The organism is Actinomadura monticuli, from assembly GCF_041463655.1.
GTDB classification, from domain to species: Bacteria; Actinomycetota; Actinomycetes; order Streptosporangiales; family Streptosporangiaceae; genus Spirillospora; species Spirillospora monticuli.
Genome location: NZ_JAXCEI010000024.1, coordinates 1 through 56,459, shown reverse-complemented (window position 1 = coordinate 56,459; position 56,459 = coordinate 1). Strand labels below are relative to the sequence as shown.

At 72.5% G+C, this 56,459-nt stretch carries 55 protein-coding genes (1 of these 55 running past the window's edge); 41 read left to right on the top strand and 14 right to left on the bottom strand.

The genetic code is table 11. The features are described 5' to 3' along the window. From SM611_RS34670 to SM611_RS34620, 11 genes are all read left to right on the top strand, one after another. Positions 1-439, top strand: partial view of a DUF6928 family protein gene (locus SM611_RS34670; RefSeq protein WP_371954569.1) — the 3' portion only. It extends 176 nt beyond the left edge of the window; only the last 439 of its 615 coding nucleotides appear in the window; its start codon lies beyond the left edge, outside the window; it ends in the stop codon at positions 437-439. A 115-nt stretch (positions 440-554) separates the two neighbouring features. Next, entirely contained in the window at positions 555-1,172 is a 618-nt protein-coding gene (gene pdxT, locus SM611_RS34665; RefSeq protein WP_371954568.1) for a pyridoxal 5'-phosphate synthase glutaminase subunit PdxT, read from the top strand. A 3-nt stretch (positions 1,173-1,175) separates the two neighbouring features. Further along, the gene (locus SM611_RS34660; RefSeq protein ID WP_371954566.1) at positions 1,176-1,931 is read left to right on the top strand and encodes a YebC/PmpR family DNA-binding transcriptional regulator; all 756 of its coding nucleotides are present in this window, start codon (positions 1,176-1,178) and stop codon (positions 1,929-1,931) included. A gap of 151 nt (positions 1,932-2,082) precedes the next feature. Beyond that, the gene (ruvC, locus tag SM611_RS34655) at positions 2,083-2,658 is read left to right on the top strand and encodes a crossover junction endodeoxyribonuclease RuvC (protein ID WP_371954565.1); all 576 of its coding nucleotides are present in this window, start codon (positions 2,083-2,085) and stop codon (positions 2,656-2,658) included. Next, on the top strand, positions 2,655-3,260 hold the full coding sequence (gene ruvA, locus SM611_RS34650) for a Holliday junction branch migration protein RuvA (RefSeq protein WP_371954564.1): 606 nt from the start codon (positions 2,655-2,657) through the stop codon (positions 3,258-3,260). The genes ruvC and ruvA overlap by 4 nt, the downstream gene beginning before the upstream one ends. 68 nt (positions 3,261-3,328) lie before the next feature. Further along, on the top strand, positions 3,329-4,375 hold the full coding sequence (gene ruvB, locus SM611_RS34645) for a Holliday junction branch migration DNA helicase RuvB (RefSeq protein ID WP_371954615.1): 1,047 nt from the start codon (positions 3,329-3,331) through the stop codon (positions 4,373-4,375). 177 nt (positions 4,376-4,552) lie between these two features. Continuing rightward, the gene (gene yajC / locus SM611_RS34640) at positions 4,553-5,059 is read left to right on the top strand and encodes a preprotein translocase subunit YajC (protein WP_371954563.1); all 507 of its coding nucleotides are present in this window, start codon (positions 4,553-4,555) and stop codon (positions 5,057-5,059) included. A gap of 42 nt (positions 5,060-5,101) precedes the next feature. Then, on the top strand, positions 5,102-6,910 hold the full coding sequence (gene secD / locus SM611_RS34635; protein ID WP_371954562.1) for a protein translocase subunit SecD: 1,809 nt from the start codon (positions 5,102-5,104) through the stop codon (positions 6,908-6,910). A 3-nt stretch (positions 6,911-6,913) separates the two neighbouring features. Further along, on the top strand, positions 6,914-8,086 hold the full coding sequence (gene secF / locus SM611_RS34630) for a protein translocase subunit SecF (protein WP_371954561.1): 1,173 nt from the start codon (positions 6,914-6,916) through the stop codon (positions 8,084-8,086). A 20-nt stretch (positions 8,087-8,106) separates the two neighbouring features. Then, the gene (locus tag SM611_RS34625) at positions 8,107-8,631 is read left to right on the top strand and encodes an adenine phosphoribosyltransferase (RefSeq protein WP_371954559.1); all 525 of its coding nucleotides are present in this window, start codon (positions 8,107-8,109) and stop codon (positions 8,629-8,631) included. 619 nt (positions 8,632-9,250) lie between these two features. Beyond that, the gene (locus SM611_RS34620) at positions 9,251-11,425 is read left to right on the top strand and encodes a RelA/SpoT family protein (RefSeq protein WP_371954614.1); all 2,175 of its coding nucleotides are present in this window, start codon (positions 9,251-9,253) and stop codon (positions 11,423-11,425) included. A gap of 55 nt (positions 11,426-11,480) precedes the next feature. Here SM611_RS34620 and aspS read toward each other — a convergent pair whose 3' ends face one another. Genes aspS through SM611_RS34605 form a run of 3 tightly spaced genes read right to left on the bottom strand, consistent with a single transcriptional unit; the run spans position 11,481 to position 15,211 of the window. Continuing rightward, positions 11,481-13,241, bottom strand: coding sequence for an aspartate--tRNA ligase (gene aspS / locus SM611_RS34615; RefSeq protein ID WP_371954557.1), 1,761 nt, complete (start codon positions 13,239-13,241; stop codon positions 11,481-11,483). After that, positions 13,238-14,503, bottom strand: coding sequence for a histidine--tRNA ligase (gene hisS, locus SM611_RS34610; protein WP_371954555.1), 1,266 nt, complete (start codon positions 14,501-14,503; stop codon positions 13,238-13,240). Before hisS ends, aspS begins: the two co-directional genes overlap by 4 nt. 12 nt (positions 14,504-14,515) lie before the next feature. Next, complete coding sequence (locus SM611_RS34605; protein ID WP_371954554.1) at positions 14,516-15,211, bottom strand: MBL fold metallo-hydrolase; 696 nt, start codon at positions 15,209-15,211, stop codon at positions 14,516-14,518. 203 nt (positions 15,212-15,414) lie between these two features. Here SM611_RS34605 and SM611_RS34600 point away from each other — a divergent pair, with 203 nt between their 5' ends. Next, complete coding sequence (locus SM611_RS34600) at positions 15,415-16,161, top strand: peptidylprolyl isomerase (protein ID WP_371954553.1); 747 nt, start codon at positions 15,415-15,417, stop codon at positions 16,159-16,161. A 72-nt stretch (positions 16,162-16,233) separates the two neighbouring features. Beyond that, positions 16,234-17,469: a DUF349 domain-containing protein gene (locus SM611_RS34595; RefSeq protein WP_371954552.1), complete on the top strand. Its 1,236-nt coding sequence runs from the start codon at positions 16,234-16,236 to the stop codon at positions 17,467-17,469. 74 nt (positions 17,470-17,543) lie between these two features. On the opposite strand, the gene SM611_RS34590 is transcribed toward SM611_RS34595, so the two are convergent. The 4 genes from SM611_RS34590 to SM611_RS34575 all read right to left on the bottom strand — a co-directional run bounded on the left by SM611_RS34590 (position 17,544) and on the right by SM611_RS34575 (position 19,925). Continuing rightward, positions 17,544-18,110, bottom strand: coding sequence for a TIGR03086 family metal-binding protein (locus tag SM611_RS34590; protein ID WP_371954551.1), 567 nt, complete (start codon positions 18,108-18,110; stop codon positions 17,544-17,546). Between the two features lie 64 nt (positions 18,111-18,174). After that, positions 18,175-18,525 (bottom strand): DUF305 domain-containing protein, encoded by a 351-nt coding sequence (locus SM611_RS34585; RefSeq protein WP_371954550.1) that lies wholly within the window; start codon positions 18,523-18,525, stop codon positions 18,175-18,177. Positions 18,526-18,798: 273 nt separating this feature from the next. Then, entirely contained in the window at positions 18,799-19,401 is a 603-nt protein-coding gene (locus tag SM611_RS34580; protein ID WP_371954549.1) for a thioredoxin-like domain-containing protein, read from the bottom strand. 104 nt (positions 19,402-19,505) lie between these two features. Next, positions 19,506-19,925: a hypothetical protein gene (locus SM611_RS34575; protein WP_371954548.1), complete on the bottom strand. Its 420-nt coding sequence runs from the start codon at positions 19,923-19,925 to the stop codon at positions 19,506-19,508. A gap of 240 nt (positions 19,926-20,165) precedes the next feature. On the opposite strand from SM611_RS34575, the gene SM611_RS34570 reads away from it, so the two are divergent. The 7 genes from SM611_RS34570 (at position 20,166) to SM611_RS34540 (ending at position 27,439) form a co-directional block, all read left to right on the top strand. Next, complete coding sequence (locus tag SM611_RS34570; RefSeq protein ID WP_371954613.1) at positions 20,166-21,428, top strand: replication-associated recombination protein A; 1,263 nt, start codon at positions 20,166-20,168, stop codon at positions 21,426-21,428. A 104-nt stretch (positions 21,429-21,532) separates the two neighbouring features. After that, positions 21,533-21,949 (top strand): DUF948 domain-containing protein, encoded by a 417-nt coding sequence (locus tag SM611_RS34565; RefSeq protein ID WP_371954547.1) that lies wholly within the window; start codon positions 21,533-21,535, stop codon positions 21,947-21,949. Beyond that, the gene (locus SM611_RS34560) at positions 21,946-22,281 is read left to right on the top strand and encodes a hypothetical protein (protein ID WP_371954546.1); all 336 of its coding nucleotides are present in this window, start codon (positions 21,946-21,948) and stop codon (positions 22,279-22,281) included. Before SM611_RS34565 ends, SM611_RS34560 begins: the two co-directional genes overlap by 4 nt. A 2-nt stretch (positions 22,282-22,283) precedes the next feature. Continuing rightward, entirely contained in the window at positions 22,284-24,953 is a 2,670-nt protein-coding gene (gene alaS / locus SM611_RS34555; RefSeq protein ID WP_371954545.1) for an alanine--tRNA ligase, read from the top strand. A gap of 37 nt (positions 24,954-24,990) precedes the next feature. Next, entirely contained in the window at positions 24,991-25,449 is a 459-nt protein-coding gene (ruvX, locus tag SM611_RS34550) for a Holliday junction resolvase RuvX (RefSeq protein WP_371954543.1), read from the top strand. Continuing rightward, positions 25,446-26,606, top strand: a complete 1,161-nt coding sequence (gene mltG, locus SM611_RS34545) for an endolytic transglycosylase MltG (RefSeq protein WP_371954542.1) — start codon at positions 25,446-25,448, stop codon at positions 26,604-26,606. Before ruvX ends, mltG begins: the two co-directional genes overlap by 4 nt. Continuing rightward, positions 26,603-27,439, top strand: coding sequence for a shikimate dehydrogenase (locus SM611_RS34540; RefSeq protein WP_371954541.1), 837 nt, complete (start codon positions 26,603-26,605; stop codon positions 27,437-27,439). Before mltG ends, SM611_RS34540 begins: the two co-directional genes overlap by 4 nt. Positions 27,440-27,451: 12 nt before the next feature. Here the strand turns inward: SM611_RS34540 and SM611_RS34535 are convergent, their stop codons facing one another. The 3 genes from SM611_RS34535 to SM611_RS34525 are packed head-to-tail and all read right to left on the bottom strand — an operon-like array spanning position 27,452 to position 29,533. Continuing rightward, on the bottom strand, positions 27,452-28,087 hold the full coding sequence (locus SM611_RS34535; protein WP_371954540.1) for a hypothetical protein: 636 nt from the start codon (positions 28,085-28,087) through the stop codon (positions 27,452-27,454). A 3-nt stretch (positions 28,088-28,090) separates the two neighbouring features. Further along, a complete protein-coding gene (locus SM611_RS34530; RefSeq protein WP_371954539.1) occupies positions 28,091-29,029 on the bottom strand; it encodes a carbohydrate kinase family protein in 939 nt (312 codons plus the stop codon). A 9-nt stretch (positions 29,030-29,038) separates the two neighbouring features. Then, a complete protein-coding gene (locus SM611_RS34525) occupies positions 29,039-29,533 on the bottom strand; it encodes an NUDIX domain-containing protein (protein ID WP_371954538.1) in 495 nt (164 codons plus the stop codon). Between the two features lie 533 nt (positions 29,534-30,066). Between SM611_RS34525 and infC the strand changes: the two genes are divergently transcribed. The 8 genes from infC to pheT all read left to right on the top strand — a co-directional run bounded on the left by infC (position 30,067) and on the right by pheT (position 38,209). Further along, entirely contained in the window at positions 30,067-30,615 is a 549-nt protein-coding gene (infC, locus tag SM611_RS34520) for a translation initiation factor IF-3 (protein ID WP_371954612.1), read from the top strand. 182 nt (positions 30,616-30,797) lie between these two features. Then, positions 30,798-30,992: a 50S ribosomal protein L35 gene (gene rpmI / locus SM611_RS34515; protein ID WP_067468638.1), complete on the top strand. Its 195-nt coding sequence runs from the start codon at positions 30,798-30,800 to the stop codon at positions 30,990-30,992. Between the two features lie 70 nt (positions 30,993-31,062). After that, the gene (rplT, locus tag SM611_RS34510; RefSeq protein WP_131944984.1) at positions 31,063-31,440 is read left to right on the top strand and encodes a 50S ribosomal protein L20; all 378 of its coding nucleotides are present in this window, start codon (positions 31,063-31,065) and stop codon (positions 31,438-31,440) included. A 34-nt stretch (positions 31,441-31,474) separates the two neighbouring features. Then, entirely contained in the window at positions 31,475-32,290 is an 816-nt protein-coding gene (locus SM611_RS34505; RefSeq protein ID WP_371954537.1) for a TrmH family RNA methyltransferase, read from the top strand. Positions 32,291-32,554: 264 nt separating this feature from the next. Then, positions 32,555-33,082, top strand: a complete 528-nt coding sequence (locus tag SM611_RS34500) for an STAS domain-containing protein (protein WP_371954535.1) — start codon at positions 32,555-32,557, stop codon at positions 33,080-33,082. A 313-nt stretch (positions 33,083-33,395) separates the two neighbouring features. After that, entirely contained in the window at positions 33,396-34,484 is a 1,089-nt protein-coding gene (locus SM611_RS34495) for a sensor histidine kinase (protein WP_371954534.1), read from the top strand. Between the two features lie 138 nt (positions 34,485-34,622). After that, on the top strand, positions 34,623-35,732 hold the full coding sequence (pheS, locus tag SM611_RS34490) for a phenylalanine--tRNA ligase subunit alpha (protein WP_371954533.1): 1,110 nt from the start codon (positions 34,623-34,625) through the stop codon (positions 35,730-35,732). After that, on the top strand, positions 35,732-38,209 hold the full coding sequence (gene pheT / locus SM611_RS34485; protein ID WP_371954532.1) for a phenylalanine--tRNA ligase subunit beta: 2,478 nt from the start codon (positions 35,732-35,734) through the stop codon (positions 38,207-38,209). The genes pheS and pheT overlap by 1 nt, the downstream gene beginning before the upstream one ends. A 59-nt stretch (positions 38,210-38,268) precedes the next feature. On the opposite strand, the gene SM611_RS34480 is transcribed toward pheT, so the two are convergent. After that, the gene (locus SM611_RS34480) at positions 38,269-38,841 is read right to left on the bottom strand and encodes a hypothetical protein (protein ID WP_371954531.1); all 573 of its coding nucleotides are present in this window, start codon (positions 38,839-38,841) and stop codon (positions 38,269-38,271) included. Positions 38,842-39,202: 361 nt separating this feature from the next. Between SM611_RS34480 and SM611_RS34475 the strand changes: the two genes are divergently transcribed. Both SM611_RS34475 and SM611_RS34470 read left to right on the top strand, forming a co-directional pair. Continuing rightward, complete coding sequence (locus SM611_RS34475) at positions 39,203-40,819, top strand: ABC-F family ATP-binding cassette domain-containing protein (RefSeq protein WP_371954530.1); 1,617 nt, start codon at positions 39,203-39,205, stop codon at positions 40,817-40,819. Positions 40,820-40,892: 73 nt separating this feature from the next. Further along, on the top strand, positions 40,893-41,627 hold the full coding sequence (locus SM611_RS34470) for a DUF7873 family protein (RefSeq protein ID WP_371954611.1): 735 nt from the start codon (positions 40,893-40,895) through the stop codon (positions 41,625-41,627). Between the two features lie 426 nt (positions 41,628-42,053). Here SM611_RS34470 and SM611_RS34465 read toward each other — a convergent pair whose 3' ends face one another. The 3 genes from SM611_RS34465 to SM611_RS34455 all read right to left on the bottom strand — a co-directional run bounded on the left by SM611_RS34465 (position 42,054) and on the right by SM611_RS34455 (position 44,497). Then, a complete protein-coding gene (locus SM611_RS34465; protein WP_371954529.1) occupies positions 42,054-42,893 on the bottom strand; it encodes an ABC transporter permease in 840 nt (279 codons plus the stop codon). Between the two features lie 111 nt (positions 42,894-43,004). Further along, entirely contained in the window at positions 43,005-43,973 is a 969-nt protein-coding gene (locus SM611_RS34460) for an ABC transporter ATP-binding protein (RefSeq protein WP_371954528.1), read from the bottom strand. Next, complete coding sequence (locus SM611_RS34455) at positions 43,970-44,497, bottom strand: MarR family winged helix-turn-helix transcriptional regulator (RefSeq protein ID WP_371954527.1); 528 nt, start codon at positions 44,495-44,497, stop codon at positions 43,970-43,972. Before SM611_RS34455 ends, SM611_RS34460 begins: the two co-directional genes overlap by 4 nt. 238 nt (positions 44,498-44,735) lie before the next feature. Here SM611_RS34455 and argC point away from each other — a divergent pair, with 238 nt between their 5' ends. The 11 genes from argC to tyrS all read left to right on the top strand — a co-directional run bounded on the left by argC (position 44,736) and on the right by tyrS (position 55,937). Next, entirely contained in the window at positions 44,736-45,764 is a 1,029-nt protein-coding gene (gene argC, locus SM611_RS34450; protein ID WP_371954526.1) for an N-acetyl-gamma-glutamyl-phosphate reductase, read from the top strand. After that, a complete protein-coding gene (gene argJ, locus SM611_RS34445) occupies positions 45,761-46,918 on the top strand; it encodes a bifunctional glutamate N-acetyltransferase/amino-acid acetyltransferase ArgJ (RefSeq protein WP_371954525.1) in 1,158 nt (385 codons plus the stop codon). The genes argC and argJ overlap by 4 nt, the downstream gene beginning before the upstream one ends. Next, a complete protein-coding gene (gene argB / locus SM611_RS34440) occupies positions 46,915-47,853 on the top strand; it encodes an acetylglutamate kinase (RefSeq protein ID WP_371954524.1) in 939 nt (312 codons plus the stop codon). The genes argJ and argB overlap by 4 nt, the downstream gene beginning before the upstream one ends. Further along, positions 47,850-49,043: an acetylornithine transaminase gene (locus tag SM611_RS34435; protein WP_371954523.1), complete on the top strand. Its 1,194-nt coding sequence runs from the start codon at positions 47,850-47,852 to the stop codon at positions 49,041-49,043. The genes argB and SM611_RS34435 overlap by 4 nt, the downstream gene beginning before the upstream one ends. A gap of 2 nt (positions 49,044-49,045) precedes the next feature. Further along, a complete protein-coding gene (gene argF / locus SM611_RS34430) occupies positions 49,046-49,963 on the top strand; it encodes an ornithine carbamoyltransferase (RefSeq protein WP_371954522.1) in 918 nt (305 codons plus the stop codon). A gap of 8 nt (positions 49,964-49,971) precedes the next feature. After that, positions 49,972-50,475 (top strand): arginine repressor, encoded by a 504-nt coding sequence (locus SM611_RS34425; RefSeq protein ID WP_371954610.1) that lies wholly within the window; start codon positions 49,972-49,974, stop codon positions 50,473-50,475. Between the two features lie 63 nt (positions 50,476-50,538). Continuing rightward, positions 50,539-51,741 (top strand): argininosuccinate synthase, encoded by a 1,203-nt coding sequence (locus SM611_RS34420; protein WP_371954521.1) that lies wholly within the window; start codon positions 50,539-50,541, stop codon positions 51,739-51,741. A 277-nt stretch (positions 51,742-52,018) separates the two neighbouring features. Then, positions 52,019-53,437 (top strand): argininosuccinate lyase, encoded by a 1,419-nt coding sequence (argH, locus tag SM611_RS34415; protein WP_371954520.1) that lies wholly within the window; start codon positions 52,019-52,021, stop codon positions 53,435-53,437. Between the two features lie 80 nt (positions 53,438-53,517). Further along, the gene (locus SM611_RS34410; RefSeq protein WP_371954519.1) at positions 53,518-54,153 is read left to right on the top strand and encodes a DNA-3-methyladenine glycosylase; all 636 of its coding nucleotides are present in this window, start codon (positions 53,518-53,520) and stop codon (positions 54,151-54,153) included. 85 nt (positions 54,154-54,238) lie between these two features. After that, entirely contained in the window at positions 54,239-54,580 is a 342-nt protein-coding gene (locus tag SM611_RS34405; RefSeq protein WP_371954518.1) for a hypothetical protein, read from the top strand. Between the two features lie 76 nt (positions 54,581-54,656). Further along, entirely contained in the window at positions 54,657-55,937 is a 1,281-nt protein-coding gene (gene tyrS / locus SM611_RS34400; RefSeq protein WP_371954517.1) for a tyrosine--tRNA ligase, read from the top strand. Positions 55,938-56,459 lie beyond the last annotated feature (522 nt).

The window sequence follows — 56,459 nt, the reverse complement described above, 5'->3', positions numbered from 1 at the left end:
GGACGAGCTGTTCGTCGGGGCGTTCGAGCGGGCCCTGCTGCTGTGCGACCGGCGGCTGTTCTGCCTCGACGACGACGCCCGCCGGATCGCCGACACCGCCGCGGCCGCGCTGCCCGGCTCGCACTGCGGCGTCCTCGTCCTGCACAGCGTGATCAGCGGGTGCTGGTTCCGCTGGTACGAGTCGGGCGAACTGCTCCGCGACGTGTTCGTCACCTCCGAGGACGGCGTCGTCGTCGACCAGGGCGAGCGGCTGCCCGCCGAGCGGCCGTTCTGGCGCGCCATCGACGCGGGCGCGGCGGACGTCCCGCTGCCCTTCGACCCGGAGGAGTTCGGGCTCGCGCTCGCCGAGGCGCACATGTTCGGCCGCGGCATCGCCGACCGCGGCCCCGACGGCTTCCTCCCGCTGGAGCTACCCCTCCGGCGGTTCAAGCACGCCTGACCCGGGCGCCGCCCCGCGACACCGCCCCGCCGGGGGAAGACCGGCCAGGTCGCGGCGCGTTGTAAGGAACGTCTAGGGTTTTGGGACGGCCCCCGCATCCCCGGAAGGTTCGCACGTGACGACTGTGCCGACGATCGGTGTCCTCGCCCTGCAGGGCGACGTGCGCGAGCACGCCCGCGCGCTGGAGGCCGCGGGGGCGCGCACCCTGAGCGTTCGCCGCCCCGAGGAGCTGGAGCGCGTCGACGGCCTCGTCCTGCCCGGCGGGGAGTCCACGACGATGTGGCGGCTGGCGCGGTCCTTCGAACTGCTCGACCCGCTGCGCAAGCGGATCGAGGCGGGCCTGCCCGCCTACGGCTCCTGCGCCGGCATGATCATGCTGGCGGACCGGATCCGGGACGGCGTCGCGGGCCAGGAGACCGTCGGCGGGATCGACATGACCGTGCGGCGCAACGCGTTCGGCCGGCAGGTCGACTCCTTCGAGGCCTCGGTGCCGCTGACCGGCATGGGGGACACGCCGTACCACGCCGTTTTCATCCGCGCGCCCTGGGTGGAGTCCGTCGGCGACGCCGTCGAGATCCTCGGACGCGCCGAGAGCGGCCCGAACGCCGGTAGGATCGTCGCCGTTCGTCAGGGACGTCTCATGGCGACCTCGTTCCATCCGGAGCTGACAGGCGATTTCCGCGTGCACCACTACTTCGCCGATCTGGTGCGCCGGACGACAGAGGAGGAGTGACAGATGTCCGGCCATTCCAAGTGGGCGACGACCAAGCACAAGAAGGCGGCCCTCGACGCCAAGCGGGGCAAGCTCTTCGCGAAGCTGATCAAGAACATCGAGGTGGCGGCCCGCACCGGCGGCGGCGACCCCGACGCGAACCCCACCCTCTACGACGCCATCTACAAGGCGAAGAAGAACTCCGTCCCCAACGACAACATCGAGCGCGCGCGCAAGCGCGGCGCCGGTGAGGAGGCCGGGGGCGCCGACTGGCAGAACATCACCTACGAGGGCTACGCGCCCGGCGGTGTCGCGGTCCTCATCGAGTGCCTCACCGACAACCGCAACCGGGCCGCCTCCGAGGTCCGCGTCGCCCTCACCCGCAACGGCGGCTCCCTCGCCGACCCGGGCTCGGTCTCCTACATGTTCAACCGCAAGGGCGTCGTGATCGTCCCCAAGGCGAACACCAGCGAGGACGACGTGATGATGGCCGTCCTCGACGCCGGCGCCGAGGAGGTCAACGAGCTCGACGACGAGAACTTCGAGGTCGTCAGCGAGGCCGGCGACCTGGTCGCCGTCCGCACCGCCCTGGTCGAGGCCGGGATCGACTACGAGTCGGCCGAGAGCAAGTTCCTGCCGAGCGTCACCGTCCCCCTCGACGAGGACAACGCCAAGAAGGTCTTCCGCCTCCTCGACGCCCTGGAGGACTCCGACGACGTCCAGGACGTCTACGCCAACTTCGACGTCCCCGACGAGGTCATGGCCTCGCTGGACGCCTGAGCACCGCTCCGACGCCGCCGCGCCCCGGCCGGGACGCGGCGGTGTCGCGCGTCCGCGCCCGGATTTATTCCGGGACACGCGGCGGCGCCCTCCACGGGCGGCCGCCCGGTTGGTAGCGTTGGCGGCCGAACAGATGATCGAAGGAGCGGCCGTGCGGGTGATGGGGGTGGACCCCGGGCTCACCCGGTGCGGGGTGGGGGTCGTCGAGGGCGCCCCCGGCAAGCGGCTCCACCTGGTGCACGTCTCCGTCGTGCGGACCGACGCCGGGGAGGACCACGCCCTGCGCCTGCTGGCCGTCGAGGACGGCGTCGAGGCGCTGATGGACGAGCTGCGGCCCGACGCCGTCGCCGTCGAGCGCGTGTTCGCCCAGCACAACGTCCGGACCGTCATGGGCACCGCCCAGGCCGCCGGCATCGCGATGCTCGCGGCGGCCCGGCGCGGGCTGCCCGTCGCGCTGCACACCCCGAGCGAGGCCAAGGCCGCCGTCACCGGGAATGGCCGCGCCGACAAGGCGCAGGTCACCCGGATGGTGACCCGGCTCCTGTCGCTGGAGACGGCCCCCAGGCCGGCGGACGCGGCCGACGCGCTCGCGCTGGCCATCTGCCACGTGTGGCGCGGGGGAGCGCAGCAGCGGCTCGCACACGCGCAGCGGTCGCGGATCGAGGAGGCGGCCCGGGCCGAGCGCGCCCGGCTCGCCGCCCGCAGCAGAGGAGGAACAGCCCAGTGATCGCCTTCGTCAGCGGCCGGGTGGCCGCCGCCGCGCCCGACGGCGCGGTGATCGACGTGCACGGCGTCGGCCTGTCGGTGCAGTGCACGCCCGCGACCCTCGCCGGGCTGCGGGTCGGTGAGCAGGCGAACGTGCCGACCTCGCTCGTCGTCCGCGAGGACTCCCTCACCCTGTTCGGGTTCGCCGACGACGACGAGCGGACGGTGTTCGAGCTGCTGCAGACCGCCAGCGGCATCGGTCCCCGGATCGCGCTGGCGATGCTCGCCGTCCACACGCCGAACGCGCTGCGCCGCGCCGTCGCCACCGAGGACCTCGCGGCCCTCACCAAGGTGCCCGGCATCGGTAGGAAGGGGGCCCAGCGGATCGTCCTGGAGCTCAGGGACCGGCTCGGCGGGCCGACCGGCGACGGCTCCGACGAGCCGCGCGCCCCCGCCCGCGGCGAGGCGTGGCGCGAGCAGGTGCAGATGGGCCTGATCAACCTCGGCTGGTCCGCCAAGGACGCCGACGCCGCCGTGGACGCCGTCGCCGCCGACCTCGACGGCGGCGAGGCGCCGCCGGTGGCCGCGCTGCTGAAGTCGGCGCTGAAGAAGCTGAGCACGTGAGCGGCGGCGAGCCGGGCGCCGCGGGGGGCCGTCCCCCCGCGGGAGCGGCGGGCGGGGAGTTCGAGCGGATCGTCTCGGCGGACGCCGACGGGGCCGAGGAGCAGCGGATCGAGGCCGCGCTGCGGCCGAAGAAGCTCGACGACTTCGTCGGCCAGGAGCGGGTGCGCGAGCAGCTCTCCCTCGTCCTGCAGAGCGCGCTGCGGCGCGGCCGGACGCCCGACCACGTGCTGCTGTCGGGCGGCCCCGGCCTCGGCAAGACCACCCTCGCCATGATCATCGCGGCGGAGCTGGGGCAGCCGCTGCGGATCTCCTCCGGCCCGGCGATCGAGCGGGCCGGCGACCTCGCGGCGGTGCTGTCCACCCTCGCCGAGGGCGAGGTGCTGTTCCTGGACGAGATCCACCGGCTGGCGCGCCCCGCCGAGGAGATGCTCTACATGGCGATGGAGGACTTCCGGGTCGACGTCGTCGTGGGCAAGGGGCCGGGCGCGACCGCCATCCCCCTCGACATCGCGCCGTTCACGCTGGTCGGGGCCACCACCCGGGCGGGCATGCTGCCCGGGCCGCTGCGCGACCGGTTCGGCTTCGTCGCGCACATGGACTTCTACGAGCCCGCCGAGCTGGAGGTCATCGTCCGGCGGTCGGCGGCGCTGCTGGACGTCGAGATCGCCGACGACGCGGCCGCCGAGGTCGCCGGGCGGTCCCGCGGCACCCCCCGTATCGCCAACCGGCTGCTGCGCCGCGTCCGCGACTACGCCGAGGTCCGCGCCGACGGTGTCATCACGCGGGAATCGGCGCGTGCGGCCCTCGCGTTGTACGAGGTGGACGAACGGGGGCTGGACCGGCTCGACCGGTCCGTCCTGGAGTCGCTGATGCGCAAGTTCGGCGGCGGTCCCGTGGGCCTGTCCACCCTCGCCGTCTCGGTGGGGGAGGAGCCCGAGACCGTGGAGGTCGTCGCCGAGCCGTTCCTCGTCCGGCAGGGCCTGCTGGCGCGGACGCCGCGCGGGCGGGTCGCCACGGCGGCCGCGTGGGCGCACCTGGGCCTCGCCCAGCCGCCGACGGCGCCGATGGCGGGCACCCTGTTCGACGTGGACGAAGACGCGGGCCGGGGCGAATAGTGATCATCCGATAACGGGTTGGGAACTTCCCGGCGTCGCCGTTCGTCGCGTCGTTGCCGGGGTGTCGCGTACTCTCTAGACTCCGGGACTTGGTTCACCGTCTCCAGCCGGCGGTCCCGTGCGCGCGGCCGTTCCGGTCACAGGCTGGGCAATCGACATCGGAAGGATGCCCCAGTAATGGGCAGCGACATGATTCTCGCGGCGGATTCGGGCGGTAGCGGGGCTTTCAACCTGCTTCTGCTCCTCGCCGTTCCCGTGGTCTTCTATCTTCTGCTCATCCGGCCGCAGAGCAAGCGCCGGAAAGAGCAGATGCAGATGCAGAACGACGTGCAACCCGGCGTCCGCGTAGTGACGACCAGCGGCATGAAGGCCACGGTCGTGGAGGTCGACGACGACGGCGTCGTTCTGGAGATCGCGGACGATGTCGAAGTGCGCTTCGTCAAGCAGGCGATCATGCAGGTCCTGAAGGACCCCGACCCCGAGGACCTCGACGACGAGCTCGACGAGGACGACGACGAGCAGGACGAGGGGTCCGTGGACCTCTCCAAGGACGACTCCGAGGTCGACCTGTCCAAGGACGGCGAGACCGGGGTGAACGACACCGAAGCGGACGAGGACGTGGAGCCCGAGTCCAAGCCGAACGGGAAGACGAAGGTCAAGGCGGCCGACAAGCCCTCCGCCTGACCCTCCCACGGCGAACGACAAAGACGGGAAGTACGACGACAAGTGGCTCCGCCCAGAAACGCTCCCAAGCCCGGGCGCACGCTCCTCGCACTGTTCGCGGTCATGGTCGTCCTCGCCGGCCTGGCGGTCTGGCAGGGGCGGACGACGCCCAAGCTCGGGCTCGACCTCGCCGGTGGGACGACCGTGACCCTGACGGCGAAGACCCCGAACGGGAAGAACCCGCCGTCCGAGCAGATGGACCAGGCCGTCAAGATCATGACGCAGCGCGTCAACGGTCTGGGGGTCTCCGACGCCGAGGTCGCGAAACAGGGCAGCAACAACATCGTGGTGAACGTCCCCGGTGAGGGGCAGAGCCGCGTCGTCAGCCTGATCGGCACCACGGCGAAACTGCAGTTCCGCCAGGTGTTCGCGAGCGCGGACGGGCGCCCAGCGACCGGGGCCGCCACGCCGGCCCCGTCGCCGAGCCCCGGCGCGGACAAGGGCGCGAAGAACGGCGGGTCCCCGTCCCCGTCCGCGTCCGCCTCGCCGTCGGCGACGCAGAGCGCGTCGCCGTCCGGCTCCGCCACGCCGCGCGGCCGGGCGCTGTCGAAGGCCCTGACGGCCCCGACGCCCAAGCCGTCGGACACGGCGAGCCCGTCGGCGTCGCCGTCGTCGCCGCTGGTCCAGCCGTCCGGGCTGCCGACGGCCCCCGCCCAGGACTACCCGGGCGTGACCGACAAGGCCGTCGTCAAGCAGTTCGAGGCGCTCGACTGCTACAACGGCGACCGGCACCCCGACGGCGCGAACGACCCGAACCGCGCGTTCGTCGCCGCCTGTGACCAGGAAGAAGAGAACGGCCAGGTCACCAAGTACATCCTCGGCCCCGTCCGGGTGCTCGGCGAGAACGTCGACAAGGCCAACGCGATGCCGCCGAACGCCCAGCAGGGCCAGGCGAGCTGGTCGGTCTCGCTGAAGTTCGACGGCAAGGGCGGCAAGCAGTTCGGGGCGGTCACCACCGACGCGTCCCGCGCCTACCAGCAGGACCCGTCCTCGCCGCAGGCGCAGGTCGCGATCGTGCTGGACGGGCAGGTCGTCTCGGCGCCCGCCATCCGGGAGGGCCCGATCACCGGCGGCACCGCCAGCATCGACGGGCCGCCCGAGAGCTTCGACCAGCAGTACGCCACCGACCTCGCCAACGTGCTCAAGTACGGCGCCCTGCCGCTGGAGTTCACGCAGAGCTCCATCGACGAGGTCTCGTCCACGCTGGGCTCCGACCAGCTGACCGGGGGCCTCATCGCCGGCGCGATCGGCCTCGGCCTGGTCGTCCTGTACTGCCTGTTCTACTACCGGGGCCTCGGCCTGGTGGCGGTGTCCAGCCTGCTCGTGGCGTCCGCCGTCACCTACCTGGCGGTGGTGATCCTCGGTGAGGGCATGGGCTTCCGGCTCTCCCTCCCGCACATCATCGGGCTGATCGTCTCGATCGGCATCACCGCCGACTCGTTCATCGTCTACTTCGAGCGGCTGCGGGACGAGCTGAGGGCCGGGCGCAAGCTGCGCTCGTCGGTCGAGAACGCCTGGAAGCGGGCGCGGCGCACCATCCTCGTCGCCGACGCCGTCACCTTCCTGGCCGCGCTGGTGCTGTACTTCCTCGCGGTCGGCGGCGTCGCCGGGTTCGCGTTCGCGATGGGCCTCACGACGCTCATCGACGTCATCGTGGTGTTCTTCTTCACCAAGCCGCTGGTCGCGCTGCTGGCGCGCACCGCGTTCTTCGGCCGGGGCCATCCGATGTCCGGGCTCGATCCGCGGCGGCTGCACCGCGCCGCGCAGGGGCCGTCCGCCGGAACCGCCCGCAAGACGAGCCAGGAGGCCTGACCCATGGGACTGCGCACGGTCACCTCGCGGATCTACCGGGGCGAGATCAGCGCCGACATCGTCGGCCGGCCGAAGATCTGGTACACGATCTCCGGGCTGCTGCTGGCGCTGTCGATCGCCGGCCTGCTCGTCCAGGGCCTGAACTTCGGCGTCGAGTTCAAGGGCGGCTCCGTCTTCACCTTCAAGGCGCCCAGCGCCTCGATCGAGCAGGTGCGCACCGCCGTCACCGACGGCGGCGCCCACCAGGCGATCGTGCAGAAGGCGGGCGAGGACTGGCGGGTCACGACGGAGAGCATGTCGTCCCCGCACGTCACCGACGTGAAGTCGAGTGTGGAGAAGGAACTGCGGGTTCCGGCCGACAAGGTCAGCACCCAGGTCGTCGGCGCCTCGTGGGGCGGTGAGATCCAGAAGAAGGCCTGGCAGGCGCTGCTCGTCTTCATGATCTTGATCATCGCCTACCTGTCGGTGGCGTTCGAGTGGCGGATGGCCGTGGCCGCGGTGGTCGCGCTCGTCCACGACCTCGTCATCACCGCGGGCGTGTACGCGTGGTCCGGCTTCGAGGTCACCCCGGCGACGCTGCTCGGCTTCCTGACGATCCTCGGCTACTCGCTGTACGACGCGGTCGTCGTGTTCGACATGATCAAGGAGGTCACGAAACCGCTCGGCCCGACCTCCAAGACCACCTACAGCGAGGCCGCGAACCAGGCGCTCAGCAGCACGCTGGTCCGCTCGCTCAACACCTCGCTGGTGGCGATCCTGCCGGTCGGCGCGATCCTGTTCATCGGCACCACGCTGTTCGGCGCCGGCACGCTGAAGGACCTGTCGCTCGCCCTGTTCGTCGGCATGATCGTCGGGACGTACTCGTCGATCTGCGTGGCGACGCCGCTGCTCGTCCAGTTCAAGGAGCGCGAGCCGAAGTACCGGCAGATCCGGGAGAACATCGCCCGCCGCGAGCGCAACGCGCAGAAGCAGGTCGCGACCACCAAGGTCAAGGCCGGCGCGGGCGCGCCCGGCTCGCCCCCGGACGACGACGGCTCCGTCGACGGCGACGGTTCCGGCGATGCCGAGGCCCCGCAGGACGTGCGGAGCAGCGTCACCGTCCGGAAGGTCGTGCAGACCGGGACCCGGCAGCAGCCGAAGCGCGGGTCGCGGCAGCAGCGCCGCGGCGGCAAGTAGACCGAGGGGATTCTTCGAACGTGGACCTCGGAAAGCTGATCCAGGAGCGGATCCGCGACATCCCCGACTACCCGAAGGCCGGGGTGGTGTTCAAGGACATCACCCCGCTGCTGGCCGACCACATCGCGTTCGCCGGCGTCGTCGACACGATCGTCAACCACCACGGCCGCGGCACCATCGACAAGATCGTCGGTATCGAGGCCCGGGGTTTCATCCTCGCCGCGCCCGTCGCCTACCACTTCGGCGCCGGGTTCGTCCCCGTCCGCAAGAAGGGCAAGCTGCCCGCGGCGACGCACGGGCAGACCTACGACCTCGAATACGGGACCGAGACGATCGAGATCCACTCCGACGCCCTCGAACAGGGCGACCGCGTGCTGATCGTCGACGACGTCCTGGCCACCGGCGGGACGGCCCAGGCTGCCGCCGAGCTCGTCCGCAGGGGCGGCGGCGACGTCGTCGGGCTGTCGGTCCTCCTCGAACTGTCGTTCCTGCATGGACGGGACAAACTGGGGAATCTGGACGTCCATTCGCTGGTTACGGTCTAGTGCGAAATGGCCGCCGGATACACTGGCGCCATCAGGGTCCGGTGGGGACGGGCGCGACCCGCGGGGCGTGCACAGCAGCGCCCGGACGGTCAGAGGAGGCTGAGTGCCCGGTGAGGCGGTATCGACCGGCGCGGTGAGCGGCGCCGCCGCGGCGCCCCCGGCCGGGAAGCATCCGGCCAGGGAGACCGCGGGGGAGCGGGCCGTCAAGGCGGCCGGGGCGTCCACCGCCCCGCCGCGCCGCGCGGACCACCGGGCCCCGCCGCCCGGACCTCCCGCCGAGACCTCCGCCGCCGAGGCTCCCGCCGCCGGAGGCCCCCCGGCCCCCGAGGACCCGGAAACGCAGGACAGGGCCGCCGACGAGCAGGCCGCCGAAGACCAGGCGGTCGAAGACCAGGCCGAGGCCGGCCCGCCGGCCGCCGCGAAACCGCCACCGGGGAAACCCGCCGCGCGCTCCTCACGGCAGGCCACTCCCCCCACCGAGCGCAGCGGCCCTACGGAGGACGCCGATGACGCGTCCAAGCCCGACATCACGTCCAGGCCCACGCCGGCCACGATTCCACCGTCTGCCGCCCGGGTGCGCCGAAGGCTCGCCAGGCTGGGCGCCCAGCGCGGCCCCACTATGAACCCGGTACTCGAACCACTCATCAAGACGGTCCGCAACACCCACCCGAAGGCGGACCTCCGGCTCATCGAACGCGCCTACGACGTCGCGGCGCACTACCACCGCAACCAGAAGCGCAAGAGCGGCGACCCGTACATCACCCACCCCCTCGCGGTGGCGACGATCCTCGCCGAACTCGGCATGAACACCGAGACGCTCTGCGCCGCGCTGCTGCACGACACCGTCGAGGACACCCCGTACACGCTCGACCAGCTGAGCGCCGAGTTCGGCGACGAGATCGCCGCCCTGGTCGACGGCGTCACCAAGCTCGACAAGGTCAAGTACGGGGAGGCGGCCGAGGCCGAGACCGTCCGCAAGATGGTCGTGGCGATGTCCCGCGACATCCGCGTCCTGGTGATCAAGCTCGGCGACCGGTTGCACAACATGCGCACGCTGCGCTACATGCCGCGGCACAAGCAGGAGAAGAAGGCCCGCGAGACCCTGGAGGTGTTCGCGCCGCTCGCGCACCGCCTCGGGATGAACACGCTGAAGTGGGAGCTGGAGGACCTCGCGTTCGCCACGATGTACCCCAAGCGGTTCGACGAGATCGCCCGGCTGGTGTCCGAGCGCGCCCCGCGCCGCGACGTCTACCTGCAGGAGGTGATCGAGAACGTCTCCACCGACCTGCGCGAGGCCCGGATCAAGGCCACCGTGACCGGCCGGCCGAAGCACTACTACTCGATCTACCAGAAGATGATCGCGCGGGACGTGTCCTTCGACGACATCTACGACCTGGTCGGCATCCGGGTCCTCGTCGACAGCGTCCGCGACTGCTACGCCGCCCTCGGCTCGATCCACGCGCGATGGAACCCGGTCCCCGGCCGGTTCAAGGACTACATCGCGATGCCGAAGTTCAACATGTACCAGTCGCTGCACACGACGGTGATCGGCCCCGAGGGCAAGCCCGTCGAGCTGCAGATCCGCACCTGGGGCATGCACCGCCGCGCCGAGTACGGCGTCGCCGCGCACTGGAAGTACAAGGAGGAGACGGTCGGCGGCCGCAAGGCCGGCGACATGCAGTGGCTCCGCCAGCTCCTCGACTGGCAGAAGGAGACCGCCGACCCGGCCGAGTTCCTGGAGTCGCTGCGCTTCGACCTGTCGGTCTCCGAGGTGTTCGTGTTCACCCCGAAGGGCGACGTGATCGCGCTGCCGCAGGGCGCGACCCCCGTCGACTTCGCGTACGCGATCCACACCGAGGTCGGGCACCGATGTATCGGCGCCCGTGTCAACGGCCGCCTCGTCCCCCTCGAATCGACCCTCGACAACGGCGACACCGTCGAGGTCTTCACCTCCAAGTCGCAGGACGCGGGCCCGAGCCGCGACTGGCTCGGCTTCGTCAAGAGCGCCCGCGCCCGCAACAAGATCAAGCACTGGTTCTCCAAGGAGCGCCGCGACACCGCGATCGAGTCCGGCAAGGACGCCATCGCCCGCGCGATGCGCAAGCAGAACATGCCGCTCCAGCGGATGATGTCCGGCGAGGCGCTCCTCGCCCTCGCCCGCGACATGCGCTACCCGGACGTCTCGTCCCTGTACGCGGCCGTGGGCGAGAGCCAGGTCTCCGCGCAGCACGTCGTCCAGCGCCTCGTCGACGCCCTCGGCGGCGTGGAGAGCGCCGAAGAGGACCTCGCCGAGATCGCCCTCCCGACCCGCCGCAAGAAGGGCCGCCCCGCGGGCGACCCCGGCGTCGTCGTCGCCGACGACCCCGACGTCTGGGTGCGGCTGTCCCGCTGCTGCACCCCGGTCCCCGGCGACGACATCGTCGGCTTCGTCACCCGCGGCCACGGCGTCTCCGTCCACCGCGACGACTGCGCCAACGTCGCCAGCCTGAAGTCCCAGCCCGACCGGCTGATCGACGTCAAGTGGTCGCCGAGCGAGGAGTCGGTCTTCCTCGTCGCCATCCAGGTCGAGGCCCTGGACCGGCCCCGCCTGCTGTCGGACGTGACCCGCGTCCTCTCCGACCAGCACGTCAACATCCTGTCGGCGTCGGTCACCACGTCCCGCGACCGCGTGGCCGTCAGCCGCTTCACCTTCGAGATGGGCGACCCGAAGCACCTCGGGCACGTCCTGAAGGCCGTCCGCTCCATCGACGGCGTGTACGACGTCTACCGGGTGACCAGCGGCGCCACCCGCTGACCCCGCGCACGACGAGGGCGGCCGCCCGCGAGCGGCCGCCCTCGTCGCGTCCGGGTCAGGAGTCGGCGGGCTCGTCCTCGGGGACGAAGTCGACGCCCGCCTCGGCGCGCTGCTGGGGGGTGATCGGGGTCGGGGCGGCGGTCAGCGGGTCGTAACCCGACGCGGCCTTCGGGAAGGCGATCACGTCGCGGATCGAGTCCTGGCCGGCGAGGAGCATGACCGTCCGGTCCCAGCCGAAGGCGATGCCGCCGTGCGGGGGCGGGCCGAACTTGAACGCCTCCAGCAGGAAGCCGAACTTGGACTCGGCCTCCTCCTTGGACAGGCCGAGGACGTCGAAGACGCGCTGCTGCATCTCGGCGCGGTGGATTCGGATGGAGCCTCCGCCGATCTCGTTGCCGTTCAGGACGAGGTCGTAGGCGTCCGCGAGGGCGCTGCCCGGGTCGTCGTGGAAGGTGTCGGCGTACTCCGGCTTCGGCGCGGTGAACGGGTGGTGGACGGACGTCCAGCCGATCTGCTCGCCCTTGTCGTCCTCGACGGGCTCGAAGATGGGCGCGTCGACGACCCAGACGAACCTCCAGGCCGACTGGTCGATCAGGTCGCGGCGGCGGCCGATCTCCAGGCGGGCGGCGCCGAGGAGCTCCTGCGTGGCGTGCCGCTTGCCGGCGCCGAAGAAGACCGCGTCGCCGGGGGCCGCGCCGGTCTCGGCGGCCAGGCCCTCCTTCTCGGCGTCGGACAGGTTCTTCGCGACCGGGCCGCCGAGGGTGCCGTCCTCCTGGATCAGCACGTAGGCGAGGCCGCGGGCGCCGCGGGCCTTCGCCCAGTCCTGCCAGCCGTCCAGCTCCTTGCGGGTCTGGGCCGCGCCGCCCGGCATGACGACCGCGCCGACGTACGGGGCCTGGAACACGCGGAACGACGTGCCGGCGAAGTACTCGGTCATGTCGGTCAGTTCGAGGCCGAAGCGCAGGTCGGGCTTGTCGGAGCCGTACCGCGCCATCGCGTCGGCGTAGGTGATGTGGGGGATCGGGAGGGGGATCTCGTAGCCGGCGATGTCCTTCCAGAGGCGCGCCACGAGGTCCTCGCCGACCTTCAGGACGTCGTCCTGGTCGGCGAACGACATCTCGATGTCGATCTGGGTGAACTCGGGCTGCCGGTCGGCGCGGAAGTCCTCGTCCCGGTAGCAGCGCGCGATCTGGTAGTAGCGCTCCAGCCCGCCGACCATGAGGAGCTGCTTGAACAACTGCGGCGACTGCGGCAGCGCGTACCAGTGGCCGGGCTTGAGCCGGACGGGGACGAGGAAGTCGCGGGCGCCCTCGGGCGTCGACCGGGTGAGGGTCGGCGTCTCGACGTTGACGAAGCCGTGCTCGCGCATCACCTCGTGCGTCAGGAACGACGCCTCCGAGCGGATCCGCATCGCGCGGGCGACGGACTCGCGGCGCAGGTCGAGGTACCGGTACTTGAGCCGGATCTCCTCGTTGACGTTGACGTCGCCCTCGATGGGGAACGGCAGCGGCGCGGCGTCCGACAGCACCTCGATGTCGGACGCGGCGACCTCGATGTCCCCGGTCGGCAGCTCCGGGTTCTCGTTGCCCTCGGGACGGACGCGGACCTCGCCGACGACCTTGACGCAGAACTCCGAGCGCAGGTCGTGGGCGGCGTCCTCCTCGCGGAAGACGACCTGCGCGGTGCCGGACGCGTCGCGCAGGTCGATGAACGTGACGCCGCCGTGGTCGCGGCGGCGGCCGACCCAGCCGGCCAGCGTGACCTGCTGCCCGGCGTGCTCCTTGCGGAGCGTGCCCGCCTCATGGGTGCGGATCATTTGGAGAGCCTTTCCTTCAACGTCGTGGTGAGGTCGGTGAGCGGGACGGCGGTCTGCTCGCCCTCGGCCAGGTCCTTGACCTGGGCGACGCCGTCCGCGATATCTCGCTCCCCGAGGATCACGGCGTAGCGGGCGCCCGAGCGGTCCGCGTCCTTCATGGCGCCCTTCAGCCTCTTGCCGCCGAAGGCCATGTCGGCGGCGATCCCGGCGCGGCGGAGGTCGGCGACGAGCGCGAACATGCGGCGCTCGGCGGTGTCGCCGAGCGCGACGCCGAACGCCTCGCAGCGCGGCTTGGCCGCGAACGCCGCCCCTTCCGCCTCCAGGGCCAGGATGGTGCGGTCGAGCCCGAGGCCGAACCCGATGCCGGGGAGGGGCGGGCCGCCGATGTCCTCGGAGAGGCCGTCGTAGCGTCCGCCGCCGCCGATGCCGGACTGGGCGCCGAGCAGCGGGTGGTCGAACTCGTAGGTCGTGCGCGTGTAGTAGTCGAGGCCGCGGACCAGGGTGGGCGTGTCCTCCCACGCGATGCCGAGGTCGGCGAGCAGCTCGCGGACCCGGTCGTGGTGGGCCTTGCACGCCGGGCACAGGTGGTCGGCCATCAGCGGGGCCCCGACGAGCTGCTCGCGCACCCTGGGGCGCTTGTCGTCCAGCACGCGCAGCGGGTTGAGCTCGACGCGGGCGCGGGTGTCGTCGTCCAGGTCGAGGCCGCGCAGGAACTCCTGCAGCAGGGCCCGGTAGGCGGGGCGGCACTCCTTGCAGCCGAGCGAGTTCAGCAGCAGCCGCACCCGCGTCAGCCCCAGGGAGCGGTACCAGTTCGCCGCGATCGCGATGGTCTCGGCGTCGACCTGCGGGTCCTCGCTGCCGATCGCCTCCAGGTCGAGCTGGTAGAACTGCCGGTACCGGCCCTGCTGCGGACGCTCGGCGCGGAACGCCGCCCCGGTCGTCCACACCTTCACCGGCAGCGCGCCCTTGTGGAGGTTGTTCTCCAGGACGGACCGCAGCACCGAGGCGGTGAACTCGGGGCGCAGCGTCAGCGACCGGCCGCCCCTGTCCTCGAAGGTGTACATCTCCTTGGACACCACGTCGGTGGACTCCCCGACGCCGCGCCGGAACAGGTTGGTGTCCTCGAAGACGGCCAGCTCCAGGTAGCCGTACCCGGCCAGCCGCGCCTGCTCGGCGAACGCCTCCCGGATGGCGTAGAAGAGGTCCGCGCGCGGCGGGACGTATTCACTGACCCCCTTGGGGGCCCGGAAGCTCGAACTCATGGTCTCTTAGGCTCAGAATCCCTTGTCAGGTCCGTCCGCGGGCGTCAGTTCCGAAAGGAACGGATTCGTCGCGCGCTCGCGGCCGATTGTGGTCTGCTCGCCGTGGCCGGGCAGGACGGCGGTGTCGTCGGGCATGCTCAGGCACACCCGGGACAGGCTGGCGAGGATCTCCTCGTACGATCCGCCCGGCAGGTCGGTGCGCCCGATGGACCCCGCGAACAGCAGGTCGCCGGTGAACATCACGTCCGGGATCTGCTCCGTCTTCGGCGTCCGGAACGTCACCGACCCGGGTGTATGGCCCGGCGCGTGGTCGACGGTGAGGCTCAGCCCGGCCAGCTCGAGGACGGAACCGTCCGCGAGCTCCCGCACGTCGTCCGGCTCGGACAGCGTCAGGCCGCCGAACAGCTGCTGCCCGGCGCCGAGCGACAGGCCCTTCGCCGGATCGGTGAGCAGGTCGCGGTCGTCCGGGTGCACGTAGGCGGGGACGTCCTTGGCGCCGCAGACCGGAGCCACCGACCAGACGTGATCGAGATGGCCGTGCGTCAGCAGCACCGCGACCGGCTTCAGCCGGTGCTCGCGCAGGATCTCCTCGATCAAGGCCTCGGCGTCCTGGCCGGGATCGATGATCAGGCACTCCTCACCCGCGGCGGGCGCCACGATGTAGCAGTTCGCGGCGAACGATCCAGCGGGGAACCCGGCGACGAGCACGGTCGTCCTTCCTTGGAACCATCTCGGGTAGGCGTGTCCCGAGGGTACCGGCGCGGCCGCGGCCACCGCGAACGAGATAGGGCGTCGCCGTGTCGTGGGGAAGGCGCCCCCTGGGCGCTCCCTGAACGCGGAGACGCTTTTACTCGCGGGTACCGCTACTATGCGCTGCACGTTCACCTGATCACACCGGAGAGGCGAGGCACGTGGCGGGGAAGGACCGCAAGAAGCAGCTCGCGCGGCAACGGTACGAGCGCCAGGAGCAGCGGCGCGCGCAGGAGGCGGCGAGGGCCCGCCGACTCAAGATCATCGGCACGGCGGCCGCGGTGGCGGTGGTCGTCGCCGGCGCCGCGGCGTTCATGGTCTTCAAGAAGGACGAGTCCACGGCCGCCGGCCCGCAGTGCGCCTACCCGCCCAGCGCGCCGGGCGGTCAGGTGAAGGACGTCGGCAGGCCCCCGGGCAAGCCCGCCCACACGGGCATCGTCCCTGTCACGGTCAAGACGAACCAGGGCGATGTGGAGATGCAGCTGTACGGCGACAAGGCGCCGTGCACCGTGAACTCCTTCGCGTTCCTGGCGCAGAAGAACTACTACGACAAGACCGAGTGCCACCGCATGACCAGCGGCGCCCTCAACGTGCTGCAGTGCGGCGACCCGTCGGCGTCGGGCAGCGGCGGGCCCGGCTACCGCTTCGCCAACGAGAACACCGACGGCGCCACCTACACCGAGGGCACCCTCGCGATGGCGCACTCGCGCCAGCCGGACTCCAACGGCAGCCAGTTCTTCATGGTCTACGAGGACTCGCAGCTCCCGCCGGACTACACGGTGTTCGGAAAGATCACCAAGGGGCTGGACGTGCTCAAGAAGATCGCCAAGGGCGGGTCGCAGCCCGCGCAGGACGGCAAGCCCAAGAAGAAGGTCGAAATCCAGGACGTCACGATCGCCGGGAAATAGGCGAACGGGATACTAAGGTGTGGAGGGTCCGGAGGGCGTGAGTCGTCCGGACCCGCGATTCAGGAGGCAAGGGTGTCCAGCGCGACCGATCCCTGGGGCCGGGTGGACGAGGACGGCACCGTCTATGTCAGGACGGCCGACGGCGAGCGCGTCGTCGGATCCTGGCAGGCCGGCGCGCCCGAAGAGGCCCTGGCCTACTTCAAGCGCAAGTACGACGCGCTCGTCACCGAGATCGGCCTGCTCGAACAGCGGCTCCGCACCACCGACCTGCAGCCCGCCCAGGCCCAGCAGAGCATCGACCGGCTCCGCGAGGCCGTCTCCGAGGCGCACGCCGTCGGCGACCTCGGCGCGCTCGTCCGCCGCCTGGACGGCCTGACCGAGCAGGTCGGCCGCCGCCGCGAAGAGGTCAAGGTCCAGCGCGAGCAGCACCGCCACGAGGCCCGCGAGGTCAAGGAGCGGATCGTCGCCGAGGCCGAGCGCATCGCCGCCGAGGAGACGCACTGGAAGAACGGCGGCGAACGGCTCCGCCGGCTCGTCGAGGAATGGAAGGCCGCCGACCGCATCGACCGGCCCACCGAGACCGCCCTCTGGAAGCGGCTGTCGTCCGCCCGCAACGCCTTCACCAAACGCCGCAAGGCCTACTTCGCCACCCTCGACGACCAGCGCGAGGAGTCCCGCAGAGAGAAGGAGCGCCTCGTCGCCGAGGCCGAGGCGATGTCCGGCTCCACCGACTGGGGCGACACCGCCGCCGCCTACCGCGACCTCATGCGCCGCTGGAAGACGGCCGGACGCGCCTCCCGGGACGCCGAAGAAGACCTCTGGGCCCGCTTCAAAGGCGCCCAGGACACCTTCTTCCAGGCCCGCAGCGCCGCCTTCGCCGAACGCGACGCCGAATTCCGCGGCAACGCCGAGGAGAAGGAGAAGATCCTCGCCGACGCCGAGCGGCTGCTGCCCGTCCGCGACATCCGCCAGGCCCGGCAGGCCCTCCGCGCCATCCAGGAGCGCTGGGAGGCCGCCGGCATGGTCCCCCGCGACCAGCGCGACCGCCTCGAAGGCCGGCTCCGCAAGATCGAGGACGCCGTCCGCTCCGCCGAAGAGAACGAATGGCGCCGCACCAACCCCGAGGCCCGCGCCCGCGCCGAAGCCACCGTCGGGCAGCTCCGCAGCTCCATCGAACAACTGGAGAAACGCCTCGGCAAGGCCCGCGACGCCGGCCGCGACAAGGACATCAAAGAGGCCGAAGAAGCCCTCAACGCCCGCCGCGCCTGGCTCGAAGAAGCCGAACGGACACTCGCCGAATTCTCGTGATCTACCCAGGGGGCGACCCCCTGGAACCCCCGTTGCGACGCAGGCGATCCTCGCGACGTTGTTCGGGGTGGTGGTCAGGTGGTGTTGCGGCCTAGGAAGGCGAGCATTCTGGTCTGCTCGTCGGCGCCTCTCGGGGCCGGGAGGGGTGGGGCCAGGTCGCCGGCGGCTCGGAGCGGGGCGGCTACCACCTGGGCCGTGGCGAACGCGTGGTGGACGAGGTCCGGGTCCAGGCGGGACGGCTGGCCCGTGGCGCGCGCCAGGTCCCAGGCGTGGACGAGCGGCTCCAGGATGTAGGCCTCCAGGTAGTCGCCCAGCGGCAGTTCGCCGAGGCCGCCGAACGGGATGGGGCGGTGCAGCGCGTCCGGGGTGAGCGCCGCCGCGCACTCCTTGCGGGCCCTCCGCCAGCTCATCAGCACGTCGCCCGGGACGAACCGCGCCGGGTCATGGTTGACGTCCGGCTCGTGCTCCCCCGTGGCCAGCGCCCGGACCAGGTACTGGCCGCCGGTCACGTGGCCGGCGACGTCCCGGGCGCTCCACCCCTCGCAGGGCGACGGCGCGTCCCAGCCGTCCCGGGGCACGCCGGCGACCAGGCCCTCGAACAGGTCGAGGGCCCGGTGGTAGCCGCTGAGGTTCTGAGCCATGGTGGTCAGTGACCCGCGATCCGGCCGCGCTGTCAAGCGCTATCGCGAAGGTCGCCGGTCCCGGCTACGCTCCGGGCGCGCCCCGGTCCCGGAGCATCGCGTTCATCTGCGTGATCTCCGACCGCTGGCCCTTCACCATCGTGCCGGCGAGGCGCCGCACCCGGTCGTGCCCGGTGCGGGCCAGGACCGCCTCCGCCATACCGACGCCGCCGCGATGGTGGGCGATCATCAGCCGCAGGAACCGCACCTCGGCGGACCGCCCGGACGCCTTCTCCAACTCGGCGAGCTGCCCGCGGGTGGCCATCCCCGGCATGGCCGCCGTGGCGTCCCCGTGGCCGCCGTGACCCGACATCCAGCGCATGCCGCCGGACGGGTCGGTCTTTGGCAGTCCCCACTCGTCCAGCCAGGCCGTCATTCATGCCGATCTGCGCCTGCTGCGTGGTGATGACGTCGTAGGCCAGCAGCCGGACCTCCGGGTCGTTCGTGCGCTCCCGGACGATGAACGACATCCGCACCGCCTGCGCGTGGTGGGCGCTCATGTCGCGTGCGAACCCGGCCTCCGGGCCGTCCGCGCCGGGACGCTGCGAGCGGGTCGCGGCCACCGCCACCAGGACCGCCGCGACCACCAGGACGAGTGCCGCGAGGGCGGCGGTGACCCGCCGTCCTCGCGGTGCCGCGGCCACCTCGGTCACGGAGTGTCCTTGGCGCCGTCGCAGGCCGCGCCGGGCTCGGGCGTCTGCGGGCCCTTGACGAAGCCGCGCAGGAACTCGTCCACGCGCGGGTCGGACGCGTCGTCCAGCGAAAGCTGGTGGCCCCAGGCGGTGAGCTTGATCGGCGCGTCCTGGGCCGGGTACGGGCTCAGCATCGTGTAGTCGATGCCGGTGACCTTGTTCGTGAGCGCGTCGAGCTGGGCGGCGGCGAGGCCGGGGCGGTAGGTGATCCAGACGGCGCCGTGCTCCAGTGAGTGCACGGCGTTCTCGTTCTGCAGCGGGGCGTCGTAGACGCGGCCGTCGCAGTTCTGCCAGACGGGGTTGTGGTCGCCGCCCATGGGCGGCGACGTGTCGTACGCGACGGTCCCGGAGACGTGCTCGCGGCCGAGGTCGTCCTTGGTGACCAGGCCCGCGACGGACGGGGAGTCCGCGGACGACCTCGTCTGCATGAAGGTGAAGCCGATGGCGACGACCGCCACCAGCCCGATGACGGCGTAGAAGGCGATGCCGCCCCACGCGATCTCGCGTTGCGTCAGCGCGTTGGCCTTGCGTGCGTTCTTGTTCCGGGCGTTCTTCGACATGGAGCGGTCCTCTCAGGGGGTGCTGCGGATCATCCGTACGGAGATGCGGGCAGGCGCCGCTTCGCGAGCGATACGGCGCTGCGTGCGGCCTTACGGCCGGCTCATCACAGCCGGAGCACCTGGAGGACGGGCGGGAACGCGAGCGTGGTCGCGGCGCCGGGCGGTGGCGCGAGCGACCAGCCGGCCCGCGCGGGCAGCCGGGACAGGGGCCGGCGCAGCCCCGTGAGCAGTGCGATCAGCAGAAGGGTGAACAGGACGGCCACGCAGAGGCAGACGTCGAGGGGGAGGTGCGGGTGCGGCTTCGCGGGCGCGCTGAGCGCCGCGCCGGCGAGCCCGTGCGGGGCGGCCTCATGGCCGGTGGTCCCGGACGAGGGGCCGGCGGGCGCGCTCACGGCGTGCTCGGTGCAGACGCGCGGCGGCGGCGCGTGGCCCAGCCCGTAGCTGAACACCAGCCCGGCCACGACGAACAGCGCCACGAGCAGCCCGGCCGCCCCGTGGCGCCGATGCAGGGCCGTACCGGACACCGTCACGCTCCTGAAATGCGCCTTCCGGGCTCTTCCAACGCCGGAGCCCGCCCCCGGGTTCCCGGACGCGGGACGTCCGGGAACGTCCGTGCCGCGAGATAGTGTCGGAGCGTGACCAGCAGGGCGGATTCGGGCGAGCCGGAGGGCCTCTTCGACGCGCCGGGGGAGCGGCCCCCGCCCCGCGAGGCCGCGCCGTCCGGCCCAGCCGCGCCGGGCGCGGAGCAGCCCCTCGCGGTGCGGATGCGCCCCCGCGCGCTGGACGAGGTCGTCGGGCAGGGCCACCTGCTCGGCCCCGGCACCCCGATCCGGCAGCTCGTCGACCGGGACGTGCCGATGTCGCTCGTCCTGTGGGGCCCGCCCGGCACGGGCAAGACCACCCTCGCCACGGTCGTCAGCCACGTCACGTCCCGCCGGTTCGTGGAGATCTCCGCGGTCAGCGACGGCGTCAAGCGGGTCCGCGCCGAGATCGACCTGGCCCGCCGCGAGCTGGGCATGACCGGGCGGCAGACCGTCCTGTTCGTCGACGAGGTCCACCGGTTCAACAAGGCCCAGCAGGACGCGCTGCTCCCCGCCGTCGAGAACCGCTGGGTGTCGTTCATCGGCGCCACGACCGAGAACCCGTTCTTCTCCGTCATCAGCCCGCTGCTGTCCCGCTCGCTGCTGCTCACGCTGGAGCCGCTCGGCGAGGACGACCTGCGCGAGGTGATCCGCCGGGCCCTCACCGAGGAGCGCGGCCTGGGCGGCGCGCTCACCCTCGACCCCGCCGCCGAGGACCACCTCGTCCGGCTCGCCGGCGGTGACGCCCGCCGCACCCTCACCTACCTGGAGGCCGCCTCCCTGGTCGTCGACGCCGGCGGCGTGGTCGACGTCGGCGTGCTGGAGAAGGCCGTCGACCGGGCGGCGGTCCGCTACGACCGCGAGGGCGACCAGCACTACGACGTCATCAGCGCGTTCATCAAGAGCATCCGCGGCAGCGACGTCGACGCGGCGCTGCACTACCTCGCCCGCATGATCGAGGCCGGGGAGGACCCGCGGTTCATCGCGCGTCGGCTGATCGTGCACGCCAGCGAGGACGTCGGCATGGCCGACCCGACCGCGCTGCAGACCGCCGTCGCGGCGGCCCAGGCGGTGGAGTTCGTCGGCCTCCCCGAGGCCCGCATCAACCTCGCCCAGGCGGTGATCCACCTCTCCCTGGCGCCCAAGTCCAACGCGGTGATCATGGCGGTGGACGGGGCGCTCGGCGACGTCCGCAAGGGCCTCGCCGGGCCCGTCCCCGGGCATCTGCGCGACGCCCACTACAAGGGCGCCGCGAAGGTCGGGCACGGGCAGGGCTACAAGTACGCGCACGACCATCCCGGCGGCGTCGTCCGGCAGCAGTACGCGCCCGACTCGGTGGACGGACGGGAGTACTATCGCCCGACCAGGCACGGCGCCGAATCGCGGTTCACCGAGGTCCTGGCGCGGATCCGCTCCGTCCTGCGCGGCGGCGGCGACCGGGGCTGATCGCCGCTCACCGGGCCGGTCATACCGCCACAAGGGCGTGCCGCCCGGTAAGGTCTGTCTCGCCGTAACCGGCCCGAACCGAATTCGCACGAACGGGAAGCCCGATGCTTACTGGTGGACAGCTGGCAGGCCTCATCGTGGCCGTGTTCTGGGCGGTGCTCGTCTCGTTCATCGCGCTGACCCTGCTGAAGCTCTCCCGCCTCCTCGGCGAGGCCGGCAAGGTCGTGCGCGAGCTCGGCGAGCAGGCCGCCCCCCTGCTGGACGACATGACCGACACGGTGAAGCGCGCCAACGAGCAGCTCGGCCGCACCGACGTCATCACCAAGCAGGTCGCCGGCGTCACCCAGAACGTCTCGGCCGTCACCACCGTCATGAGCTCGATGGTGGGCGGCCCGCTGGTGAAGGCCGCGGCCTTCTCCTACGGCGTCCGCAAGGTCCTCAGGAACGGCGACGGCGACGGGCGGAGCGCCTCCGGCCGGCCGCAGCTTCAGGCGCGCTCCTCGGGGAAGGGACGCGGATGAGGCGGCTGTTCTGGCTCTCGGTCGGCGCCGGAGCCGGCGTCTACGCCACGCACCGCGTCAAGCGGCGCGTGGAGCGGGTCGCGCGGAGCCTGTCCCCGGAGGGGGTGGCGATGCGCGCGGTGGCGACCGGGAAGGGCACGGGGGAGCGGTTGAGGCATTTCGCGGCCGACGTCCGTACCGAGATGCGTGCCCGCGAAGAGGAGCTGCGCGAGGCCGTCCGCATGGACCAGGCGCCGCCGGACGCCGAGGTGCCCGGATACCGGGGGTCCCCGCCCCGCCGGGTGCTGAAGGCGCGATACACGATCATCGACGACGACAAGGATGGCCACTGATCATGGAGTCGGCAGAGGTCGCACGCCGCTTCCTCAGGTTCTTCGAGGAGCGCGGGCACACGGTGGTGCCCTCGGCCAGCCTGGTCGCCGAGGACCCGACCCTGCTGCTGGTCAACGCCGGCATGGTCCCGTTCAAGCCGTACTTCCTCGGCCAGCGCACCCCGCCGTCCCAGCGGATGACGAGCGCGCAGAAGTGCGTGCGGACGCCCGACATCGAGGAGGTCGGCAAGACCACCCGGCACGCCACGTTCTTCCAGATGCTGGGCAACTTCTCGATCGGCGACTACTTCAAGGAGCAGGCGATCCCGTTCGCCTGGGAGCTGCTGACCGCCTCCCGCGAGGACGGCGGCTTCGGGTTCCCCGAAGAGAAGCTGTGGGTCACCGTCTTCCGGGACGACGACGAGGCGCAGGGCATCTGGCACGACAAGGTCGGCGTCCCCCGCGACCGCATCCAGCGGCGCGGCATGGAGGACAACTTCTGGTCGATGGGCGTCCCCGGGCCGTGCGGTCCCTGCTCGGAGATCTACTACGACCGCGGCCCCGAGTACGGCCGCGAGGGCGGCCCGGTCGCCGACGAGGACCGGTACCTGGAGGTCTGGAACCTCGTCTTCATGCAGTACGAGCGGGGCCCCGGGGAGAGCAAGACCGACTTCCCGATCCTCGGCGACCTGCCCGCCAAGAACATCGACACCGGCATGGGCCTGGAGCGCATGGCGGCGATCCTGCAGGGCGTCGACAACATCTACGAGACCGACACCCTGTGGCGGGTCCTCGACCGCGCCGCCGGCCTGACCGGCGCCAAGTACGGCCGCGACCACCGCGCGGACGTGTCGCTGCGCGTCGTCGCCGACCACGTCCGCAGCGGCATGATGATGGTCGCGGACGGAATCCGCCCCTCCAACGAGGGCCGCGGCTACGTGCTCCGCCGCATCCTGCGCCGCTCCATCCGCAACCTGCGCCTGCTCGGCGGCCAGGACGCCGGGCTCATGCACGAGCTGACCGACGTCGCGATCAAGGCGATGGGCGAGCAGTACCCCGAGCTGGTGCGCACGGCCGCGAACATCCACACGGTCGTCGACGCCGAGGAGGACTCCTTCCTCCAGACGCTCCGCACCGGCACCGCGATCTTCGACACGGCCGTCGAGGAGACCAAGCGGTCCGGCGGCGCGACGCTGGCGGGCGACCAGGCGTTCAAGCTGCACGACACCTACGGCTTCCCGATCGACCTCACCCTGGAGATGGCGTCCGAGCAGGGCCTCCAGGTCGACGAGGCGGGCTTCCGCCGGCTCATGCAGGAGCAGCGCGACCGCGCGAAGAAGGACGCCCGCGACAAGAAGACCGGCAACCTCGACGTCTCCGTCCTGGACGAGCTGCTCACCGGCGCCGGCGGCCGGGTCGACTTCACCGGGTACGGCAGCCTCGCCGGCGACGCCCGCCTCGTCGGGCTGCTCGTGGGCGGCGCCAACACGCCCGCCGCGGGCGAGGGCACCGAGGTGGAGGTCGTCCTCGACCGCACCCCGTTCTACGCCGAGGGCGGCGGCCAGCTCGCCGACCACGGCGTGATCCGGTTCGGCAACGGCGCCGTCGTCGACGTCACCGACGTGCAGTCGCCCCTCGCGGGCCTGATCGTGCACCGCGGCCGCGTCCGCAGCGGCGAGGCGCAGGCGGGCGACACCGCCTACGCCGAGGTCGACGTGGAGCGGCGCCGGGCGATCTCCCGGTCGCACACCGCGACCCACCTGGTGCACGCCGGGTTCCGCCGCGCGCTCGGCGAGTCCGCCGCGCAGGCCGGGTCGGAGAACTCGCCCGGCCGGTTCCGGTTCGACTTCACCGCGTCCGGCGCCGTCCCGCCGAGCGTGCTGCGCGATGTCGAGGACGAGGTCAACGAGGTCCTGGTCGGCGACCTGGACGTCCGCGCGTTCCACACCTCGATCGACGAGGCCCGCGCGATGGGCGCGCTCGCGCTGTTCGGCGAGAAGTACGGCGACGAGGTCCGCGTCGTGGAGGTCGGCGACTACTCGCGCGAGCTGTGCGGCGGCACCCACGTCGCCCGCTCCGGCCAGCTCGGCCTGGTCAAGGTGCTCGGCGAGTCGTCCATCGGCGCCGGCGTCCGGCGCGTCGAGGCCCTCGTCGGCATCGACGCGTTCCGGTTCCTGGCCCGCGAGAGCGTCCTCGTCGCGCAGCTCGCCGAGCAGATGAAGGCGCGCAAGGAGGAGCTGCCCGAGCGGATCTCCGGCGTCGTCACCCGGCTCCGCGACGCCGAGAAGGAGCTGGAGAAGCTCCGCTCCCAGCAGGTCCTCGCGATCGCCGGCTCCCTCGCCGACGGCGCGCGGGACGTCGGCGGCATCGCGTTCGTCGGCCACCGCGCCCCGGACGGCACCGGAGCCGACGACCTGCGCAAGCTCGCCGTGGACGTGCGCGGCCGGCTGACGGCCCGGCCCGCGGTCGTGATGGTCGCGGGCGTGCCGAAGGACCGTCCCGTCGTGGTCGTCGCCGTCACCGAGGGGGCGCGCGAGCGCGGCCTCAAGGCGGGCGCCCTCGTCGGCCTCGCCGCCAAGGCCCTCGGCGGCGGAGGCGGCGGCAAGGACGACCTGGCGCAGGGCGGCGGCGCGAACCCCGCGGCCGTCGGCGACGCCCTGGCCGCGGTCGAACGAGCAGTAGGGGCCGCGTGAGCCCGGCGCGACGGGGCATGCGACCGGAGCCGGCGCCATGAGGGACGGCATCCGGCTGGGAGTCGACGTGGGGAGCGTGCGGGTCGGTGTCGCCAAGTGCGACCCCGGCGGGATCCTCGCCTCCCCGCTCGAGACCGTGAAGAGCGGCAAGGGCGACATCGACCGCCTGGTGGCGCTCGTCACCGAGTACGAGGCGATCGAGGTCGTCGTGGGCCTGCCGACGTCGCTGTCGGGCCGGGAGGGGCCGGCGGCGCAGGCGGCGCGCAGGTTCGCGGCCCGGCTCGCGGACCGCCTGCCCCCGGGAACGGTCCGGCTCCACGACGAGCGGCTCACCACGGTGACCGCCGAGAGCGGGCTCCGGGCCGGGGGAGTGCACGGCCAGGCGAGGCGCAAGGTCGTCGATCAGGCCGCCGCGGCGGTCCTGCTGCAGGCGGCCCTCGACGCGGAACGGTTGACTGGGACCCCCCCAGGAGAGATCGTCCGGGGGAGCTCATGAACGATTTGGACCTCTTCTCAGACCCCTACGGCGACGGGCGCCCGCCGAACGAGCGGTACGCCAGGCGTGACCAGCGGCGGGTCCGCAAGCGGCAGAAGCGCCGCCGGCGCAGCGGCCGGGCCGCCGCCCTGTTCGCGATGGCGTTCCTCGTCGCGGTGTTCGGCACCGGCGGCGTCCTCGGTTACGCGTGGCTCGACGACAAGTGGCATCCGCCGGACTACGACGGCCCGGGATCCGGCAAGGTCACCGTCCAGATCAAGGACGGCGCGAGCGGCTCGGTGATCGGCGCGACGCTGGAGGAGCACCGCGTGGTCAAGAGCGCCCGCGCGTTCGTGAAGGCGTACACCAAGGAGGCGAAGGCCTCCAGCATCCAGCCGGGCTTCTACCAGATGCGGCTGAAGATGTCGTCGTCCGCGGCGATGGCGCTGCTGCTGGACCCCAAGTCGCGGGCGGGGAACCAGGTCACGATCCCCGAGGGCCTGCGGGCCGTCGAGCTCTTCAAGCGGCTGGCCCAGAAGACCGGGATCTCGGTCAAGGAGTTCCAGGCGGCCGCGAAGGACGGCAAGCGCCTCGGGCTCCCGCCGTACGCGAAGGGAAAGGTGGAGGGGTACCTGTACCCCGGCCGCTACGACCTCGACCCGAACGGCTCGGCCCAGCAGATCCTCAAGCAGATGGTGGAGCGGTTCAACAAGGAGGCGAGCAGCAGCGACCTCGTCGCCAAGGCGCGCAAGGCGCGCATGAACCCGGCGACGGTCGTCACGCTGGCCAGCCTCGTCCAGGCCGAGGGCGGCAAGCCCGCCGACCTGCCGATGATCTCCCGGGTGATCTACAACCGGCTGAAGAAGAACATGAAGCTGCAGTTCGACACGACGGTGCTGTACGCGCTCAACGAACGCCGGCTGACCGTCACCGAGGAGGACCTCAAGACCCCCTCGCCCTACAACACCTACCTGCACACGGGCCTGCCGCCCGGCCCGATCTCCAACCCCGGGCCCGCCGCGATCGAGGCGGCGCTCAACCCGGAGGAGGGGACGTGGCTGTACTTCATCGCCACCGACCCGACGAACAAGATCACGAAGTTCGCCACCACGGAAGAGCAGCGGCTGAAGATCGAGAAGGAGTTCCGGGAGTGGCAGAAGGCGCATCCGGGCCAGTGACGGGGGAACCGGGCCGCCGGGCCGCGGTGCTGGGGTCGCCGGTCGCGCATTCGCTGTCGCCGGTCCTGCACCGCGCGGCGTACGCGGCGATGGGCCTGCGCGGGTGGTCCTACGAGGCGATCGAGTGCGGCGAGGACGGCCTGGCCGGGCTGCTGGACGGCCTCGGCCCCGCATGGGCGGGCCTGTCGCTGACCATGCCCCTCAAACGGGTCGCGCTGGACCTCGTCGACTCGGTGTCCGACCTGGCGGTGCGGGTCGGCGGCGCCAACACGATCGTCCTGCGGGACGGGCGCCGGCACGGCGACAACACCGACGTGCACGGCATCGAGACGGCGCTGGCCGAGGCGGGCCTCAAGGCGCCGCCGTCGGCGCTGGTGCTCGGCGGCGGCGCGACCGCGGCGTCCGCGCTGGCCGCGCTCGCCCGGCTCGGCACGTCCGAGGCGGTCCTCGCGGCGCGGACGCCGGAGCGCGCCGCCGGCGCCGCCGAGGTGGGGGAGCGGTTCGGCCTCGCGGTCCGCGTCGTGCCGCTCGACCGCGTGACCGCGCACCTCCCCGCCGACCTCGTGGTGTCCACGCTGCCCGGACGCGCGGCCGACGCGTTCGCCGAACCGGTCGCCGCGTCCGGCGCCGCCCTGTTCGACGTGGTGTACGCGCCGTGGCCGACGGCGCTCGCCGCGGCGGTCGAGCGGGCCGGCGGGACGGTCGTGGGCGGGTTCGCGATGCTGCTGCACCAGGCCGTCCGGCAGGTGGCGCTGATGACGGGCCGCGAGGACGTGCCGGTGGCGGCGATGCGCGCCGCCGGGGAGGCGGAGCTCGCCCGCCGCGCCGCCTGACGCCGCGCCCGGTCAGGGCACGGCGGGCGGCGGTCCGCGCGGGGCGCGGCGGCGCTTCACCGACTCGTCGACGCCGGGGAGGACGATCGGCAGGATCACGCTCAGCCAGAAGTCCTTCCAGCCCCACAGGCCCGCCGCGACGCCCAGCATGCTGGCGGCGCACACGAGGCTCAGCAGGAACGCCGCCCAGTGCCGCCGCGCCAGGCCCACCGGGTCGACGAGCCCGCGGTGCGGCAGCAGCTCGGCCAGCGCGCGTTCCCGCGCGTGCGACCGCTGCACGACCGTCGCGTCCGGCAGCCAGTGCAGGATGTCGGCGCTCCTGGCGAGCGGGACGCGGCTCAGCGCGATCAGCGTCTCCAGCCGCCACCACAGCGTCCACAGCGACGTCCGGCCGCTGCCCGGGCAGCCGTTCCCGCTTTCGCCTTCTGCTCCTTTTGTTCCCGTCTGGCCACGCTTTGTAGCCCGTGGGTTCTGTGTCTGTATCCGTGGCCGTACAGATCGCCGGGACCGCGCACCGGGCACGCTGGAGGGGGAGTGGTCCGTCGTTCCGTGGCGCTGGCAGGAGACGTTCGGCCTCCCCGGCAGCAGGCGGCGCTTCCTGCGCACCCTCGCGGCGCTGCGCGCGGCGGCGGCCGAGGTCCCGGACACCGGTCAGCCCCCCGAGAGCCACCAGTAGAGCTCGCACGAGGCCAGCCGGTCCCCGAAGCCCGCGCGCTCCACGCCGTCCCGGTAGCCGGTGGCGTACTCCACCGGCGGCCGCCCGCGCCGGTAGGCGAGCACCCGCTCCAGGGACGTCGCGCCGAAGCGCAGCAGCCACAGCGGGCGTCCCGGCACCTCGCGGTCCAGGACCGGCAGCAGCGCGCGCACCCCGTCCGCGCGGGACGGCGCCGGACGGCCGAGCAGGCGCGCGAGCGTCGGCGCCTCGGAGAAGACGAGGTCCGCGCGGGCCAGCGCCGGCAGCACGTCCGACGCCGGGAGCCGCGCGTCGACGTCGTGCGGGACGAGGTCGAACGCGACCCGCGTGCCCGCCGAGGCCGCGATGCGCGCCGCCTCGTCCAGTGCCGCTCGCGAGACCGGGGACAGCACCGAGTACCCGTCGGCGACCAGGACGTCCGCGTCCTCGATCGCCGCGGACGCCGCCGCGACCTCCGGTGCGGTGAGCCGGCGTCCGGGCGGCTCGTCGTGGACGACCAGCAGCCGGACGCCCGGCCCGCCGCCGCGCGGGCGGTCGCGCAGCATCACCGAGACGCCGTTCGGCGCGCCCGCCTCGACGAGCAGATGGTCGTCCGCGCCGATGCGCCGCAGCTCGCGGCGGATGACCGGCGTGTAGCCGTCGTCCCCGATCTTCGCGAGCACCCCCACCCGGCGGAAGTAGCCGGCTGCGCACCGGGCCAGGTTCACCGCCGTCCCCGCGACCAGGGCGCGCGCCGGGGCGTAGCAGAGCCGGTCGGCGCTTAGGTCGGCGAACCGGACGTCCGGCAGGGACGCGCGGACCTCGATCCCGGCGTCGCCGATGACGAGCAGCGCGAACCGGCGCTCGGCCGCGCCGTCGAGGCCCGGCCACCCGGCGGGCGGACGCGGCGTGGCCACCGGCGGCCGTCAGCCGGCCGTCGCCAGGAACGCCCGCATCACCGGGCGCAGGCTCGGGATGAGGTCGTATCCGCCGATCTCGCCCAGGGGCACCCAGGCGCAGCCGTCCAGATGGTCGCCCGCGTCCTGGTTGCCGAGGGTGGCGTCGAGCGTCACCGGCCGGCAGCGGCGCGCCGCCGCGACCACGCGCACCTGCCCGCCCGGCGGGCCGCCACGGTCGGGCATGAACCACTGCCACAGATGGAACGGCGGCCCAGGATCGACCTTGAGGCCGACCTCCTCCCAGACCTCCCGGCGGATGTGGTCGTCGAGATCGAGGTCGGCCTCCACCTCCAGCCGTCCGCCGGGCACTTCCCAGCGGCGCGGGTGGAACGGGTCGGACGCGGACTTGCGGACCAGCAGCAGCCGCCCGCCGGACACGATGAACGCCTTCTGCGCGAACTGCAGCGTGATCGGCGTCAGGGCGGTGAGGGGGCCGGCGGCGCCGGCCTCGACCGAGGGCATCGCGGGAACAACCTCCCTGGTGCCGGCCCCACCGGGCCGTCTCCGCTTCACCGTAACAACGGCGGCCGCGCCCGCCGAGACGCCTGCCGGGCCAGAACACCGTCACCTCCCGCCCGGCCGGGAATGGCGGAGGGGCCGGAGCTGTTGGAGAAGGTGGCGTACCTCACGAAACTCCCCGTCCCGTGCCGCACGTCACGGGACGGTTTCGACGTGGCGCACCGCAGCCCTCCAGGTGGTAGTCTTGGTGGTCGACCGGCCCAGTGCGCGCGATCTCGGCGATGGCGCGTGCCGGGCGCTCAAGCGGAGGCCACCTCCCACCTGACCGGCCGAGCTGGGGAATCCCAGACCAAAGGCCGGTGGGTCTCGGTCCGGCGAACGGGCGTCGCGCGTCCGTTCCGCCGTCGTCCCCGGACGGCTCGTCCGTCCAGGGAGACCGAAGGTGGCCCCGTGCGTGAGTCGTGCGGGGCTTTTCTCGTGGGAGCCTCGGGGTACGACCGGTCCAACGAACTTGAGAACGGCCCCAAGGAGGTCCCATCAGCGCCGAACCGCGTATCAACGACCGCATTCGCGTGCCCGAGGTCCGGCTCGTCGGCCCGAACGGCGAACAGGTGGGCATTGTGCCCATCGCCAAGGCCCTTGAACTCGCGCGTGAGTCGGACCTCGACCTCGTCGAGGTGGCGCCCACCGCGCGTCCGCCCGTCGCCAAGCTCATGGACTACGGCAAGTTCAAGTACGAGTCCGCGATGAAGGCGCGTGAGGCGCGGAAGAACCAGGCGCACACGGTCATCAAGGAGATCAAGCTCCGCCCGAAGATCGACCCGCACGACTACGAGACCAAGAAGGGTCACGTGGTGCGGTTCCTGAAGGCCGGGGACAAGGTGAAGGTCACGATCATGTTCCGCGGTCGTGAGCAGTCCCGTCCCGAGCTCGGTTACCGGCTGCTGCAGCGGCTCGCCGACGACGTCGAGGAGCTCGGCTTCGTCGAGTCGCGGCCCAAGCAGGACGGCCGGAACATGATCATGGTGATCGGTCCGCACAAGAAGAAGACGGCCCGCGGGCAGGAGGCCGAGACCACCGCCTGACGGCCGTCCAGGGACGGCCTCGCGGCGGTCCCGACACCGCGACCTCGCGGCTGAGCGGGGTCGCGGCGCACGTACATTGAAGCCTGACCTGGCGCGTCCACGGTCCCTCGTGGGATGCGCCGATCAGGCGCGCCCCCGTGCGGCACGGCACGGGGGCCGGGAAGAGGGAGACGACGGCGACCATGCCGAAGACGAAGACCCACAGTGGTGCCAAGAAGCGCTTCAAGCTGACCGGCTCCGGCAAGGTGATGCGCCGCCGCGCCAACAAGAACCACCTGCTCGAGCACAAGCCCACCAAGCGGACCCGGCGCCTGTCCGGCCCGGCCGTGGTGGCCGACGCCGACGCCAAGAACATCAAGAAGCTGCTGCGCAAGTAGCGCTCGACCGGCAACATCAGCGACCGGCCGAGGCCCGTGCGGCCCCGGCCCCCACGAAGGAGTTCAGAACGTGGCACGCGTGAAGCGGGGCGTCAACGCCGCCAAGAAGCGTCGGGTCGTCCTGGAGCGGTCGAGTGGTTACCGCGGTCAGCGTTCGCGCCTGTACCGCAAGGCCAAGGAGCAGCAGCTCCACTCGATGACCTACGCCTTCCGGGACCGCAAGGACCGCAAGGGCCAGTTCCGCCGGCTGTGGATCCAGCGGATCAACGCCGCGGCCCGCGCCAACGGGATCACCTACAACCGGTTCATCCAGGGCCTGAAGGCCGCGGAGATCGAGGTCGACCGCCGCATGCTGGCCGAGCTGGCCGTCAACGACGCGGCGGCGTTCGCCGCCCTGGTGCAGGTCGCCAAGGACGCGCTTCCGGCCGAGGGCTCGGAGGCGGCCTGAGCCGGGTGACCGGCACTCGGGCGAATACGGCGATATGGCGGGCCGCGAGCTGACCTCCCTCCGATCACCACGGGTGAAGGCCGCTCGGCGGCTCGCCAAACGCGCGTTCCGCCGCCGCGAGAACCGGTTCCTCGCCGAGGGGCCGCAGGCGGTGCGGGAGGCGCTGGAGATACCCGGCGGCCTCGCCGAGCTGTTCACCACGGCGGAGGCGGAGGCGCGCCACCCCGAACTGGTGCTCGCCGCTGAGCGCGCCGGCGCTCCGGTGCTGCGCGTCAGCGGCGAGGTCATGGCGGAGCTGGCGCAGACCGTCACCCCGCAGGGGCTGCTGGCGGTCTGCGAGTTCGTCGACGTCCCGCTGGGCAAGGCGCTGGAGGCCGGTCCCCGGCTGGTGACCGTCCTCGCGCACGTCCGCGATCCCGGCAACGCCGGGACCGTGCTGCGCACCGCCGACGCCGCCGGTTCGGAGATGGTCGTGTTCACCGACGCGTCCGTCGACCCCTACAACGGCAAGTGCGTGCGCGCCTCGGCGGGCAGCCTGTTCCACCTCCCGGTGGTCACCGGGCCCCGGTTCGACGCGCTGATCCCCGAGCTGAAGGGCGCGGGGCTCACCGTCCTCGCCGCCGACGGCGCGGGCGAGTGCACCCTCGACGACGCGATCGACGAGGGGCTGCTCGCGCGGCCGACCGCGTGGGTGTTCGGCAACGAGGCGTGGGGGCTGCCGGACGAGATACTCGGGCACGTGGACGAGGTGGTCCGCGTGCCGATCTACGGGCGCGCCGAGAGCCTGAACCTCGCGACGGCGGCGGCCGTATGCCTGTACGCCTCGGCGCGCGCCCAGCGCGGGACGTGACGAGAGCGCGGGACGCGGCGGGCGCACGTGCGGACGGTCGCGGAGGTTCACTGCATTCCGTGATCGGATGGCCGCAAGCGGTCGCCTGAGGCGCCGCTTTCCGGCCGGTGAGCTGGGAGGATGGACGGCGCAGCGGTGGCGGGCGGGGGGCTCTGCCGGCGGCTGCGGCTCGTCCGCAGGTAGGAGCGGGGTGGGGACCGGCGGGGGATTCCGCCGTTCCGTCCGCTGCCTACCGTGTGATCAATGCTTTGACCAGGGGCCGGCATGGCGCCGTGCAGAGTGGGGGCGAACGTGATGACCGACGAGACCAGGCCGTCCAGGAGGCCGGGCCGCCCCGCGCCGGAGGTGAGATGCCGCGGGGGCGCGGCCGCGACCGCGCTCCCCGTCGCGGACGGAGCCGCCGCCGTGCGGGCCGACGGCGGCCTGCGGGTCGACATCGCCCGCGTCCGCGGCGGCACGGCGCTCGTCGCGGTGGCCGGCGAGATCGACCTGCGCACGGCCGGCGCGCTGCGCGACCGGCTGGTCGAGCTGCACGGCCGCCTGCCCGGGAGCGGGCCGCGCCGGCTGGTGGCCGACTTCACCGCCGTGGCGTTCTGCGACGCGGCCGGGCTCGGCGCCCTGGTCGCCGCGCGCAACCAGATCGCGGCGGACGGCGGCGAGATCGTCCTCACCGGCGTCCGGCCCGCCCAGCTGCGGCTGCTGCGCATCACCGGGCTGTACCGCCTGTTCGCCGTCCACGCCCGCGTGGACGACGTGTGGGCCGCGTCCGGCCCTCCGGCGGCGTCCCGGTGAGGAGCCCCTCTGAGAGCCCTTGAGAGCCCTCTGAGGAGCCCGGTGAGCGGCTCCGATGAGCGGTCCCTGAAAGAAGTCCGGTAAGTAGTCCCGGTCAGGTGTCCGGCGCGGCGTCCCGGCACGGGCGGTGATCCGGGCTGGTGAGACCCCTCCGCGGAGGTGCGGCACCCCGCCCGGGAGGCTACAGATGCCTTGCCGCCGGGCGGTTTCCGGGTCCCGCAAGATGGCCGACTCCGGCTAGAGTCTCTTTTCGACAGGCCGCGTTCTCACCGGTGTTCTGGAGGCCGCTGTGGGCGGAGAGGAGTCCCCTCTCGTGGCCGCGCGCGTACCCGCACAGGGGTCCGTGCCGGGCGCCGAGCGGGACGCCGCTGACGACCTGCCCGACGGCCTCATGGTCGCGGGCCCGGACGCCCGCGTCCTGGTGTTCAACGCCGCCGCCACGCGGATCACCGGGATCGCCGCCGAGTCGGCCGTCGGGCGCGACTTCCGCGACGTCCTGCCGCTGCACGACGCCGAGGGCCGCGACTGGTGGAAGTGCCTGGCCCCCTACGACGGCCTGTGCACCCGGACCCGCCACCCCGAGCGCGTGCTGTTCCTGCCCGGCGGCACCGAGGTGCTGGTGACCGCCGCCTACCGGAGGGGCGAGCGCGGCAGGGTGGAACGGTTCACGGTCTGCCTGCGCGACGCCGTGCACCGCGCCCGCCAGGAGCGCGACCGGGCCGACCTCGTCTCCACCGTGGCGCACGAGCTGCGCTCCCCGCTGACCAGCGTGAAGGGGTTCACCGCGACGCTGCTGGCGAAGTGGCACCGCTTCAACGACGACCAGAAGCGGGTGATGCTGGAGACCGTCAACGCCGACGCCGACCGGGTCACCCGGCTGATCACCGAGCTGCTGGACGTGTCCCGCATCGAGGCGGGCCGGCTGGAGATGCGCCGCCAGGTCGTCGACATCCCGGGCGAGGTCCGCAAGATCATCGCGGGCCGGGTGGCGGCGGGCGAGCCGGAGGACCGGTTCCGCTTCGAGGCGCGCGGCGAGCTGCCGGAGATGTGGCTCGATCCCGACAAGATGGACCAAATCCTCGGCAACCTGGTGGAAAACGCGGTGCGGCACGGGGCGGGTACTGTGACCATTGTGGTGGAGCCGGACGCGCACAAGGAGGGAGCCGCCGTGTCGGTGCGCGACGAGGGCGAGGGCATCCCGCCCGAGGCCGTCCAGCGCGTCTTCCGGCAGTTCTGGCGCGGTCCCGGCGGCAACCGCCGCGGCGGCACCGGCCTCGGGCTCTACATCGTGAAGGGCCTGGTCGAGGCGCACGGCGGCGTGATCACCGTGCGCCGGGCGCCCGGCGGCGGCGCCGAGTTCCGATTTACCATGCCCGCAGGGGCCCCCGACTACGCCGGCTGACCGCGGCGCACGCCGACGGTCGCGACCGGACCCGGGTTCCTGGTCGGGCCAGCGCGTTCCGCGCACGCTTTCCGGATCTTCACCGCCCGCGCACTAGACTGCGGGCGTCCCACGCCGACCGGAGTCGATCACACCACCATGTCTGCACCCAACAAGTCCTATGACCCCGTCGAGGTGTCCGCGCTGCAGCCCGATGAGCTGGAGCGGGCGCGTGACGAGGCGCTCGCGGCCATCGCCGCGGCCGCCGACCTCGACGCACTGAAGCAGGTCCGCCTGGCGCACGCCGGCGACCGCTCTCCGCTGGCGCTCGCCAACCGCGAGATCGGCGCGCTGCCGCCCGCGGCCCGCGCCGACGCCGGCAAGCGCATCGGCGCCGCCCGCGGCGCGGTGGCCAAGGCGCTGAAGGAGCGCCAGGCCGAGCTGGAGGAGGAGCGCGACCAGCGCGTCCTCGTCGAGGAGACCGTCGACGTCACGCTCCCGTGGGACCGCGCCCCGCGCGGCGCCCGCCACCCGCTGACCACGATGCAGGAGCGGATGGCCGACGTCTTCGTCTCCATGGGCTTCGAGGTCTCCGAGGGCCCCGAGGTCGAGGCGGAGTGGTACAACTTCGACGCCCTCAATTTCCTGCCCGACCATCCGGCCCGCACCATGCAGGACACCTTCTTCGTGGAGTCGGAGGAGTCGGGCCTGGTGATGCGCACGCACACGTCGCCGATGCAGATCCGGTCGCTGCTGTCCCGGGAGCTGCCGGTGTACGTGGTGGCGCCGGGACGCACGTTCCGCACCGACGAGCTGGACGCCACGCACAGCCCCGTCTTCCACCAGCTGGAGGGCCTCGCCGTCGACGAGGGCCTGACGATGGCCGACCTGCGCGGAGGCATCGACGCGTTCGTCACCGGCATGTTCGGCGCGGGGCTGAAGACCCGGTTCCGGCCGTCGTACTTCCCGTTCACCGAGCCGTCCGCCGAGGTGGACATGCAGTGCTTCGTGTGCCGGGGCGCGTCCGCCGAGCCGGGCGCCGACCCGTGCCGGACGTGCGGCTCCGAGGGCTGGATCGAGCTGGGCGGCTGCGGCATGGTCAACCCGCGCGTGCTGGTGGCCTGCGGCGTCGACCCCGACCGCTACAGCGGCTGGGCGTTCGGGCTGGGCGTCGAGCGGACGCTGATGTTCCGGCATGGCGTGGAGGACATGTACGACATGGTGGAGGGCGACGTCCGGTTCACCCTCCCGTTCGGGATGGAGATCTGATGCGGGCCCCGCTTTCCTGGCTGCGCGAGTACGCCGAGCTCCCGGCCGGCGTCACGGGCCGCGCGCTGGCCGCCGAGCTGATCGCGGCGGGCCTGGAGGTCGAGACCGTCGAGCAGGCCGGCGCCGACATCACCGGCCCGCTCGTCGTCGGAGAGGTCCTGGCGATCGAGGAGCTGACCGGCTTCAAGAAGCCGATCCGCTACTGCCGGGTGGACGTCGGCGACGCCAACGGCACCGGTGAGCCGCAGAACATCGTGTGCGGCGCCACCAACTTCGCCGCCGGCGACCGCGTCGTGGTGATCCTGCCGGGCGGCGTGCTGCCCGGCGGGTTCGAGATCGGCGCCCGCAAGACCTACGGGCGGCTGTCCGAGGGAATGATCTGCTCGGTGACCGAGCTGGGCATCGGCGACGACCACAGCGGCATCCTCGTGCTGCCGCCGGACGCGCCCGTCGGCGCGGACGCGATCGAGCTGCTCGGGCTGCGCGACGACGTCCTCGACATCGCCGTCACCCCCGACCGCGGCTACGCCCTGTCGATCCGCGGCCTCGCCCGGGAGGCCGCCACCGCCTACGGCGTCCCGTTCAAGGACCCGGCCGACGTGGAGATCCCCGCGGCGGAGAGCGAGGCGTATCCGGCGAGCATCGGCGACCCCGGCGCGTGCGACCGGTTCGTGCTGCGGGAGGTGCGGGGTTTCGATCCGGACGCGCGGACCCCGATGTGGATGCAGGTCCGGCTGCACCGCGCCGGGATGCGCCCGGTGTCACTCGCCGTGGACGTCACCAACTACCTGATGCTGGAGCTGGGCCAGCCGCTGCACGCCTTCGACCGGCGCAAGCTGACCGGCCCGATCGTGGTGCGACGCGCCGAGCCCGGCGAGAAGCTGGAGACGCTCGACCACGTCCAGCGGTCACTCGACCCCGACGACATCCTCATCACCGACGAGTCGGGGCCGATCTCGATGGCCGGCACGATGGGCGGGCTCGCCACCGAGATCGACGAGCGGTCGGCCGACATGGTCATCGAGGCCGCGCACTTCGACGCGATGGGCACCGCCCGGATGAGCCGCCGCCACCGGCTGCACAGCGAGGCGTCGCACCGGTTCGAGCGCGGCGTCGACCGCGAGCTGCCGCTGTACGCCTCGTACCGGGCGGTGCGGCTGCTCGCCGAGCTGGGCGGCGCGGAGATCGTGCCGGGCGTGACGCACGCCGAGGCTCCGGTCGCGCCGGTCACGGTCACGATGCCCGCCGGGCACCCCGACCGGGTCGCGGGCGTCGCCTACGGGCGGGACGCGGTGGTCCGGCGGCTGGAGCAGGTCGGCTGCGCGGTCGAGGGGGGCGACGTGCTGACGGTGACGCCGCCGTCCTGGCGTCCCGACCTGACCGACCCGAACGACCTCGCCGAGGAGGTCATCCGCCTCGAAGGCTACGAGGACATCCCGGCCAGGGCGCCGCGCCCCAGCGCGGGCCAGGGGCTGACGGCCGGGCAGCGGCTGCGCCGCCGGGTCGGCCGCGCGCTCGCGGGCGCCGGCTACGTCGAGGCGCTGGCGTTCCCGTTCCTCGCCGAGAAGGACCTGGACGGCCTCCAGCTCCCGGCGGACGACGCCCGCCGCCGGACGCTGCGGCTCGCGAACCCGATGTCGGAGCAGGAGCCGCTGCTGCGCACCACGCTGCTGCCGGGCCTGCTGAAGGTCCTGGCGCTGAACGTGGGCCGCGGCTTCGGCGACGCCGGCCTGTACGAGCTGGGCGTGGTGTTCCGGCCGCGGCCGGACGCGCCGGAGCGCGCGCCGCGCCTCGCCGTGGACCGCGGCCCGGCGGCCGAGGAGATCACGCGTCTCGAGGCGGCGCTGCCCGACCAGCCGCACCGGGTGGCGGTCGTGCTGTCCGGCGACCGGGAGCCGTCCGGCTGGTGGGGCGAGGGACGTCCGGCGCTGTGGGCGGACGCGATCGAGGCCGCCCGCACGGTGGCCCGGGAGGCGGGCGTGGAGCTGACGGTGCGGGCCGACCAGCACGCCCCCTGGCACCCCGGCCGCTGCGCCGCGCTCTACAACGGCGACACCCTGGTCGGCCACGCCGGCGAGCTGCACCCGCGCGTCACCAAGGCGTACGGGTTGCCGGCGCGGTCGTGCGCGATGGAGCTGGAGCTGCGCCGCCTCGGCGAGCCGGTCACCGTGCGGGCCCCGCATGTGTCGTCCTACCCGGTCGCGACCCAGGACGTGGCCGTGATCGTCGACTCCGCGGTGCCCGCGGCCGACGTGGAGTCGGCGCTGCGCGACGGGGCGGGGAGCCTGCTGGAGGCGATCCGGCTGTTCGACGTCTACACCGGCGAGCAGGTGGGGGAGGGCCGCAAGTCCCTGGCGTACTCGCTGCGGTTCCGCGCGCCCGACCGGACGCTGACCGCCGAGGAGGCGTCGCAGGCCCGCGACACCGCGGTGGCGGCGGCGTCCGAGCGCACCGGAGCCGTCCTGCGCGGCGCGTGACATCGGCCGAACGCGCCCCGACCCCCGGCCTGCCGCCGGGGCCGGGGCGCGTGAGCGTTTCAGCCCGCGTGGTCCAGGCTTCCGTCGCGGCGGCCGGCGGAGACGAGCCGGTCCATCGACAGGGCCGCCACCCCGTACCAGCAGGCCCCGACGAGCGCCTCGGTCGCGAGGAGGCGCATGACGCTTCCGACGGGCGCGCCGCCGAGGATGCCGCGCACCGCCTCCAGCCCGTGGACGACCGGCAGCGCCCGCGTCGCGGCCTCCAGCGGGGCGGGCCACACCTCGACGGGGACGTTCACGCCGCCGAACGTCATCACGAGCCCGTAGGCGAGGTTGAGCACGAGCCATTCGACGCCGCGCAGGCGCAGCGCGATGCCCGCCAGCGCGCACCCGTACCCGTAGCTGCTCGCCAGGATGAGCAGGACGGCCGGTATCGCGTACGCGGCGCGCGGCCACGGCAGCGGGACGCCGAGCAGGGGCGGCAGGACGACCCACGCGACCAGCGAGCTGGTCATGCCGGTCACCGTCCACTGGAGCCCGCGTCCGAGATAGACGGGCATGTGCCCGGACGGTGCGATGGCCAGCAGCGGCAGCGTCCCCATCCGCCGCTCGCCGGCCAGCGAGATCACCACGATGGTCGACTCCCGCCGTCGGCCGCCGACGGCTGGGTGTCGCGGCTGGCCAGTTCGGCGGCGCGCCCGGCGAACACGGGGCTGACGGTTCCCATCCGACCAAGGATGCCGGGTCTTATCGCTACTTGTGTTGCGATAAGCGGTCGCGTATACTGGACGACGTCACATCGCCGCCCGGCAGGGGAGTCCATTGAGGATCTGAGGTCCGACACCGCGCGTAAGGCCGTCTCCGGCCCGCGCACGTGACCTCAGAGCGGACCCTCGTCCCGCCGGGCTTTCTCATGCCCGCCGGCGCGTCGCGCGATCCCGCGGTGTCTCCATGCAGCCCGAAACCGCTCGAAACCCATGGAGACCGCCTTTCATGTCATTCGCCATCGTGTGCTCGGACCTGTCCTTCGCCTGGGCGGACGGCACCGTCGTCCTGGACGGCCTCGACGCCGCGTTCGGCACCGGCCGGACCGGCCTCATCGGCGTCAACGGGTCCGGCAAGTCCACCCTGCTGAAGATCATCGCCGGTGAGCTGCGCCCCGCGTCGGGCACCGTCGCCGTCGACGGGGAGATCGGCTACCTGCCGCAGAATCTCGTCCTGGACGGCGCGGCCACCGTCTCGGACCTGCTCGGCATCAGCGCGACCCGCGCCGCCCTGCACGCCATCGAGCGCGGCGAGGCCACCGAGGAGAACTTCACCGCGGTCGGGGACGACTGGGACGTCGAGGAGCGCGCCCGCGCCGAACTCGACCGGCTCGGCCTCGGCAGCCTCGACCTGGACCGGACCGTCCCGACCCTGTCGGGCGGCGAGGCCGTCATGGTCGGGCTCGCCGCGCGGTTCCTGGCCCGTCCCGGCGTCCTGCTCCTGGACGAGCCCACCAACAACCTCGACCTGGACGCGCGGCGCCGCCTCTACGACGCGGTCGCGTCCTGGACGGGCGTGCTCGTCGTCGTCAGCCACGACCGGGAGCTGCTCGACCGCGTCGACGAGATCGCCGACCTGCGCGACGGCGCGATCCGGACGTTCGGCGGGAACCTGTCCGCCTACGAGGAGCTCCTGGCCGTCGAGAGGGAGGCCGCCGAACGGACGGTCCGGGCGGCCGAGACCGACCTGCGCCGTCAGAAACGCGAACTGGAGGAGGCCCACGTCAAGCTGGCCCGCCGGCAGCGCTACGGCAAGAAGATGCAGGAGAACAAGCGCGAACCGAAGATCGTCATGGGGGCGCGCAAGAGGGCCGCGCAGGAGTCGGCCGGCAAGCACCGCATCATGCACGAGGAACGGCTCGCCGGCGCCCGCACCCGGCTCAGCGAGGCCGAGGAGGGCGTCCGCGAGGACGCCGAGATCCGCGTCGAGCTGCCCGCCACCCGGGTCCCGGCCGGGCGCACGGTCGTCACCGTGACGGGACTGACCGCGCCCGAGCCGGAGACGGGCACGCTCACCGAGCTGATCGTCCGCGGCCCGGAGCGGATCGCGGTGACCGGCCCGAACGGCTCCGGCAAGACGACGCTGCTGCGCGCGCTCACGGGGGAGCGCACGCTGGAGGGGGTGGCGGTCAGGATCGGCGTCGACGGCGTCCGCTACCTGCCGCAGCGCCTCGACGTCCTGGACGGCGACGCCAGCGTCATCGACAACGTCCGCGCCCAGGCGCCGTCCGCCGCCGTGACCGACATCAGGGCGGGCCTGGCCCGGTTCCTGTTCCGCGGCGCCCGCGCCGAGCAGCGGGCCGCGACCCTGTCGGGCGGGGAGCGGTTCCGCGCCGTGCTGGCGTCGCTGCTGCTCGCCGAGCCCGCCCCGCGGCTCCTCCTGCTGGACGAGCCGACCAACAACCTCGACATGGCCAGCGCGGCGCAGCTCGCGCAGGCCCTCGCCGCCTACGAGGGCGCGCTGATCGTGGTGAGCCACGACCTGCCGTTCCTGCGGACCCTCGGCATCACCCGCTGGCTGCGGATGGACCGCGCCGCCGGCCTCAGCGAAACCGAGCCGATGTAACCGAATAAATGGGGTGATCTTGCGATATCGCCGCTGCTACGGTCGTGCTCGCTGACGAGGGGACGTGAACGAGATGCCGACGAAGCTCAACCAGATCATCGCCGTCGAGAAGGGCGTGAAGAGCAAGTCCGTCCAGGATCTGGCGGCGGCCGGCCAGTCGACGCAGAAGGGGCCGCTGCTGTCCGGCATCTCGCGGACGTACCAGCCGAAGGACGAGGACGGCGAGCAGCTGTCCCCCGAGTCCACCCGGGTCCAGGTCACGGTCGAGGGCGTGCTGCGCGACGTGACGCGCTCCCTCACGCGGCTGTTCGACGTCACCGCCACCAAGGACTGGGCGAACTGCGCGGCGCGTGCCGACGTGACCGTGGACGGGACGGCCCTGGTGCGCGACGTGCCGGTCACCTACCTGCTCTTCCTGGAGAAGCAGCTGACCGACCTGCACTCCTTCCTGCGGAGGCTGCCGATCCTGGACGCGGCCGAGACGTGGACGTTCGACCCGTCCACCGACGTGTGGCGCACCGAGCCCGTCCGCACGGTGAAGACCAAGAAGATCCCGCGCAACCACGTCAAGGCGGAGGCGACGGAGAAGCACCCCGCCCAGGTCGAGGTCTACTACGAGGACGTCACCGTCGGGCACTGGACGACGGTGAAGTTCTCCGGCGCGCTGCCCGCCCGGCGGGTCAACGAGCTGCTCGACCGCGTGGAGAAGCTGCGGGACGCCGTGAAGTTCGCGCGGGAGGAGGCCAACGGCACCGAGGTGACCGACCAGCGCGTCGGCGACGCGCTGTTCGGCTACATCTTCGGCTGAGCCGGCACCGGCCCGGCCCGCGACAACTGAAGAGGATCCCCCCGCCGCCGCGCGGGGGGTGCGCGAGGAGCGCAAGCTGAAGCTGAAGCCGAAGCTGATCAGGGCGAGCGTTCAGTGCGGGTTCGAGTCCCGCCCCCGGCACCCGCGCCGGGGTGGCCCAACCGGTAGAGGCAGCCGCCCGCTCAACCTCAGATTCTCGCTCCAGGCTCAGCATTCACCGCCGATCGCCGGATCGCGCGGACGTGGACGACAACCCTTGGGATGCCGGTTCGAATCCGGCTCGCTCCGCTCGTGGGGCGATGGCGTAACGGCAACGCACAAGGGCCTCAGGATGATCCGCGTCCGCCTCGCACCGGCGTGCGAACTGGGCGGTAACCACAGGGGCCCGGGGGATGGCAAAACCCCCGGGCCCCGCTCCCGCTCCCCTCAGGTGAGGACGCGCCTGGTGAAGGTGCGGGTCGCGGCCCACGCCAGCAGGACCGTCCCGCCGACGATGGCCAGCAGGAACGCCCACGCCGGCATGTGCGGGATGTTCGGGGTGAGCGCGCTGCGCAGCCCCTCGCTGACGTAGACGAGCGGGTTGAACAGGCTGGCGATCTGCAGCCAGCGGATGTCGTCCAGCGCCGACCACGGGTAGTACACGCAGCCGAGCATCGTCATCGGCAGCAGCACCATCGCGAACAGGACCTGGACCTTCTGCGGATTCATGATCGTGCCGAGCAGCAGCCCGCCGGCGGCGGACATCAGCGATCCGGCCACCATGACCAGGATGAGCACCGGCCAGTTGTCCACGTGCACCTCGGGCGACTGGCCGTCGGCGTGGATGAACAGCACCGCGGGGAAGACCAGCAGGCCGCCGATCAGCCCCTGCGCCGCCGCGGCGATGATCTTCTGGGCGGCCAGCAGCGGGATGGGCACCGGCGCCAGCGCCCGGTCGGTGATGGACTTCTGCCAGGTCAGCTCCATCATCAGCGGGAAGATCACCGCCATCATCGCCTGCATGATGATGGACGAGCCGACCAGGCCCGGCACGAGGATGGTGGAGAACGACGGCCCGCCGGGCCCGCCCGCCATGGCCCCGCCGCCCAGCTTGGGCAGGACGTAGGCGAAGACGAACACGAACATCACCGGCTGCACCAGCACCCGGACGAACGTCGACAGGAAGTTCTTGCGCATGACCCGCGCCTCGCGCGCCATCATCGCGGCGAACGTGCGCGGAACGGTCGCCCGCGCCGGAGGCGGCGGCGCCAGGACGGTGGTGCTCATCGGAACTCTCCAATCCGGCCGCGGGGGGCGGCGAGTGGGGTACGTGGTGTGACGCGCGGCCGATGAGAGCCGGGCCGGCCTGACATCCCGCCGGGCCGGCGGGCTGTCAGGTCAATCGCGGTAGTCCCGTCCGGTGAGGGCGAGGAAGACGGTCTCCAGGCTGGGGCGCAGCTGGCTGGCGTCGGTGACCCCGACTCCGGCCGCGGCCCCGATCTCGACGAGTTCGCCGAGGATGCCGTCGGGTTCGGCGGCGAAGACGCGGATCTGGCCGTCGTTCACCTCGACCTTGCTGACGCCCTTCCGGTCGGAGAGCGCCTTGATCTCCTCCGGCGCGGGGGCGTCGTAGGAGACGGTGATGACGGTGTCGGCGCCGGCGCCGGACTTCAGCTGGTCCACCGTGCCGCTGGCGAGGATCCTGCCGTGGTCGACGACCGCGACCCGGTCGCAGAGCGCCTCGGCCTCCTCCATGTAGTGGGTGGTGAGCAGGATCGTCTGCCCGCCCGCCTGGAGGCCGCGCAGCACCTCCCACAGGTTGGTGCGGGTCTGCGGGTCGAGGCCGGCGGTCGGCTCGTCCAGGAACAGCACCTCGGGGCCGTGCATGAGGGCGCGGCAGATCATGACGCGCTTGGCCTGCCCGCCGGAGATCTCGAACGGGTTGCCGCCGCGCTGCTCGGTCAGCCCGAACAGCTCCAGCAGCTCGGCGGCGCGCTTGCGGGCGTCCCGGGCGCCCAGCCCGAAGTACCGGCCGCGGAACTCCAGGTTCTCGACGACGGTCAGGTCGCTGTCGAGGGTGTTGTTCTGCGAGACCACGCCGATGCGGCGCTTGATCTCTACGGCGTCCCGCACCACGTCCAGGCCGGTCACCCGCGCGCTGCCGCCGGTCGGGACGACCAGCGTGGTGAGCATGCCGATGGTGGTGGACTTGCCCGCGCCGTTCGGGCCGAGCAGCCCGAAGAACTCGCCGCGCGGGACGTCCAGGTCGATGCCCCGCACGGCGGGGACCGCCGGGCGCGGCCCGGCCGCGGGATAGGTCTTCTCGAGGCCGACCGTGCGTACGGCGGCCTCCGGGGGTTCGGTCATGCGCCGTCTCCCTCCGCTTCCTCTTCGTCGTCGTTGTCGTCGTGGAGATCGCTGTCGTCGGGATGGTTCTCGAGCCGTTCGATCAGCCGGAGCAGGAACCGGCGGACCGCCTCGACGTCGTCCTCGTCGGCCACGTCGTAGAGGCGGGCGAGGTCCCGCCCGATGGGCTCGGACTTCTCCGCGAGCAGCTCGCGGCCGGAGTCGGTGATGCGCAGCATGACCCCGCGCCGGTCGCGGTAGGAGGGCTCGCGCCGCACGTGCCCGTTGCGCTCCAGAGTGTCGACCACCGAGGTGACCGTGGCGGGGGTCACGTGCAGCCGCTTGGCGACCTCGCCGGGGCGCAGCCCGTCCTCGACGATGAGCAGCCGCAGCAGGAAGTACCCGGCGGGGCTGATGCCGTGCTTCTCGACGATCCGCCAGACGACGGGGCCCGCCAGCCGCGAGGCCGCGGCGAAGAGCCTGCCGATCGGCCACTCCTCCATGGGGCCGTACACCTTGAGGTCGTCGATACCGAAGTTCCCCATGGGCGATGATGTTAGAGGTCTGAACTTTAGTTGGCAAACCTTTAGCCCCCTAAATACTCGCGTCCGGACTCCTTGCTGTCAACATAGGTTGACAGACCCCGGGTGTCAACCATAGTTGACACAGGGCCGCGACCGCGCGGCGCTCGTCTCGGCAGATGGGACAACGGGCCCCCGGCGTTGAATAGGCATCCAAGGTCATGCATACTCTTGCTTGTTGTCTTCGAGAGGGCATGGGGCGATGGGAATCCGGACGGCGGTGGCGGGCGCCAGCGGTTACGCGGGCGGCGAGCTGCTGCGCATCCTGGCGGCACATCCAGAGTTCGAGATCGGCGCGCTGACGGCCGGCTCCAACGCGGGCACCGAGCTGGGCGCGCACCAGCCCCACCTGCGATCCCTGGCCGGGCGCGTCCTGGCCGAGACCACCCCCGACACCCTGGCCGGCCACGACGTCGTGTTCCTGGCGCTGCCGCACGGCCAGTCCGGGCCGCTCGCCGCACGGCTCGGCGAGGACGTGCTGGTCGTCGACTGCGGCGCCGACCACCGGCTCGCCGACGCGGCCGCCTGGGAGGCCTTCTACGGCACCCCCCACGCGGGCACCTGGCCCTACGGCCTGCCCGAGCTGCCCGGCCACCGGGACGCGCTGCGCGGCGCCAAGCGGGTCGCCGTCCCCGGCTGCTACCCGACCGCCGTCTCCCTCGCGCTGTTCCCGGCGCTCGCGGCCGGGCTCGCCGAACCCGACGCCGTCGTGGTCGCCGCGTCCGGCACCTCGGGCGCCGGACGGGCCCTCAAGCCGCACCTGCTGGGCAGCGAGGTCATGGGCTCGGTCGCCGCCTACGCGGTCGGCGGCACGCATAGGCATACGCCCGAGATGGTGCAGAACCTCAGCGCGGCCGCGGGGGAGCCGGTCACGGTCTCCTTCACCCCGACGCTCGCGCCGATGAGCCGCGGCATCCTCGCCACCTGCACGGCCAAGGCCCGTCCCGGCGTGACCGCCGCGGCGCTGCGCGCCGCCTACGAGACGGCCTACGGCGGCGAACCGTTCGTCGGCCTGCTGCCCGAGGGCACCTGGCCCGCCACGTCCATGACGCTCGGCGCGAACACCGTCCTCCTCCAGACGGCCCTGGACGAGGCCGCAGGCCGCGTCGTCGTCGTCGCGGCCGTCGACAACCTCGCCAAGGGCACCGCGGGCGGCGCGGTCCAGAGCGCCAACATCGCCCTCGGCCTCCCGGAAGAACTCGGGCTGACCACGATCGGAGTGTCCCCTTGAGCGTCACCGCCCCCCGGGGTTTCCGCGCCGCAGGCGTCGTCGCCGGGCTCAAGCCGAGCGGGACCCGCGACGTGGCCCTCGTCGTCAACGACGGGCCGTCCCGCGCGGCGGCCGGCGTCTTCACCCGCAACCGCGTGAAGGCCGCGCCCGTGCTGTGGTCGGAGCAGGTCCTCAAGGGCGGCCGCGTCCGCGCGGTCGTGCTGAACGCCGGCGGCGCCAACGCCTGCACCGGCGCCCGCGGCTTCCAGGACACCCACGCCACCGCGGAGAAGGCCGCCGAGCTGCTGGAGGACTCCGCCGGCGAGATCGCGGTCTGCTCCACCGGCCTGATCGGCGAGCGGCTCCCCATGGATCTGCTGCTGCCCGGCGTCGACAAGGCCGCCGCCGAGCTGTCGCGCGGCGACGGCGGGCTCGCCGCCGCCGACGCGATCCGCACCACCGACACCGTCGCCAAGATCTCCTTCCGGCAGGGCGCCGGCGGCTACATGATCGGCGCGATGGCGAAGGGCGCCGGCATGCTCGCCCCGTCCCTCGCCACGATGCTGTGCGTCGTCACCACCGACGCCGACCTGCCCGCCGAGGCGCTCGACCGGGCGCTGCGCGCCGCGACCGGCGCCACCCTCGACCGGCTCGACTCCGACGGCTGCATGTCGACCAACGACACCGTCCTGCTGCTGGCGTCCGGCGCGGCGGAGACCGTCCCCGACGAGGAGGAGTTCACCGCGCTGCTCACCGAGGTGTGCGCCGACCTCACCCGGCAGCTGCTCGTGGACGCCGAGGGCGCCTCCAAGGCCATCGCCATCGAGGTCGTCGGCGCCGCGTCTGTGGACGACGCCGTCACCGTCGGGAGGTCCATCGCCCGCAATAACCTGCTCAAGTGCGCGATCCACGGCGAGGACCCGAACTGGGGCCGGGTGCTGTCGGCGGTCGGGACCACCGACGCGGTGTTCGAGCCGGACCACCTCAACGTCGCGATCAACGGGGTGTGGGTGTGCCGGAACGGCGCGTCCGGCGACGACCGGGACAAGGTCGACCTGCGGCCCCGGGACGTGACGATCACCGTCGACCTGTCGGCGGGCCCGCACAGCGCCACCGTCTGGACGACCGACCTCACGGCCGACTACGTCCACGAGAACTCGGCGTACTCGACATGAGCGCGGTCACCAGCGGCGCGGAGATCCGCGGCAACCGGGCGGGCGTGCTGCCGAAGGCGGAGACGCTCATCAAGGCGCTGCCGTGGCTGGAGCGGTTCCACGGCAAGACCGTCGTGATCAAATACGGCGGGCACGCGATGACGGAGGAAGCGCTGCGGCACTCGTTCGCCGAGGACATCGTGTTCCTGCGCTACGCAGGGCTGAAGCCGGTGATCGTGCACGGCGGCGGCCCGCAGATCAGCGCGGCGCTCGCCCGCAACGGCATCGAGTCGGCGTTCACCGCCGGGCTGCGCGTCACCACCCCGGAGGCCATGGAGGTCGTCCGGATGGTGCTGACCGGGCAGGTGCAGCGCGACGTCGTCGGCCTCATCAACAGGCACGGCCCGTTCGCGCTCGGCATGTCCGGCGAGGACGCGAACCTGCTCACCGCCGAGCGCAAGCACGCGATCGTGGACGGCGCGCCGGTCGACATCGGCCAGGTCGGCGAGATCGTCGAGGTGCAGGTCGGCGCCGTCCGGGCGCTGCTGGACGACGGCCGCGTCCCGGTCGTCTCCAGCATCGCGCGCGGCGACGACGGCCAGGTCTACAACGTCAACGCCGACACGGCCGCCGCGGCGCTCGCCGTCGCGCTGGACGCGGCGAAGCTGGTCGTCCTCACCGACGTCGACGGCCTCTACGCGAACTGGCCCGACAGCGACGACGTGATCGACAGCCTCACCACCGACGAGCTGGCCGCGCTGCTGCCGGGCCTGTCCGCCGGGATGGTGCCGAAGATGGAGGCCTGCCTGGCGGCCGTGCGCGGCGGCGTCCCGCAGGCCCACGTGCTGGACGGCCGCGTCCCGCACTCGCTGCTGCTGGAGATCTTCACCGACGAAGGGATCGGAACGATGGTGCTGCCCAGCCTCCCGGGCGCCCCTGCCGAGGTGACGCCATGAGCGACCTCAGGCGAAGGTTCGAGGCCGCGTTCATGCCGAACTACGGCGTCCCGCCGCTCGCGCTGGCGCGCGGCGAGGGCTGCCGGGTCTGGGACGCGGACGGCCGCGAGTACCTCGACCTGATCGCCGGAATCGCGGTCAGCTCGCTCGGCCACGGCCACCCGGCGCTGGTGGAGGCGGTGTCGTCGCAGGTCGCGACGCTGGCGCACACGTCCAACCTGTTCCTGCACGAGCCCGAGGTGCTGCTCGCCGAGCGGCTCCGGGAGCTGCTCGGCGGCGACGGCAGGGTGTTCCTCAGCAACAGCGGCACCGAGGCCAACGAGTGCGCGCTGAAACTCGCCGTGAAGTACGGGAAGGCGAACGGCCGGTCGTACTTCGTCGCGGCGGAGAGCGGGTTCCACGGCCGGACGATGGGGGCGCTGTCGCTGACCGGCAAGGCCGCGATCCGGGAGCCGTTCGGGCCCTTCGCCATCGATGTCCGGTTCGTCCCCTACGGTGACGCGGACGCGCTGAAGGCCGCCGTGGACGAGGACTGCGCGGCGGTCTTCCTGGAGCCCGCGCTCGGCGAGGGCGGCGTCGTTCCGCCGCCGGACGGCTACCTCGCCGCCGCCCGCGCGATCTGCGACGCGACCGGCGCCCTGTTCGTCGCCGACGAGATCCAGTCGGCGATCGGCCGCACCGGCACCTGGTTCGCGTTCGAGCACGACAACGCCAGGCCGGACGTCCTCACCCTCGCCAAGGGCCTCGGCGGCGGCCTGCCGATCGGCGCGTGCGTCGCGTTCGGCCCGCACGGCGACCTGTTCGCCAAGGGCGACCACGGCAGCACCTTCGGCGGCAACCCGGTCGGGGCCGCCGCCGCCCTCGCCGTCCTCGGCACCATCGAAAAGGACGGCCTGCTCGCCAACGCCGTCGCGGTCGGCGACGTCCTCGCCGCCGGGCTCGGCGCCATCGACCATCCGCTGCTGGCGGGCGTGCGGGGCCGCGGGCTGTGGCGCGCCGCCGTCCTCACCGGACCGCACGCGCCGGCCGTGGAGGCCGCCGCGCGCGACGCCGGCTTCCTGGTCAACGCGGTGCAGCCGGGCGCGCTGCGGGTCGCGCCGCCGCTCGTCCTCACCGCCGCGGAGGCGCAGTCGTTCGCCGACGCCTTCCCGGCCGTCCTCGACGCCGCCTCCGCCGGACGGGAGGGATGACCGTGACCAGGCACTTCCTCCGCGACGACGACCTCACGCCGGCCGAGCAGGCCGACGTCCTCGACCTCGCCGCGAAGATCAAGAAGGACCGGTTCGGGCACCGGCCGCTGGAGGGCCCGCGGTCGGTCGCCGTCCTGTTCGACAAGCCGTCCACCCGGACCCGGCTGTCCTTCACCGTCGGCATCGCCGAACTCGGCGGCAACCCCCTGGTGATGGACGCGGGAACGAGCCAGCTCGGCCGCGGCGAGACCATCGCCGACACCGCGCGCGTCCTGGAGCGGCAGGTCAGCGCCATCGTGTGGCGGACGGCCGGGCAGGAGCGCATCGACGAGATGGCCGCCGGCACCACCGTCCCGGTCGTCAACGCCCTCACCGACGAGTTCCACCCCTGCCAGATCCTCGCCGACCTGCAGACCGTCCGGGAGGCGAAGGGCGACCTCGCCGGCGCCACCCTCTCCTACTTCGGCGACGGCGCCAACAACATGGCGCACTCCTACCTGCTCGGCTGCGCCACCGCCGGGATGCACGTCCGCGTCGGCGCCCCCGCGTCCCTGCCGCCGGACCCCGCGATCGTGGCGCGCGCCACCGAGATCGCCGCCGCCACCGGCGGGTCCGTGACCGTCACCGACGACGCCGCGCGGGCCGCCGCCGGAGCCGACGTCCTCGCCACCGACACGTGGGTGTCGATGGGGCAGGACGGCAAGGACACCTCGCTCTACGAGCCCTACGCGGTCGGCGAGGAGCTGCTCGCCCTCGCCGACTCCGAGGCGATCGTCCTGCACTGCCTGCCCGCCTACCGCGGCAAGGAGATCGCCGCGTCCGTCATGGACGGCCCCCAGAGCCGCGTCTGGGACGAGGCGGAGAACCGGCTGCACGCCCAGAAGGCGCTGCTCGTCTGGCTTCTGGAGCGCTCCCGGTGACGACCCCCATGACCAAGGCCGCCCGGCACGCCCGGGTGATCGAGCTGCTGACCCGGCATCCCGTCCACTCGCAGGGGGAGCTCGCGAAGCTTCTCGGCGACGAGGGCGTCGAGGTCACCCAGGCCACGCTGTCGCGCGACCTGGTCGAGATCGGCGCGGTGAAGCTGCGCGCCGACGACGGCAGCCTGATCTACGCCGTCCCCGGAGAGGGCGGCGAGCGGATCCGGCGGGCCCGCACCGGGGCCGCCGAGACCTTCACCGGACGGCTCTCCCGGCTCGCCGCGGAGCTGCTCGTCTCGGCCGAGGCGTCGGCCAACCTGGTCATGGTGCGGACCCCGCCCGGGGCCGCGCAGTACCTGGCCTCGGCGATCGACCACGCCGAATGGCCGACGATCCTCGGGACCGTCGCGGGCGACGACTCGATCCTCGTCATCGCCCGCGACCCCAACGGCGGGGAGGACGTCGCGCAAGCGCTCCTCAGGCTGACCAACGGGCGCGAACGACGAAGCTAGGGCCGCCTGGCGGCCCCATCCCAGCCTTCCGAATCCGAACACTTCGCACAGGAGACAAAGACCATGAGCGAGCGCGTCGTACTCGCGTACTCCGGGGGCCTGGACACCTCCGTCGCCATCCCGTACCTCGCCGAGCAGACCGGCGGCGAGGTCATCGCCGTCGCCGTCGACGTCGGCCAGGGCGGCGAGGACCTCGACACCATCCGCAAGCGGGCCCTCGCCTGCGGCGCCGCCGAGGCCGTCGTCGTGGACGCCAAGGAGGAGTTCGCCGCGGACTTCTGCGTCCCCGCGATGCAGGCCAACGCCCTCTACATGGACCGCTACCCGCTGGTGTCGGCGCTGTCGCGGCCGCTGATCGTCAAGCACCTGGTGTCGGCCGCGAAGGAGTTCGGCGGCACCACCGTCTCGCACGGCTGCACCGGCAAGGGCAACGACCAGGTCCGCTTCGAGGCCGGCCTCTCCGCCCTCGACCCCGAGCTCAAGGTCATCGCGCCCGCCCGCGACTTCGCCTGGACGCGCGACAAGGCCATCGCGTTCGCCGAGGACAAGGGCCTCCCGATCGACGTCTCGGCGAAGTCGCCGTACTCCATCGACCAGAACCTGTGGGGCCGGGCCGTCGAGACCGGGTTCCTTGAGGACATCTGGAACGGGCCCATCGAGGACGTCTACGACTACACCGCCGACCCCGCCGAGCCGCGCGAGGCCGACGAGGTCGTCATCACGTTCGCCGCGGGCGTGCCCGTCGCGCTGGACGGCCGCCCGCTCACCCCGTACCAGGTCATCGCCGAGCTGAACCGGCGCGCCGGCGCCCAGGGCGTCGGCCGCATCGACATGGTCGAGGACCGCCTCGTCGGCATCAAGAGCCGCGAGGTGTACGAGGCCCCGGCCGCGATCGCGCTGATGGCCGCGCACATGGAGCTGGAGAACGTCACGGTCGAGCGCGACCTGGCCCGCTTCAAGCGGTCCGTCGACCAGCGGTGGGGCGAGCTGGTGTACGACGGCCTGTGGTTCTCGCCGCTCAAGGACTCCCTGGACGCGTTCATCGCCGACGCGCAGAAGCACGTGTCCGGCGAGGTCCGGATGACGCTGCACGGCGGCCGCGCCGTCGTCACCGGCCGGCGCAGCGACGCGTCCCTCTACAGCTACGACCTCGCCACCTACGACACCGGCGACGCCTTCGACCAGAGCCTCGCCAAGGGCTTCGTCGAGCTCTGGAGCCTGCCCAGCAAGATCGCCGCGAAGCGCGACCGCGACCTGGAGTCCTGAGGCGCCGCGCCCCGGCTCCGCCAGTCCAAGCTCGTCGTTTGGATGGCGGCGGGTGGGGGCTGGAGGACGGTCGGCCGAGCGGAGCTTGTCGTTTGGGTGGCGGCGGGTGGGGGCTGGAGGACGGTTCGCCGTAATCTTGGCGGACGCGACGCCACCGCGTGGGGGGCGCCCGTGAGGGGCGTCCTCGCGCGGTGCGCGCGCGCCCGGCCGTGGCGGGGACGGCCGTGCGTGGTGAGATGAGACGACAACGTTCAGCGGTGGGAAGAAGAGGATCTACGTGACGAAGGCACCGACGCGGCTGTGGGGCGGCCGGTTCGAAGGCGGCCCGTCGGACGCGCTCGCGCGGCTCTCGGTGAGCGTCCAGTTCGACTGGCGGCTCGCCCCCTACGACCTGATGGGCTCGCGCGCGCACGCCCGCGTCCTCAACCGGGCCGGGCTGCTCACCGACGACGAGCTGGAACGCATGATCGGTGCCCTGGACGACCTGGAGGAGGCGTGCAGGTCCGGTGAGTTCCGGCCGACGGTCGCCGACGAGGACGTCCACACCGCCCTGGAGCGCGGCCTGCTGGAGCGGCTCGGCGCCCTCGGCGGCAAGCTGCGCGCCGGCCGCAGCCGCAACGACCAGGTCGCCACCGACCTGCGCCTGTACCTGCGCGACCACGCCCGGCAGATCGTGTCCCGGCTCGTCGAGCTGGAGACGGCGCTGATCGCGCAGGCCGAGCACAACCTCGGCGTCGCCGCGCCGGGCATGACGCACCTGCAGCATGCCCAGCCGGTGCTGTTCTCCCACCAGCTGCTCGCGCACGTCCAGCCGCTGACCCGCGACATCGACCGCCTGCGCGACTGGGACCGGCGCGCGGCGATCTCACCGCTCGGCTCCGGCGCCCTCGCGGGCTCGTCCCTGCCGCTGGACCCGCAGGCCACCGCCGCCGAGCTCGGCTTCGACGCCGCCGCGCCGAACTCCATGGACGCCGTCGCCGACCGAGACTTCGTCGCCGAGTTCCTGTTCGCCGCCGCGCTTGCCGGCGTGCACCTGTCGCGCCTCGGCGAGGAGGTGTGCCTCTGGGCGTCGCAGGAGTTCCGCTGGATCGAGATGGACGACACCTACGCCACCGGGTCGTCGATCATGCCGCAGAAGAAGAACCCCGACGTCGCGGAGCTGGCGCGCGGCAAGGCGGGCCGCCTCATCGGCCACCTCGTCGGCCTGCTCACCACGCTCAAGGGCCTGCCCCTCACCTACAACCGCGACCTGCAGGAGGACAAGGAGGGCGCGTTCGACGCGGTCGAGACGCTGCTGCTCGTCCTGCCCGCCATGTCGGGGCTCATCGCGACGATGCGGGTGAACACCGAGCGGCTGGAGGCCCTCGCCCCGGACGGGTTCGCCCTCGCCACCGACCTGGCCGAGCTGCTCGTCCGGCGCGGCGTGGCGTTCCGCGACGCGCACGAGGTCGTCGGCCACCTCGTCGTCTGGTGCCAGGTCAACGACAAGGACTTCGACGACCTCACCGACGAGGAGCTCGGCAAGGTGTCGCCGCACCTGACGCCGGACGTCCGCGAGGTGCTGAACGTCCAGGGCGCCCTGGCGTCGCGCAAGGCGTACGGGGGGACGGCGCCCGACCGCGTCCGCGAGCAGATCACCGCGCTGCGCGCCCAGGTCAACGAGCACGCCGCCTGGGCGTCGGGCTCCGACGCCTGACCCCGCCCGGCGTGCCGCGCCACCGCCGGGACGCCCCGTAGGCTGGCGTCCCGGCGTACCCCCTACACGACGGTGAGGCGATGGACGGAGCGTTGCTGCCACGGGACTTCTTCGACCGCCCGGTCGACGAGGTCGCGCCCTCGCTGCTCGGGCATGTGATCACCCACCGCACGGCGGACGGCGAGGTGGCCGCGCGGCTCACCGAGGTGGAGGCGTACGCGGGCCCGCTGGACCCGGCCTCCCACGCTTACCGGGGGCGGACGCCGCGCAACGAGGTGATGTTCGGGCCGCCCGGGCACGTCTACGTGTACTTCACCTACGGCATGCACTTCTGCATGAACCTGGTCTGCGGCCCGGAGGGGACGTCCATGGCGGTGCTGCTCCGCGCGGGCGAGATCATCGCGGGTGACGACGTCGCCCGGGCGCGCCGTCCCCGCTCGACCGTCCGCGACCTCGCCCGCGGCCCGGCCAGGCTCTGCCAGGCACTCGGCATCGCACGCGAGCAGAACGGCCTGGACGTGTGCATGCCCGGCGGGGAGATGACCGTCCTCAGGGGCGAGGCCGCGGATCCGGCACTGATCCGCAGCGGGCCGCGGACCGGCGTGAACGGCGCCAAGGAGGTGCCGTGGCGGTTCTGGATCGACGGCGACCCGACCGTCTCCCCGTACCGGCCGCACGTTCCGAGGCGGCGCAGGAAGGTCGGCGCGAATGACTGACCCCGCCCCTCCGGCCGTGCCCACGCCGGCGTCGGCGGCGCCGCCCGCCCCCGGGGCCCGGCGTCCGAGGAGGGTCTTCCGCACCGTGCTTGTGGCGCTCCTGGTCGCCGCCGCGGCCGTCGTCGCGATCGACCGCGTCGTGGTCAACAGGGTGGAGAAGCCGAAGTCGGTGGAGTTCGAGGCGGAGGGAGCGCGGTACGTCGGGCTGATCCGCGTGTCGAGCCGGGTGTTCGACCGGTACCAGGGTCATGACGTCTACATCGGCGACGATCCGGGCCTGGCCTACGGCCACTTCGAGCACGTGGAGCTGAACACCGGGGTGGCCCTTGAGATCGAGAGCGTGAAGTGGCAGGCGGACGGTGTCCGGGTGGCGTTCAACTCGGGACACGAGCTGTTCGTTCCGGTGCGCTACCGCGAGGGCCGTTGAATATCGTTGGCGTGACACGCGCCCGCCGGTGCAGGCTGGCGGGCGGAGGACATGCAAGCCGGAGACGAGGGAGACCGTGACCGACATCCTGGATGATCTCGCGTGGCGCGGCCTGATCGCGCAGTCCACCGATCTGGACGAACTGCGGGCACTGCTCGCCGCGGGACCGGTCACGCTCTATTGCGGGTTCGACCCGACGGCGCCCTCGCTGCACCTCGGCAACCTCATCCAGATCCTCACGCTGCGGCGCTTCCAGCGGGCGGGCCACCGGCCCATCGGCCTCGTCGGCGGCGCCACCGGCCTCATCGGCGATCCGAGCGGCAAGAGCGCCGAACGCGTCCTCAACTCGGAGGAGACCGTCGCGGGCTGGGTCGAGCGGGTCCGCGGCCAGGTGTCGAAGTTCCTCGAGTTCAACGACGGCCCGAGCGGTGCGACGATGGTCAGCAACCTCGACTGGACGGGCCCCATGTCCGCCATCGAGTTCCTGCGCGACATCGGCAAGCACTTCCCGGTCAACCGGATGCTCGCCCGCGAGACGGTCAAGGCCCGGCTCGACTCGACCGGCATGAGCTACACCGAGTTCAGCTACGTCCTGCTCCAGTCGATGGACTTCCTGGAGCTGTACCGGCGGCACGGCTGCCTGCTGCAGACGGGCGGCAGCGACCAGTGGGGCAACCTCACGGCCGGGGTCGACCTGATCCGCCGCGTGGAGGGCGGCAGCGCGCACGCGCTGACCACGCCGCTCCTCACCAAGGCCGACGGCACGAAGTTCGGCAAGACCGCCGGCGGCGAGACCTACTGGCTCGACCCGGAACTGACCTCGCCGTACGCGTTCTACCAGTTCTGGATCAACGCCGACGACCGGGACGTGGAGCAGTTCCTGAAGTTCTTCAGCTTCCGTCCCCGCGAGGAGATCGAGGACCTCGTCAAGCAGGGCGCCGACCGCCCGGCGGCTCGGGCCCCGCAGCGGGCGCTCGCCGAGGAGATGACGACGCTCGTCCACGGCGCGGACGAGACGGCCCGCGTCGTCGCCGCCTCCCGGGCGCTGTTCGGGCAGGGGTCCCTGGAGGAGCTGGACGAGCGGACGCTGAACGCGGCGCTGGCCGAGGTGCCCCGCGCCGAGGTGCCGTCCGGCGCCGACCTGCCGACCGTGGTGGACCTCCTGGCGGCGTCGGGCCTGTGCAAGAGCAAGTCGGAGGCCCGCCGCGCCATCGCCCAGGGCGGCGCCTACCTCAACAACGCCAAGGTCGAGTCGGAGGACGCCGCGCCGGCGGTCGGCGACCTGCTCCACGGTCGCTTCCTCGTCCTGCGCCGCGGCAAGCGCAATGTCGGGGGCGTCGAGGTCACCGCGTCCTGAACCGCCTTGTCGCCGCCCGCCCGGAAGCCCGCCGGGCGGGCGGTCGTCATGTCGCGGGCAAACTTCGGTAGATACACGTCACAGTGCGGTTACGAGGCAGGGTTCCGGGCAGTAACCTGACCCTGAAAACAGCAGGTGACCTGGGGTTTCACCCTCGTTCACGGTCGATTTGACGCCCCTGGCGAGTGGATCTAATGTTCTACTCGCCCCACGGGGGAGCGGGACGCCGAAGAGGCGGCCGGCCCCGAAGGGGATCCTCTGCAGACCATCTCGATGGAGATCTGTCTCCATCGATCGGGACGCGGAGACCAATCCGCTCCAGAGTTGGACAAACGGGACGGATTGGGTAGGCTTGAAGGGTTGCCCCGGAGCCGGGTCCTGCGAGAGCGGGGGTTCGGTGCGGTGGGTGTCCGTTTCTTGAGAACTCAACAGCGTGTTAAAAGCCAGTGCCTTTATCGGCTCGGTCTGTTGGCCGGGTCGCCCCGTGGCCATCCTCTTTCGGGGGGTTGGTGGGGATTTCTT

What these genes read in the sequence shown, in the direction of transcription:
- SM611_RS34660 (WP_371954566.1), top strand. Translation starts at nt 1,176, where the DNA reads ATGTCCGGCCATTCCAAGTGGGCGACGACCAAGCACAAGAAGGCGGCC.
- yajC (WP_371954563.1), top strand. Translation starts at nt 4,553, where the DNA reads ATGGGCAGCGACATGATTCTCGCGGCGGATTCGGGCGGTAGCGGGGCT.
- secF (WP_371954561.1), top strand. Translation starts at nt 6,914, where the DNA reads ATGGGACTGCGCACGGTCACCTCGCGGATCTACCGGGGCGAGATCAGC.
- SM611_RS34620 (WP_371954614.1), top strand. Translation starts at nt 9,251, where the DNA reads ATGAACCCGGTACTCGAACCACTCATCAAGACGGTCCGCAACACCCAC.
- aspS (WP_371954557.1), bottom strand. Translation starts at nt 13,241, where the DNA reads ATGATCCGCACCCATGAGGCGGGCACGCTCCGCAAGGAGCACGCCGGG.
- hisS (WP_371954555.1), bottom strand. Translation starts at nt 14,503, where the DNA reads ATGAGTTCGAGCTTCCGGGCCCCCAAGGGGGTCAGTGAATACGTCCCG.
- SM611_RS34590 (WP_371954551.1), bottom strand. Translation starts at nt 18,110, where the DNA reads ATGGCTCAGAACCTCAGCGGCTACCACCGGGCCCTCGACCTGTTCGAG.
- SM611_RS34585 (WP_371954550.1), bottom strand. Translation starts at nt 18,525, where the DNA reads ATGACGGCCTGGCTGGACGAGTGGGGACTGCCAAAGACCGACCCGTCC.
- SM611_RS34580 (WP_371954549.1), bottom strand. Translation starts at nt 19,401, where the DNA reads ATGTCGAAGAACGCCCGGAACAAGAACGCACGCAAGGCCAACGCGCTG.
- SM611_RS34570 (WP_371954613.1), top strand. Translation starts at nt 20,166, where the DNA reads ATGCGCCCCCGCGCGCTGGACGAGGTCGTCGGGCAGGGCCACCTGCTC.
- SM611_RS34565 (WP_371954547.1), top strand. Translation starts at nt 21,533, where the DNA reads ATGCTTACTGGTGGACAGCTGGCAGGCCTCATCGTGGCCGTGTTCTGG.
- SM611_RS34560 (WP_371954546.1), top strand. Translation starts at nt 21,946, where the DNA reads ATGAGGCGGCTGTTCTGGCTCTCGGTCGGCGCCGGAGCCGGCGTCTAC.
- alaS (WP_371954545.1), top strand. Translation starts at nt 22,284, where the DNA reads ATGGAGTCGGCAGAGGTCGCACGCCGCTTCCTCAGGTTCTTCGAGGAG.
- ruvX (WP_371954543.1), top strand. Translation starts at nt 24,991, where the DNA reads ATGAGGGACGGCATCCGGCTGGGAGTCGACGTGGGGAGCGTGCGGGTC.
- mltG (WP_371954542.1), top strand. Translation starts at nt 25,446, where the DNA reads ATGAACGATTTGGACCTCTTCTCAGACCCCTACGGCGACGGGCGCCCG.
- SM611_RS34525 (WP_371954538.1), bottom strand. Translation starts at nt 29,533, where the DNA reads ATGCCCTCGGTCGAGGCCGGCGCCGCCGGCCCCCTCACCGCCCTGACG.
- rpmI (WP_067468638.1), top strand. Translation starts at nt 30,798, where the DNA reads ATGCCGAAGACGAAGACCCACAGTGGTGCCAAGAAGCGCTTCAAGCTG.
- SM611_RS34505 (WP_371954537.1), top strand. Translation starts at nt 31,475, where the DNA reads ATGGCGGGCCGCGAGCTGACCTCCCTCCGATCACCACGGGTGAAGGCC.
- SM611_RS34500 (WP_371954535.1), top strand. Translation starts at nt 32,555, where the DNA reads ATGGCGCCGTGCAGAGTGGGGGCGAACGTGATGACCGACGAGACCAGG.
- pheS (WP_371954533.1), top strand. Translation starts at nt 34,623, where the DNA reads ATGTCTGCACCCAACAAGTCCTATGACCCCGTCGAGGTGTCCGCGCTG.
- pheT (WP_371954532.1), top strand. Translation starts at nt 35,732, where the DNA reads ATGCGGGCCCCGCTTTCCTGGCTGCGCGAGTACGCCGAGCTCCCGGCC.
- SM611_RS34475 (WP_371954530.1), top strand. Translation starts at nt 39,203, where the DNA reads ATGTCATTCGCCATCGTGTGCTCGGACCTGTCCTTCGCCTGGGCGGAC.
- SM611_RS34470 (WP_371954611.1), top strand. Translation starts at nt 40,893, where the DNA reads ATGCCGACGAAGCTCAACCAGATCATCGCCGTCGAGAAGGGCGTGAAG.
- SM611_RS34465 (WP_371954529.1), bottom strand. Translation starts at nt 42,893, where the DNA reads ATGAGCACCACCGTCCTGGCGCCGCCGCCTCCGGCGCGGGCGACCGTT.
- SM611_RS34460 (WP_371954528.1), bottom strand. Translation starts at nt 43,973, where the DNA reads ATGACCGAACCCCCGGAGGCCGCCGTACGCACGGTCGGCCTCGAGAAG.
- SM611_RS34455 (WP_371954527.1), bottom strand. Translation starts at nt 44,497, where the DNA reads ATGGGGAACTTCGGTATCGACGACCTCAAGGTGTACGGCCCCATGGAG.
- argC (WP_371954526.1), top strand. Translation starts at nt 44,736, where the DNA reads ATGGGAATCCGGACGGCGGTGGCGGGCGCCAGCGGTTACGCGGGCGGC.
- argB (WP_371954524.1), top strand. Translation starts at nt 46,915, where the DNA reads ATGAGCGCGGTCACCAGCGGCGCGGAGATCCGCGGCAACCGGGCGGGC.
- SM611_RS34435 (WP_371954523.1), top strand. Translation starts at nt 47,850, where the DNA reads ATGAGCGACCTCAGGCGAAGGTTCGAGGCCGCGTTCATGCCGAACTAC.
- SM611_RS34425 (WP_371954610.1), top strand. Translation starts at nt 49,972, where the DNA reads ATGACCAAGGCCGCCCGGCACGCCCGGGTGATCGAGCTGCTGACCCGG.
- SM611_RS34420 (WP_371954521.1), top strand. Translation starts at nt 50,539, where the DNA reads ATGAGCGAGCGCGTCGTACTCGCGTACTCCGGGGGCCTGGACACCTCC.
- SM611_RS34410 (WP_371954519.1), top strand. Translation starts at nt 53,518, where the DNA reads ATGGACGGAGCGTTGCTGCCACGGGACTTCTTCGACCGCCCGGTCGAC.